Annotated in this window: 35 protein-coding genes and 1 pseudogene; 15 read left to right on the top strand and 21 right to left on the bottom strand. The window is 63.4% G+C overall.

The genetic code is table 11. The annotated features are described in order from the left end of the window. The first annotated feature begins 149 nt into the window (after window positions 1-149). Together AC0L3S_RS35150 and AC0L3S_RS35145 are read left to right on the top strand one after the other, a co-directional pair. Window positions 150-2078 carry an AAA family ATPase gene (locus AC0L3S_RS35150; RefSeq protein ID WP_473284366.1) on the top strand — a complete coding sequence of 643 codons (1929 nt, stop codon included), beginning with the start codon at window positions 150-152 and terminating at the stop codon, window positions 2076-2078. A gap of 112 nt (window positions 2079-2190) precedes the next feature. Then, a complete protein-coding gene (locus AC0L3S_RS35145; RefSeq protein WP_473284364.1) occupies window positions 2191-3075 on the top strand; it encodes a site-specific integrase in 885 nt (294 codons plus the stop codon). Here AC0L3S_RS35145 and AC0L3S_RS35140 read toward each other — a convergent pair. Next, window positions 3072-3581, bottom strand: coding sequence for a tyrosine-type recombinase/integrase (locus AC0L3S_RS35140; protein ID WP_473284362.1), 510 nt, complete (start codon window positions 3579-3581; stop codon window positions 3072-3074). The genes AC0L3S_RS35145 and AC0L3S_RS35140 overlap by 4 nt on opposite strands. 466 nt (window positions 3582-4047) lie before the next feature. On the opposite strand from AC0L3S_RS35140, the gene AC0L3S_RS35135 reads away from it, so the two are divergent. The 6 genes from AC0L3S_RS35135 (at window position 4048) to AC0L3S_RS35110 (ending at window position 11473) form a co-directional block, all read left to right on the top strand. Further along, complete coding sequence (locus AC0L3S_RS35135; RefSeq protein WP_473284360.1) at window positions 4048-4893, top strand: hypothetical protein; 846 nt, start codon at window positions 4048-4050, stop codon at window positions 4891-4893. Further along, a complete protein-coding gene (locus AC0L3S_RS35130; RefSeq protein ID WP_473284358.1) occupies window positions 4890-7103 on the top strand; it encodes a Mu transposase C-terminal domain-containing protein in 2214 nt (737 codons plus the stop codon). Before AC0L3S_RS35135 ends, AC0L3S_RS35130 begins: the two co-directional genes overlap by 4 nt. Next, window positions 7100-8092 carry a TniB family NTP-binding protein gene (locus tag AC0L3S_RS35125; RefSeq protein ID WP_473284356.1) on the top strand — a complete coding sequence of 331 codons (993 nt, stop codon included), beginning with the start codon at window positions 7100-7102 and terminating at the stop codon, window positions 8090-8092. The genes AC0L3S_RS35130 and AC0L3S_RS35125 overlap by 4 nt, the downstream gene beginning before the upstream one ends. Beyond that, window positions 8089-9000 (top strand): hypothetical protein, encoded by a 912-nt coding sequence (locus AC0L3S_RS35120; protein ID WP_473284354.1) that lies wholly within the window; start codon window positions 8089-8091, stop codon window positions 8998-9000. The genes AC0L3S_RS35125 and AC0L3S_RS35120 overlap by 4 nt, the downstream gene beginning before the upstream one ends. After that, window positions 8997-9875: a hypothetical protein gene (locus AC0L3S_RS35115; protein WP_473284352.1), complete on the top strand. Its 879-nt coding sequence runs from the start codon at window positions 8997-8999 to the stop codon at window positions 9873-9875. Before AC0L3S_RS35120 ends, AC0L3S_RS35115 begins: the two co-directional genes overlap by 4 nt. Window positions 9876-10273: 398 nt before the next feature. Next, window positions 10274-11473 carry a M24 family metallopeptidase gene (locus AC0L3S_RS35110; RefSeq protein WP_473284350.1) on the top strand — a complete coding sequence of 400 codons (1200 nt, stop codon included), beginning with the start codon at window positions 10274-10276 and terminating at the stop codon, window positions 11471-11473. A 201-nt stretch (window positions 11474-11674) separates the two neighbouring features. On the opposite strand, the gene AC0L3S_RS35105 is transcribed toward AC0L3S_RS35110, so the two are convergent. From AC0L3S_RS35105 to AC0L3S_RS35050, 12 genes and pseudogenes are all read right to left on the bottom strand, one after another. Further along, window positions 11675-12463 carry a hypothetical protein gene (locus AC0L3S_RS35105; RefSeq protein WP_473284348.1) on the bottom strand — a complete coding sequence of 263 codons (789 nt, stop codon included), beginning with the start codon at window positions 12461-12463 and terminating at the stop codon, window positions 11675-11677. Between the two features lie 116 nt (window positions 12464-12579). Further along, window positions 12580-13893, bottom strand: a complete 1314-nt coding sequence (locus tag AC0L3S_RS35100; RefSeq protein ID WP_473284346.1) for an esterase/lipase family protein — start codon at window positions 13891-13893, stop codon at window positions 12580-12582. Window positions 13894-14300: 407 nt separating this feature from the next. Beyond that, window positions 14301-16445: a glucans biosynthesis glucosyltransferase MdoH gene (gene mdoH / locus AC0L3S_RS35095; RefSeq protein ID WP_473284344.1), complete on the bottom strand. Its 2145-nt coding sequence runs from the start codon at window positions 16443-16445 to the stop codon at window positions 14301-14303. Then, window positions 16433-17941: a glucan biosynthesis protein G gene (locus tag AC0L3S_RS35090; RefSeq protein WP_473284368.1), complete on the bottom strand. Its 1509-nt coding sequence runs from the start codon at window positions 17939-17941 to the stop codon at window positions 16433-16435. Before AC0L3S_RS35090 ends, mdoH begins: the two co-directional genes overlap by 13 nt. A 238-nt stretch (window positions 17942-18179) precedes the next feature. Beyond that, the gene (locus tag AC0L3S_RS35085) at window positions 18180-19007 is read right to left on the bottom strand and encodes a hypothetical protein (protein WP_473284342.1); all 828 of its coding nucleotides are present in this window, start codon (window positions 19005-19007) and stop codon (window positions 18180-18182) included. A gap of 82 nt (window positions 19008-19089) precedes the next feature. Then, window positions 19090-20382 carry a siderophore utilization protein FsrB gene (fsrB, locus tag AC0L3S_RS35080; protein ID WP_473284340.1) on the bottom strand — a complete coding sequence of 431 codons (1293 nt, stop codon included), beginning with the start codon at window positions 20380-20382 and terminating at the stop codon, window positions 19090-19092. 176 nt (window positions 20383-20558) lie between these two features. Continuing rightward, a pseudogene (locus AC0L3S_RS35075) lies at window positions 20559-21029 on the bottom strand (TonB-dependent siderophore receptor); the annotation flags it as partial. Window positions 21030-21389: 360 nt separating this feature from the next. After that, entirely contained in the window at window positions 21390-22055 is a 666-nt protein-coding gene (locus AC0L3S_RS35070; RefSeq protein WP_473284338.1) for a methionine ABC transporter permease, read from the bottom strand. After that, a complete protein-coding gene (locus tag AC0L3S_RS35065) occupies window positions 22045-23226 on the bottom strand; it encodes a methionine ABC transporter ATP-binding protein (RefSeq protein ID WP_473284336.1) in 1182 nt (393 codons plus the stop codon). The genes AC0L3S_RS35070 and AC0L3S_RS35065 overlap by 11 nt, the downstream gene beginning before the upstream one ends. Window positions 23227-23458: 232 nt before the next feature. Next, window positions 23459-24931 carry a DASS family sodium-coupled anion symporter gene (locus tag AC0L3S_RS35060; protein ID WP_473284334.1) on the bottom strand — a complete coding sequence of 491 codons (1473 nt, stop codon included), beginning with the start codon at window positions 24929-24931 and terminating at the stop codon, window positions 23459-23461. Window positions 24932-25045: 114 nt separating this feature from the next. Next, window positions 25046-25852 carry an enoyl-CoA hydratase/isomerase family protein gene (locus AC0L3S_RS35055; RefSeq protein ID WP_473261281.1) on the bottom strand — a complete coding sequence of 269 codons (807 nt, stop codon included), beginning with the start codon at window positions 25850-25852 and terminating at the stop codon, window positions 25046-25048. A gap of 33 nt (window positions 25853-25885) precedes the next feature. Next, the gene (locus tag AC0L3S_RS35050) at window positions 25886-26644 is read right to left on the bottom strand and encodes a hypothetical protein (protein WP_473284332.1); all 759 of its coding nucleotides are present in this window, start codon (window positions 26642-26644) and stop codon (window positions 25886-25888) included. Window positions 26645-26706: 62 nt separating this feature from the next. Here AC0L3S_RS35050 and nthA point away from each other — a divergent pair, with 62 nt between their 5' ends. From nthA to AC0L3S_RS35035, 3 genes are read left to right on the top strand one after another with little or no spacing between them, the layout of a single operon-like run. Further along, a complete protein-coding gene (gene nthA / locus AC0L3S_RS35045; RefSeq protein ID WP_473284330.1) occupies window positions 26707-27333 on the top strand; it encodes a nitrile hydratase subunit alpha in 627 nt (208 codons plus the stop codon). Next, complete coding sequence (gene nthB, locus AC0L3S_RS35040; protein WP_473261287.1) at window positions 27330-27989, top strand: nitrile hydratase subunit beta; 660 nt, start codon at window positions 27330-27332, stop codon at window positions 27987-27989. Before nthA ends, nthB begins: the two co-directional genes overlap by 4 nt. Then, complete coding sequence (locus AC0L3S_RS35035; RefSeq protein WP_473261289.1) at window positions 27989-28366, top strand: nitrile hydratase accessory protein; 378 nt, start codon at window positions 27989-27991, stop codon at window positions 28364-28366. The genes nthB and AC0L3S_RS35035 overlap by 1 nt, the downstream gene beginning before the upstream one ends. A gap of 149 nt (window positions 28367-28515) precedes the next feature. Here the strand turns inward: AC0L3S_RS35035 and queC are convergent, their stop codons facing one another. Then, the gene (gene queC, locus AC0L3S_RS35030; RefSeq protein ID WP_473284328.1) at window positions 28516-29229 is read right to left on the bottom strand and encodes a 7-cyano-7-deazaguanine synthase QueC; all 714 of its coding nucleotides are present in this window, start codon (window positions 29227-29229) and stop codon (window positions 28516-28518) included. A 139-nt stretch (window positions 29230-29368) separates the two neighbouring features. Here queC and mazG point away from each other — a divergent pair, with 139 nt between their 5' ends. Then, window positions 29369-30229 carry a nucleoside triphosphate pyrophosphohydrolase gene (gene mazG, locus AC0L3S_RS35025; RefSeq protein WP_473284327.1) on the top strand — a complete coding sequence of 287 codons (861 nt, stop codon included), beginning with the start codon at window positions 29369-29371 and terminating at the stop codon, window positions 30227-30229. 190 nt (window positions 30230-30419) lie between these two features. Here mazG and hflX read toward each other — a convergent pair whose 3' ends face one another. The 4 genes from hflX to AC0L3S_RS35005 form a co-directional block, all read right to left on the bottom strand. Further along, the gene (hflX, locus tag AC0L3S_RS35020) at window positions 30420-31802 is read right to left on the bottom strand and encodes a GTPase HflX (RefSeq protein ID WP_473284325.1); all 1383 of its coding nucleotides are present in this window, start codon (window positions 31800-31802) and stop codon (window positions 30420-30422) included. 11 nt (window positions 31803-31813) lie between these two features. Beyond that, window positions 31814-32062, bottom strand: a complete 249-nt coding sequence (gene hfq, locus AC0L3S_RS35015; protein WP_007591126.1) for an RNA chaperone Hfq — start codon at window positions 32060-32062, stop codon at window positions 31814-31816. Between the two features lie 237 nt (window positions 32063-32299). Beyond that, complete coding sequence (gene ntrX, locus AC0L3S_RS35010; protein WP_007591127.1) at window positions 32300-33670, bottom strand: nitrogen assimilation response regulator NtrX; 1371 nt, start codon at window positions 33668-33670, stop codon at window positions 32300-32302. Between the two features lie 17 nt (window positions 33671-33687). Next, complete coding sequence (locus tag AC0L3S_RS35005) at window positions 33688-36081, bottom strand: sensor histidine kinase (protein WP_473261297.1); 2394 nt, start codon at window positions 36079-36081, stop codon at window positions 33688-33690. Window positions 36082-36254: 173 nt separating this feature from the next. Between AC0L3S_RS35005 and AC0L3S_RS35000 the strand changes: the two genes are divergently transcribed. Further along, window positions 36255-36401: a hypothetical protein gene (locus AC0L3S_RS35000; RefSeq protein WP_473261299.1), complete on the top strand. Its 147-nt coding sequence runs from the start codon at window positions 36255-36257 to the stop codon at window positions 36399-36401. 168 nt (window positions 36402-36569) lie between these two features. On the opposite strand, the gene ntrC is transcribed toward AC0L3S_RS35000, so the two are convergent. Genes ntrC through dusB form a run of 3 tightly spaced genes read right to left on the bottom strand, consistent with a single transcriptional unit; the run spans window position 36570 to window position 40195 of the window. After that, the gene (ntrC, locus tag AC0L3S_RS34995) at window positions 36570-38012 is read right to left on the bottom strand and encodes a nitrogen regulation protein NR(I) (protein WP_007591133.1); all 1443 of its coding nucleotides are present in this window, start codon (window positions 38010-38012) and stop codon (window positions 36570-36572) included. Window positions 38013-38021: 9 nt separating this feature from the next. Then, window positions 38022-39197: a two-component system sensor histidine kinase NtrB gene (locus tag AC0L3S_RS34990; protein ID WP_473261301.1), complete on the bottom strand. Its 1176-nt coding sequence runs from the start codon at window positions 39195-39197 to the stop codon at window positions 38022-38024. Further along, on the bottom strand, window positions 39194-40195 hold the full coding sequence (gene dusB / locus AC0L3S_RS34985; protein ID WP_473261303.1) for a tRNA dihydrouridine synthase DusB: 1002 nt from the start codon (window positions 40193-40195) through the stop codon (window positions 39194-39196). The genes AC0L3S_RS34990 and dusB overlap by 4 nt, the downstream gene beginning before the upstream one ends. 282 nt (window positions 40196-40477) lie before the next feature. Between dusB and AC0L3S_RS34980 the strand changes: the two genes are divergently transcribed. Continuing rightward, complete coding sequence (locus AC0L3S_RS34980; RefSeq protein WP_473284323.1) at window positions 40478-41659, top strand: bifunctional 2-C-methyl-D-erythritol 4-phosphate cytidylyltransferase/2-C-methyl-D-erythritol 2,4-cyclodiphosphate synthase; 1182 nt, start codon at window positions 40478-40480, stop codon at window positions 41657-41659. 3 nt (window positions 41660-41662) lie between these two features. Beyond that, window positions 41663-42271, top strand: coding sequence for a CinA family protein (locus AC0L3S_RS34975; protein WP_354059554.1), 609 nt, complete (start codon window positions 41663-41665; stop codon window positions 42269-42271). Window positions 42272-42514 lie beyond the last annotated feature (243 nt).

Raw genomic sequence — 42514 nt, 5'->3', positions numbered from 1 at the left:
CATCGAACGCTTCTGCCGATACAATGCCCCGGCAAAACACGACCCGATGTCCCGAACTTCTGGTTCAGGACACTAGCTTGTAACGACCTCATCGACCTGGACCTTGATTCGACGCCACTGGGGCCGCGCACCCTGACGAGACTGCGCGAATGAGTTTCCGAGATCTGCGCCCAGTCGAAATGGCTGAAATCCGGGAAAATCTGGAAATGCCTGCCACCGATAAACAATCCCCGACAGATGCGATCCTTGAAGTAGCGCTTAGCAAGGCGTTGACGCCGGCGCTGGAGCGCTCGCTGTCGGGTAAGGCTGCGCTGGCAATCATAATGGTCGTTCCAACGGCTGCATGGGTCGCCCCGTGCAAAAAGTTCTGGGAACGTCGTTTCGGCACTCACTGGCATATCCTTGGCCGCGACGGAGCAAACCGCTCCGAACACAAATCCACGGTGGGAAATTCGACCGTATCCAACCGGCTCGCTGCCGGGCAATCGATAGTAGGTATTGCCACGTCGATCGACATTCTGCCTTCCACACTCACTGCAAGCGCAGATCATACGATTTACTTGTCGACGCCGACCGGCGACGTCCTCCGCCAGGTCGTGGAACGGCACTTCGGACGTCCTGTTGCCGCCCCGGTGCCCGCGCTGGTCGGGACCGGATTGGACATCGACGATCTGGCCGCCGCCTTTCGTCCTCGATCAACGTCTCGCCAAATTTTCTCCCGTATCGAGCGAGCCACTAAACGAAGGATCGGCTTCGAAGGCGACGATCGATTGCCGTCGCTCGAATCTGCCATCGAATACGGCGCAGCACGCCGATGGGCTCTGGACCTCGCGACCGGGCTGAAAGACGGTATTCCTTTCAGCCAACTGAGCCGTTCAGTCGTGCTGCACGGTGAAACCGGATCCGGCAAGACGACCCTCGCAAAATTGGTCGCGAAGCATCTGAATCTTCCTCTCCTCGCTTTTTCCATCGCGGATCTCTTCGCCCGGTCGGATGGAGCGCTCGGCGGCGTCGTACAGGCGACCAACGCCATGTTCGAAATGATATCTACCCATAGTTGTGTTTTTCTACTGGATGAGCTCGACGCGTTGCCAGACCGAGCAACAATCTCAAGTAGAGGACGGGACTGGTGGCTACCCGTTTTGACCAACTTCATGCTCAAGTTGGACGTTGCTTTTTCGCGCGGCGGAAGCGGCCGTGGCGCGGAGACAATCTTCATCGCCTGCACTAATTATCTCGATCGCATCGACTCGGCGCTCCTGCGCCCGGGCCGCTACGAAAAGGCCATTGAGATCCGGCGTCCTGATCTCGCCGGCACGATCAACATTCTCTCCCACTATCTGCCTGAGATCGAAAGCCGCGACCGTGCCGAGCTCGGACGGCTGCTAGAGGGATCGACGGGCGCCGAACTGATGATGGTGACGCGCGATGCGAGACAAATCGCCCGTCGCGACGATCGCCCGCTCCGGGCAGACGACGTGCGCGCGGTTGCGCTGCCCGTCGAGGCCATTCCTCCCGCGCGCTTGCGACGAATCTGCGTGCACGAGGCCGGGCACGCGGTCGGCATCTTGGTCCTGCGTTGCGCCACCCTGCGCGGCGTCGTCGTCCGGACGCGGGATGGTGCGGCGGGACAGACAACGTCGGTCCAGAATGAGGGCGATCTTCCGACAAGACGCGACTTCGAGGCCCGCGTCGTGGCTACCTTGTGCGGTCGGGCCGCCGAGCGTTTGCTGGTGGGAGAAATCTCCGTCGGCAGCGGACTCGATGAACAGAGCGACATGGCGATCGCCACGCGGATGATCGCTTTGCTTCACGCATCGACGGGCCTGGGAGACGAACTCGCTTTCACATCGGATCATCATCACCTGCTCAAGGCCGTTTCGCGCGACAAGTCGCTGCGCCGGCGCGTCGAGGCCGACCTCGTCCGTCTAGAGCGGGAGGCCGAGCGACTCGTCAAGAGCAATCGACGTGCCATCGTGGCGATTGCGGAGGCGCTCGCCCAGAAGCGCCACCTTACCGGCGATGCTGTTCGGATGCTGTACGATAATCATAACCGGTCGGGAAAATTTCAATCATGACCGAGAGGCAGCAAACGTGCGTCGCGCGAAAATCGCGGGGCGACGGACCGCTCGAAAGGTTCGGTTCTTGGCGGGGATCCGGCCGACGGCCCGTCATCGGCAGGCTGCGCGGATGCAGACCAATGTTTTCAGGGGAAACCACATGAAGGCAATGAATCTACCGACACCCTTCCCGCCTGCCGGCGGCGAATGGCTCGAGTGCTTGCGAAAGGCCGGCAAAACGGAACGAACGTTGGATTGCTACGCGCGCGACCTTCGCGACGTGGCCGACGCATCGGGCGCGTCCGAGGCGGAGCACCTGCCGTCGGTCGGACAGACAGCCGTAGATCACATCGCCGCGGCCTGGCGTCGCGCCGGCGTCGGAGAGGCTACGATCGTTCGTCGCTTCTCGGCGTTTCGCGGCTTTGCCGTCTATCTGGTGCGCCAGCGCGGAATGGATTTGAGCAGCCTGTTGTCCGCCGACTTTCCCACCGCGCCGAAACGCCGGCGGCAGTCGGTGGATGCGGACGAGATCGGGCGGTTGCTTGCGGACGATCCGGAAGGCTGGCGGCATGTTCGCGACAGCGCTCTATTCGCCGTGCAGTCGGACGCCGGCTTGACCTCGGCCGAGACCGTCGGCCTCGACCTGGAAAACGTGGACCTGAAAAGTTGCCTGATCCGCGTCGTGAACACTCACCTCGAGCCGCGAATCGCCGGCATCTCGAAGAGGGCGCAAAGCCTCCTACAGGAGTACTTTCGCGCGCTTCCCTTCGACCTAGCGAAGGCGGACCCGCTGTTCGTTACCTCGAAACGGAAACGGTTGGATGTCCGCAGCGCGCAGGTCTCGTTTCGCCGCCGCCGCAGACGTCTCGGGGTATCGCCCGCAGCGACGCTGATGGGCCTGCGTCATGCGAACGCCGCGCTGCTGGTCGATCAGGGCAACGCGCCTGCCGTGGTGGCGAATGCTCTCGGCGTGCTCGCAACGACCGTCGGACGCTACTTCGACGGCAAAGGTTAGGCGGCCGGCCTCATGAGCAATCTGTCCAGCGAGTTGACACCGTCATATCCCATCATTGCCGCGATCACCTCTGCCGGCACCTGTCCGGCCGCCATGTGGGAGGCGAACGCTCGCCTCAGATCGGTGGTGACGAGCGGCCGTCGAATGCCAAGGATCGCCGATCTACGTTTCAACTCCGCCGCGACGGAAGGTCCGTCGAGTTGCCGGCGCCCCCTGCGGAAGACGAACTCGTCGTCGCCGCACTCCGCGTCCTGTTGCATCAAGATCGACAGTCGCTCGCTTGCGCCCTTCGGGACCGGCAGCGTCCGCGCCCTTGTGCCGAGCACAGTGAGCAGCGTTCGGTGCGAAATCGCGACATCGCCCCTCTTGAGGTCGAGCACTTCCGAATTGAACATGCCGCAACCGTACAGAAGCGCGAAGGCAGCATTGTACAGATACGCGTCGGCACGGTCATCGAACGACACGATCGCGATGCATTGTGCGGCGGAGGGAATAAGCTGCTGCATCCCATGTCGCTATCCGACCTGCACGAAAAGATCGACAGGCGATCACGCGCCCGGGCGCGCGATTCGTCCCGCTGCGATTGCTACTTTTGAGATCACCCGTTTGGGTCGTGCGCCAAATTGGTTGACAATAGGCCGATGGGCAAGACCAATTTGGACAGAAAAGCCCTTGCAAAACAAGTGCTTGCTGAGTCAGCAATCGATTCGGTAAACTTGTAGTTAGGAGAACGTAGAATGACCTAGCATCCCCTGAGAAGACGACGCGAGACCTTCTTAGCCTAGCCAGCAGGAGATCATCTCGCGTCGTCCTATCCACATCGACATTCCAAAACCGCGGGAAGTCCTCGGACATCCATCGGAAATCGAACGGCTCGTCGAGAGCACGGAAAGAATCGCACACCGGCGGAATCCCCGTCAAGCGAATTTTCCGGCGTCGACTTTGGCCGTCTTTAGGTCGAGCAGCCGACGCATGTACAACGCGATAAATGATTTCGATCGCTTTCCGCCCGATATCGGCAGCGTCGTGCCGCGCTCGATGATCGAGGCTGCCGGCGGCCTTGAAGCGTTCCTCACCATTCCGTTGAGCAACGAACTAAAGCTGCATCGGCGCCGCGACTTCGACCGCGTGCGCAAGCCCGTCGACGGCAAGAGAGGTCACAAGACCGGAAAATTCCACACGCGCAAGGATCCGCGCCGGCCGGTGATCATGAACGAATCCTTCGTCGGAGAGCGCTGGCGCAATCTATACTACGAAATTCATCCTTCCATTATACGTCATCTGGATCAGAGGTTCATAGTCGAGATCAACGACAGGAACGGTGCCTGCTGGGCCGTCCCGGACTCGTACCTCGAAGGCTCTGACGGCACCTTCGCAATCTGCGAGGGAAAGACAGCGCTGGTCTTCGAATTCCTGCCGGAAGGCGGAAAGAAGCTCGTTCGCGGTTTGACGGACAGGGTCCAGAACCAGCAGCAGCGAATTCAGGACGCTTTCAGGCAAGCGGGATACATCTACGAGGTGTTCGATCAGGCCTGGTCCGCACATCCGATCCGGACGGCCAACATACGCAAGATCCTGTCCGCAACGAAGAAGCTGCCGTTCGGAGCCGCCGAGCGTCGCGCGATGGAGCGCCTCTTGAGCGGCGACGATCTTACCGTCGGCAACTGCGCGCGCGAATTCGCCGGTCGCGGCGATTGTCCGGAAGAGTGGATTTGCGCGGCGATGGGCAACGGCGTCCTGGAGATCGACTTCGAACGTCCCATCGACCGTACGTCGCGCGTGTCACTTCCCTCGCCTCCATTCTGGAGCGAGCGATGAACGCGCCTTTCACGATCACCGTTCGGACGAACACGGGCACTGTCCTCATGTCACGCGGCCAGTTCATGAAGCTGGACGACGTCCTTTGGCAATTCGTCGGGCTGAGCGAAGACGGGCTCCAAGAGTTTTACAGCCGAACTCTGAAAAGGCACCAGCCGTTCCACCCCGACGAACTGCACGAATTCTGGAAGGCCGGGCGCCTGGCGGTTTTGCCGGACACGAAAAGGCCCGCCAAGCCTTCGGTCCTTCGCAACATCCAGGTTCCTTTCGAGAACAACTACACCGACGAACAGAAGCGCATCATGCTTATCCGCGAGCATTTCGCGAAGCGGTTTCATCAAGATCATCCAGAGAAGGTCGGCAGAAGCCCGGCCAGCGTCGAAAAGTGGCTCGAAGGCGTCGAACCGCCCCCGGTACCTCATGAACCCGACGAGCGCCTGTCGAAATGGAGCGTCGTCCGCGCCTACGACGACTGGATTGCGGGCGGCCGCCGCATCGAGGCCCTGGCGCATGGCAACGCCCACGGAACGCACGAGAGCACGCTTGCGCCGGTTCGCCACATCATCGAGGACGTGATCGAGCAGTTTCACGTTCCCTATAAGGAAATAGAGGTGCCGGAAGTTCTGGGCATCATCCTGAAGGAGATCGAGCGGGCGCAGCAGGACGGCGAAGTCCCGGCAACGGACGAAAGCGGCGCGCCGCTGGTTTTCGAACCGTGCCGGCAGACTATTCACAACTATATCAAGAAGCTGAGCGGCTGGGAAGTGGAGCGGATCCGCGGAGGCGTCGACGAAGCGGACGACAAGCATGCGCCGAAGGGGCGCAAGCCACGCGTGGAATACCCCTTTCAAGAATGGCAGGGCGACCACGCCCTCATCCCGATCGAGGTCGGCACGAGCATCATCGATCAATACGGGAACGCCCACGACATCAGCATGGGCGGCCTTTGGCAGACCGCCATCGTGGATGTTGGGTCGCAGTACGTCTTCCCGCTGGGTCTCGGCGTTGACGCCCCTTCCACCGCGCGCAGCATGGAGGTCCTCCGGACGGCGATGTGCCCGAAGGGCGAGTACTTCGAGAGAATGGGACTGAGCGGCCAGTACGACCCGACGATCATTCCGGAGATGCTGTTCCTGGACAACCAGGTCGACAATCACGGTAAGGACCAGGCCGCTGCCATGATGGAACTCGACATCGAGAACGGCTATGCGGGAGCCTACAAAGGCAGCCACAAGGAAAGCGTCGAACGTTGGAATAGGAAGTTCAAGAAGCATTGGCGGAAGTTTCCGGGCGCGCTACCGAGGGCCGAGGACCTCGGCCGCGGCAAGCGTCCGCGCAAGCGCGCCGCAATTCCGCTGAGCATCGAGGACATTCGCCTGGAGTCGGCGCGCTTCGTCGCCGAACACAACGACACCCCGCAGAAGCGGCTCGGCAACATCTCGCCCAACGAGGCTATGCGGCGCCTCGTCGCCAAAATCGAGGACGAACGGCGGAAGGGGAACCCGCTTCCGTTCCGCCCCATCCACGAGAAGAGCGCTGTCGACATCCAGCGCATATTCACGATCCGCGCGGTCGTGACCGTTCGCGAACACGGCGTGCGCTACCGGTATCTCGAGTGGGTCTGCGACGCGTTCAAGGACCGGGAGGGACACCGGGTCGAGCTATTCATTCCGCCGGCCGACGTCTCGGAGATCTGGGCCTTCGATCTGGACGACAAGGTCTGGATCCAAGCCTACGGTGCGTGGCCGTTCTACATGGTCGGACTTCCGTGGACTGAGCATTTGTTCGTTCGCGCCCGCATCCTTAAGCACGAGGCCTCACTGGACGAGGGTGGCACGCGGCGCTCGGTGGATTTCAAGCGCAAGTACATGGCGAACAAGGCTGAGGGCCTGCGCCGTTTGTTCGAGCTCGCAGGCAAGTCCTTCGAATTGCGGCGCGGCAAGCCGCGCAACGAGCGCCTTTGGAAGCGATCCCTCCCCGTCGGCCATCTCGACTTTGCACTCCTCTCGACGCGTGCCGCTGCGGTCGACATGCGCGAAGGTCGCATCCCGCCCGGCATGGAGAGAACGTTGAAGCTCGCGGAGAACAAGGCGGCGAAGCGGCCGGTGCAGATCATGAACCCCTCGCTCGATAAGGCGCCCACGTTCTGGGAAACCGAGGACTACACGGAAGATCCGCTGTCTCGCGGTGATGGAGGCGGAGATCTATGAGCAAGACTGTGCCTGCAGTCGCCGGCCGGCGCCCGGTCACATCGTCGGGGAAGTGGATGGAGATGTCCGCGTCGGACCGTCTCAAGGAATTACGGTCGCTCAGGGTCTTCGGGCCGGACGCGGCGAAGTGTCTGACACGGCTGAATGCCCGGCTTCGTGGCGACAGTCCCGCCTCCAGCGGAAACGCCGGCATCCTCATTACCGGACCGGCCCACATCGGAAAGCATTCGTTGATCGCACATCTTGCCGATAGCAATCCTCCGACGCCGACCGAGACGATTGATCGCCACAGCATCGTGGTCGTCCCGCCGATCGCGCGGCCGGACCCGGGCGGACTGACCGAAGCCATCGAATTGGCGACGGGTTGGAGATATCAAGGGGCACGTCTCCTGGGCGGCGCCGGCCCGGCTTTCCAGGTCAACAAAATCTGCCAAGCGAAAGGCGTCAGAATCCTTGCGTTCGATCGCGCGATGTTTCTGTGCGGCCGACAAGCGATAGCGCCGGAGGCAGTCCCCTTCCTCAGCGGCATCATGGATGCCGGACAGACACTGGTCGTCCTCGTAGGGCCGAAAACACTGGAGGATCGGATCAGGAAGACCTCGGGGCTTTCTGAACGCTTCTTCTTCTGGCGCCTCGCGCCTTTCGCGTACGGAGACGAATGGGTGGCTGTGCTCGGAAGTTACGAGCGAGCGATGCCGTTTGCCCCCGGTAGCCTAACTTCCGGAACGATGCCGGCACGGCTTTATCTCGCGTGCTGGGGAAAGCTGCCTCGCTTCGGGCAGCTGACCATCGAAGCCGCCCGCAACCGACTGAGGAACCGCAGCTCGAACGCCGTCATCGAGCTTCAGGACTTTTACGACGCTTACGCCGAGTTGATGCCCGACGACAGAAAGAACCCGTTCCGAAAAGACTATACCGCGCAGGTCCTCGCCGAGGACATCGAGCGCGGCCCGCGTGTCGACGCCGCCACGCTGACGGGAGTCGAATGATGATCGAGACCCGATGGACCGATAGTTTTCCGTTGATGAACGGGGAAAGCGCGAGTTCGTTCTCGCTCAGGCTCGCCAATTTCCTCACGGTCAGGCCGGAGGGGTTCCTGAAATCCGCCTTTGGCGACCCACGCAGCCTTGCCCACGCGGTGCACCGTCACGACAGGTTGGAGTTCTTGAGCGACGCGAGTGGGCTCGATCCGGTCGGACTTTCGCGCGCGTTCGTCCTGCCGACGCATGGCTCGTCGCGCGAGCTCGCCGTCTTGGACTTCACCCTGTCCGAGCACCATCTTGATCAGAGCATCCGCCGCGTCAGTCCGCTCGTTCTTTCGCTCGACATGGCGGCTTCGACGCCACCGTATCACCGTATCACTTGGGGTTTGCGTGATCTCAGGTTCGATCCGGCGACCAATGCCCCTCTCATTTCGACGTGCGATCATTGCGGGAGAGCTCTTACCTGGGAGACTTGCTCGGATCCTGGGACTTGCGGTCGGTGCGGCAGGCCGCTGTGGCGGGCTGCGGCGGCGCACGTGCCCATGACCCAGTTCGATCTTTTCGTCTGTGACCTCTTCCATCCGAACACGGCAGTGCGCTGGGAACGGAGAATGAAATTGGCGCCACCCCTCAGGAACTGGCCTGAGGGCGACTTGATCGACCTGCTGCGCGCGCTCCAGCGCGTGCAACGTCTTTTTCCGACCGCGCATTCGACAGACGACGCCGTCGAACCGTCCGTCATCGAAGCGGACGGCACGATAAGCGAGATGCTGAATCAGAATGTAAGGGCAGCCGCCCGATCGGGCTCGAGCACGGCCGTCACGGTAGCCGCCGCGGCCACTATGGCCGTGCTGAAAGGATCCCCTCGCCCAGTCGCAGAATTCCTGACCTCCTTACTGGTGAGCCGAACATGACGCTTCGACAACGCATAGTGGATCACATCGCTCGAACGACCAGCGTCGGCGAGGCGCGTGAGGCGAACATTCTGCTCGGCTTGCTGATCGCAAGCTTCGCCGGGATGGACGGCTTCCTGGGGGCGACCACCATGCAACTTGCCGGGTTCCTATCGGCGCGCTATCAATCCGCAGCGACCTTCGCACGGCGTTTGAGTACGATGCGGTTGATCTACACGACGTTGATTATGTGGGAGATGCTTGAATTCAATCCAGCGACCGACATCCGGCGCCCGACCGTTGTCGTCCACCCGACCGACTTCGATGTCTCTCCAGCGGACGTTCAACGGCTCATACAGGCACAGGAGACTGTCGTACGGCGCGGCAACGCATCCAACTATTACTGGGCGCACCAGCAACGCGTCGTTTTGGCCTCGATGTATCTCGTTGCGAGCGGGGTGCTTCTTTCGGAGCTTGAGGACCTGAAAATGCGCGACGTGGGCTGTGGAATCCTGAACGTAGGGTGCGGCACGCTACGCGAACGCGTAATTTGGCCGTCGAATGCAGCCCTTGAGGCGATCGGGAACGCTGCTCATTCGGCTCGCCTACTGCCGCCTGGGCCAGGCGCACCGCTGTTCGTGCAGCCCCACGGAGCTCTTCTGAACACGAAGCTCGTATCCAAATGGTTCAGAAGGGCGATCGAACGCGCTGACATACCCGGCCTAACGCCCGCAAAGATTCATCGATCCGCCGCCAAGGGCGTTCTCGAAAACGGGCTTGGATGGGACGCTGCGCGGAGCCCATCCGGTTACCGTCGGATCCCAAAGATGCGCGACATTCCGTCTTTGGCCGACATGGAACGCGCGATCGCGTGCCATCCCCTCGAGTTGGCCTAAAAACCGTCTGCGACTGTTTCCTAACCTGACCCCGCTGGTCATGTCGCCGGCGGGCTTTCGTGCGCGCGCGCCAAAACGGCGCGCGATTTCCGATGGACAGTGCTAACGAAAAGCAAGATCGGATGGACCGTCGGAACGAAAAGCAGTTTCCAATGGACCGTTCGGCCGCAAAAAGCAGATTGGGATGGACGCAGATTTTGGGGAAAGCAAATTCACCTCGACCGGCTGCATTGAAATAATTGGAGTTTTTCCGAGAGACGGTGCAAATTCATCTGGATTTTTCAGCCAGATCATTCTGCAGCTACCCAGAACCCCTCTCTCGGCTCACACTTGGTGTCAAACAAGCCCGGGCAAACCGACGCAGCGGTTGATGCTCACGTCACCATGGGAGGTTCCTCATGCAGGAGAACGTCGCCCGCGCAGACCGCTCGCGCGCCATTCCATTCGATGCCGCCAAGCTCGACCGCCTGATGGAGGCTGCCGGCCTCGACGTCCTGGTCGCGACCTCCAAGCACAATGTGCAGTACCTGCTCGGTGCCGAGCGCGCGATCTTCTTCGATTACATGGATGCGCTGGGCGTCAGCCGCTATCTGCCCGTTCTGGTCTATCCCAAGGGCGCACCGGAGCACGCGGTCTATGTCGGGCACCGGCTGGAGACCCACCAGCGCGCTGTTGCGCCGCCATGGGTAGCGCAGGTCCGGACCGAGTCCAACGGCTCGGTCGACGCCATCACGCGGGCCGTAAGCCTGATCCGCGGCGCCGGCGTGCCCCTGAAGCGGGTCGGGGTCGAGATGGCGTTCCTGCCGATGGATGCGGGTCGGGCGCTCAGTGACGCCCTGCCCGGTGCCGAGCTCAAGGACGCGCTGCTGGTGCTGGAACGGCTGCGGGCGGTGAAGTCGGTGGACGAGCTGGCGAAACTCAAGACGGCGTCCGAACTGGTGATCGCCTCGATGCTGGCGGTGATCGCCGGGCACGGGCCGGGCACGACCAAGCAGCAATTGTCGGACGCCTTGCGGATCGCCGAAGCCAATCGCGGGCTGACCTTCGAATACTGCCTGCTGGCCTGCGGCAGCAGCCACAACCGGGCGCCGTCGGCGCAGCGCTGGGAGCAAGGTGAGGTGCTGTCGCTCGACTCCGGCGGCAATTATCACGGCTATATCGGCGACCTCGCGCGCATGGCCGTGCTCGGCGATCCCGATGCCGAGCTGAAGGACTGTCTGGCCGAGATCGAGGCGGTCCAGCGCGCTGCCTTCGCCGCGGTCCGGCCCGGCGCCATGGGCGGCGACATCTACGTCGCGGCCGAGCGGCAGCTCGCAAAGATCAGCCAGCGCGACTGCACGGAGTTTTTGGCCCATGGTATGGGCCTCGTCAGCCACGAGGCCCCTCGCCTGACCGCCAAGGGCCCGATCCCCTACGACGACACGGATGCTCGCCTGCCGCTAGAGCCCGGCATGGTGGTGTCGATCGAGACCACGATGAAGCATCCCAAGCGCGGGTTCATCAAGCTCGAGGACACGGTTGCAGTGACGGTGACGGGATATGAGATCTTTGGCGAGGGTGGTCGTGGGTGGACTCGCGGTGGGAGTGCGGTCCACTAGGCTGTGGCTCATGATCGTCACCGGGCAGAGCAAGGCAAGCCGTCTCATAGCGAGTTCCGCGAGGTCGGAGCGCCCTAGTCTCTGTGTCGGTGATTGGGGGAAGGCTCATTCGCTTTGGCGCCGGCACCCTGCCCTGATGCAGGCGCGCTCCGGTAATCCAGGCACTGAGAACTTCAACGTAATCCCCCTTGCTACATCGCTCTATGTTCTCAGGAGAGCACAAGCCACGCTCAATCCGGAGTTCGCAAAAGGTAGCTGGGACGCTCCGATGACGTCCACTGGAAAGCTCTTCGCAATCCACGCCAGAAAAGCTGGAAGGTCGTAACGTCGAAAGTGCATGAGTCCCAATCCGCTGACGTCATCCCACAATTCGATGGCTTCGGCGAGTGGCACATCGGTCCGGCCGATGCGCACGTTCAGCCGACGTTCTATCTCTTGCTCGACATCAGCGACATCCTCGCCGGTGTGCATGGCCGCGCCGCAGCTCAGCAATCCCGCAAGATTCTCCCAATCGAACCTGGGCCCCAGCATCGATCGGTCCAGCGGTTTTCCGAAGCTTCCGGTTCCGAAAGACAGAAAGATGTGAGCGTTCGGGCCGCTGGCCCGGATTAGATTCCGGAAGAAATTGGACTCCGCTCGATCCAGATTCCCCATTACACTCGTGCAACACACGAACGGCGCGCGGGAGGCGCTTGCGACGAGCACGCTCCTCAGGAATTCCGAACTGTCTTCAAAATCGGCGACCAGCCCCCGCTTTGACGGCGCGATGTCGCCAATGCTCGCACAGGCGGTCCGGCACATCTCGGCGGAGACATCGACGCAGATGTACGTCGAAGGACTTCCGACGATCCGAACAAGATTCGCATCCAAAATGCCGTCGCCGGCCCCGAATGAGACGTAGATGTCCGCCGCTTTCGTCATCTTGCCCGTCACGTTGGCATACATGCCAAGAACGGCTGCATTGGATTCCGCAGACGATTCAGCCTCCAATGATTGTATCCAGCGCCCGGCGGAAAGGGGGTGCGAGAAGCTCGCGCGTGTAGACCAATCCGCCGGAGCGAACCCCGGTTTCGGCTCGCGGAAAGCTGGATCTCGCAGAATGGTTGTCACTTCGATCGCCGAAAGGTCACTTCGCTCGTCACGACCTTCTTTGTTTTATATCCGACGCCAATATCCCGTCCTTTGAGTTCGGTCCCGTCGTCGCTGAGCTGGAGATATAGAGATCCAAACTGGAGCTTTCCGCTGACGGTGTCCTGGAAATTCAGGAGTAGGAAACTGTCAGAGAAGCCTCCTTCCACCGGCAATGTCTCGTCGACTATGAGTATTCCTTCCTTGCTCCAGCTGAAACGATAGTCGCCGACAGTTCGGTCGCCGCTCCACCGCAACTGAAGGAACACGTCGTATTCGATAGGAATTCCTTCAGGCCCCACATCTTGCCGTGCCGTTCCTAACCAAGCGCCCGCTAGGCCCTTCTTCCGCCGGTCGCTCAGCGGTCCAAAAACGCCGCTTTCGATTTTTGAACTCATTGCGGCGGCGTCAACCGGGCCAGCCTGATCTGTCAACCAGAGCTTGGCTGATTCATTCACCAGTGATTTTGCGACCTCATCGTCGCGTTCCATCTTGCCTGGCTTGGGGAGTCCTGCCGCCAATTCGCCATTCGGGTCGACGTCTTGCACTTGTCTCAACGCGCCCCGATAAACTTGAGCCGACCTGTCAACAGGCTTGCAGATGTCGATGTGGTTCGCCGGCACAGGAATAGGGACGCTGATCCCGCAGTCGGCATCCGCTTTCTCGACCACGAATGCCAGACGCCCGGTCTTGTGCTTCTCGTAGTAGGTGACGGTGACTATTCCCTGTCGCGCCGAAATGCTTCTGTATGAGTTGTTCAGGTCCTCCAGAAGATCGCTCCCGCGCCGAAGGCTTGTCACGAAACTCGAGCTCAGATCCCCTGCGAAGAAGGACAAGATGCTCGCCAGACTCGATCCTGTGTGAGGTGTCGCAAGAAAGATCACCCGCTTAACGGCCTCGGCGACAGCTTTCCAGCCGCGGTCGTTCGCTTCCAGCCCAGATCGCAACAACTGTTTCGTAAGCAGTCCGCCAAGACTATGTGCCACGATTACGATCGGCAGCTTGCCAAATCGATAACCGGCAAGTCGGTCCAAGGTCTCGATCGCCTGTTCGTGCAGGGACATTTCCTTTTGGGCCCAGCGCGCAAAAAGGCTCGCTGGATAGCCGAGGGTATAGATATTGGCGTGTGGCACGTCGGTAGCAATCCATGATGGCCAGAAGGTCCCTTCCGGTTCCTTCGCATCCTTGTTGGACCAGGTCGCAATGGGATCCCCTGTCAGCCCGTGGATGAACAGTACGTCAAAACTTCCTTTTCGATTTGTGACAGATCCAAAAAAGAAATCATCGACCATCTCAATTCCTCCGCCCGGGCAGCGCACGCGCGCAAATAGCCATCTTGGCGGGGAAAATATGCCGTCTGAGTCCTGCCCCGCTGGCAGGACGACAAGGTCTATCCCATCCGGCGTTCGATCTATCGTGGCCGACTGACGCCGGACGCCATGAGCCTTCGACGCAACAAAACACTCAAGTATCACAGCTATCGAATAGCACCTGCCGATTAATTGCAACTGCTAATAGTGCTATTTTAGGTGTCATCTTCAAGCGAGCCAGCCAACCTAACCCGCAGTTCAATCCGAATGTAAGTTGGACTCAGAATAGGCGTTGTGCACGTACTGAGCTCCCTACTGTTTTCATCCAGACGTTGCGCAACTCAAGTCGAGATTCCCTATGGACAACGAGCCACCTACACCGCCATGACCTAGGCTTCCGCGGAAGCGGTAGCTCGCGGCATTCGCATGACTTGCTCGAGCGCGTGTCGGTGCTTCAGCACGGCAAGGGTCTCGCGCGCGCTGAGGCTGGAGACGACTTCCTCGAAATCGTCGCTCTGCTCGATCTTGGCCCGGCCGATCGCGAGATCTATGTCGATCTGGCCCGATTTGCGAGGCGGCGTTTGGAGTGACTGCATGTGCGGTCCGAGCAACGCGGGGTTCTGTCTAAGTTCAATCAGAGCCGCGCGTGCCTGGATCCGATCCTGACTGGCAAGCTCTCTCGCCCGCTGCAGGAGTGCCGGCGCGCGATTGTCCTCGGGGGTCGCAAACAGGTGCGCCATTCGCGGCGCCGTCGACGTGAGGAGACCGATCGGAATGGCGCAAACCAGGCCGATGATCACCGGTGACATCCAGAGCAGCAGCGGAAGCGACACGGCGTAGGCGCTTGCCGCCATGGCCAGACCGCAGAGGGTCGGCACCGTGAACTTGCGATAGACTTCATCGCGCGTGATCCTGCCATCGCTTCGCCGTTGCACTTGCCAGCCCGCATCACGCCCCAGCAGGATCTCCGCCACGGCGGTGGATTGAAAGATCATCATGGATGGGGCGATCAAGGCGGCAAGCAGGCTCTCGGCGACGACCGCCAGCAGCACGCGAAATCCGCCGCCGAATGCCTGCCGTTCCGCACGCCTGGTGAGCAGAACGAGGTAGGCCAGCAATTTGGGCACGATGAGCAGCCCCATTGTCGCGGCAAAGACCCAGGCCGCGAGCACGGGGTCCTGTGCGGGCCACGTTGGAAACAACGAGAAGCCCTTGGGAAAGTACTCCGGCTTGACGAAATAGGCCTGCAAGGAGATCAGGATTCCGAGCAATAGAAACAGCAGCCACAGGGGCGCGGTGAGATAGGAGCCGATCCCAGTCAACAGGTGAATCCTGGAGACCCAGTGCAGGCCTCGCGCCGGCAGAACGGCAAGGTGCTGGAGATTGCCCTGACACCAGCGGCGGTCACGCGCCGCGAAATCCAGCAGCGACGGTGGCACCTCCTCGAAACTCCCGCCGAGACCTGGAGCCATGAAAATCCCCCACCCCGCCCGCCGCATCAGAGCGGCTTCGACAAAATCGTGGCTGAGGATATGGCCACCAAAAGGCTTTCTCCCGCGCAATTCGGGCAAGCCCGCCTCTTGCGCAAAAGCCTGTACCCGGATGATGGCATTATGTCCCCAGTAGTTGCCCTCAGAGGCGTGCCACCAGGCGTTCCCGGCCGCGATCAGCGGGCCGTACAAACGACCCGAGAACTGCTGAAGCCGGCTGATCAGGGTTCGCGCATTGACGACGATCGGAAGCGTCTGAATCAGCGCGGCCTGCAGATTCGTCTCCATCGCGCCCACCAGCCGAACGATGGTCTCTCCGCTCATCAGACTGTCCGCGTCGAGAATGATCATGTAGTCGTAGGCGCCACCGAACCGCCTCACCCATTCGGCGATGTTGCCGGACTTTCGGGCGGTGTTGTCGGATCGGTGACGATAGTAGAGATGGCCCGAACCGCAGTTGCTCTGCAGTTCCAGAAACGCAAGCTCCTCGGCAATCCAGATGTCCGGATCTGTCGTGTCACTGAGCAGAAACCAATCGAACAACGCGGCCTGTCCCGTTTCGCCGACCGACTCGTACATGGCGCGGAGTCGCGCCATGAGATGGTGCTGATCCTCGTTATAGGTCGGCAAAAGCATCGCCGTTCGGCCGGTGATCCCGGGCAGCGGACCGTGGCTGTTAATTGGCAGCACATCCGGTCGGCCCCGCAGGAGCACAAGAAAACCGGCGACTGAAGACACGAACGAAAACGCGATCCAGGCGAGCAGCACAAGAAACAGCCCGAACACCATGCCTTCGAGGACCGTGACGCCACCAACCTTGAGAACGTCGTACATCTCAACAGCGCCCGCAGCGGTAATCGCGACCGTTCCGCCAAGAATGAACAGGCGCCGCGCTGCAACGGCAGGGGTGGTCCGCAGTCGCGCCGGATAGGCACGATTTGTCCCGTCCAATCGACAGGGCAGCATCGGGAGAGGCGTTTCGTCGGGAAGATACCGAATGCCGAGCTCAGGCGAAAGCGCAGGCGATGACGTCAGGGCGCCCATCGGTAAACCCAGACTTCGGAGATGGGTCGATCGCCCTGCATCAAGACCGCCCTCAACTCGATAGGCGCATCCTTCACGGCGCATTGAAAACTCAGGCGCCAGCCGCCGGTTTCCGGGTTCGGCTGTGTGACGACGTTCTTGATCTCGGATTTGTCGGCGCTGACGGCGCCCCTCACCTTGTCAGGATCGACCTCCTTCAGCTTGTCACCTAGGAGCTCGAGCACGAACAATTTGCTGTCGTCGCCCCGCGCGCCAACGCCTGTGCGGGTGAACCGGGCCAGTGAATTGGGCTTCGGCGCGTCCGGACCCCAGTGCAGACGATAGGTGTAGTTGTTTTCGCTCTTGGCCTGGAGAGCTGTTTTCGAGCGCCAGAAGGCGGCGATGTTGTCGTGAACTTCCTCCTTGGTCGGGATCTCAAAGAGGACCACACTGCCCTCTCCCCAATCTCCGATCGGTTCGACCCAGAGGCTCGGGCGACGCTCAAAGCGCGATTCAATGTCCTCGTAGGCAAAGAAGTTTCGTTCCCGCTGCATCAGACCGAAGCCGCGAGGATTGAGGTCATTGAATGTGCTGGCCTGAAGATCGTGTGGATTGTTGAGAGGACGCCAGAGTTGCTCGCCCTTTCCATTGAACATTGCGAGCCCATCGGAGTCGTGCACGGCAGGGCGGAAATCGTCGACATCGTGTCGGTCGTTCGGACCGAAAAAGAACATGCTCGTCATGGGCGCCAAGCCGGCATGTTGCAGCTCGATCCGCGGATAGAGCGACATCTCCACGTCGAAGACCGTCGGAGCGCCCGGCCTGATCGTGAAGCGATAGCTTGCCGTAGCGCTCTTGCTGTCAAGCAGCGCATGGACCACGACAGATGTGGCCCCCGGCGCGGGCTTCTCCAGCCAGAAGGCCTTGAAGAACGGAAATTCCTCCCCCTTGCTCTCGCCGGTATCGATCGACAGACCGCGCGCGGACAGGCCATAGGTCTCGCCTTTGGCGACCGCACGGAAGTAGCTGGCGCCGAGAAACGCGCAAACCTCGTCGTAATAGTCGGGCCGATTGATCGGGGCGTGAATGCGAAAGCCGGCAAATCCGAGATCGGCGTCCGGTACCTGGCCGATATTGTCGCCGAACGCAAAATCGTCGCGCCGGTACCTGATCGGTACGGCTCGTCCGCCGGAGACCTCGTAGATGTCGACCCTGTTCTTATAGAAAAAGCCGCGGTGGAAAAACTGGACCTCGAAGGGCAGCTTCTCGTTGCGCCAAATTGCGCGCTCCGGCAGAAAGCGAATTGACCGGTACTGATCGTAGGTGAGATCACTAAGCGCGTCCGGGACCTTTTCCTCTGGCGGCGCAAAGGGCTTACTCGCCAAATTGCGGGCAAGGTCGCGGACATAAGAGGGACCAAACGGCAACTCCGCCGCTGATCCCGCAGAGACTGCGCCAGGTAGTAATGTCGCCAATGGCGTCAATGCCGAGGCTTCCAAGAATTGCCGGCGATTCAACTGTGCTACCCGTTTGGTTTCAACCGCAATGCAACCCCCTCGTCGCGGACGAGTTCCACGGACCTCGCCAAATCCGAGGATGATGTTGCCGACGATCTCGTCGATGCGGCTTGGGGCGATTTCGCACTGCTCGGGCCTCGGTTGCATCTGCAGGACGAGCTGCAATTTCCGATTGCGCATTCTCGAGCGATGGCGCCCCGCGCCACGCTGCAGCCCCGAAGGCAACTGGATAATCGCTCTAGCGCAGCGGCAGCAGCTCCAGCTGGCTCTGCGCCTTCTTGACGGCTGCCGCGAACCAACTCTGGCTTGGCGCTTCCTTGGCGAAGCACTTGGTGTAGGCGTCCATCGCGTTGTCTTCGCGCGTGATGTCGCCGCGGGGGTCCTTCTTATCGATGGGTTTGGCCATCATCTGCTTCCAGACCTTCTCGCAAGCCGGGATCTCACCCGTCTTCACCGCATCGCTTGCGGCGAGAAAGAAGACCTTCTCGCCCTGGATCGCGACGACGTCGATTTCATGCGGAGGCCCCTTCAGGTCACCGTTGCCGCGCACGCCCAGTACAGCAACCGCCGCGCTCGCTCCCGCGGGCTTCGTGATCGGCAGCTCGGCGTATTTGGCGAAGGCGGAGTCCTGGATCGCTTGATAGTAGAAGCGGTCCGACTTGAATGCCGCGCCGATCTCCTGCGGCATGCCGTCCTCGCGGTGCTCGCGGAGCCAGTGCTTGAGCAACGCGGTGGTGGTCACGACGACTTGCAGCTTGTCGCCTTCGGACGCGAAGCCGAGGCCGTCAAGATGGCCGAAGCCGGAGTCGCCCTTGAAGAGCGTGTCGGCGTTCGAGTTGCCGTCTGAGGGCAGTCCCTTGATCGCGACGGGGCCCACCAGGCCGCGCAACACAGTCGTCAGCTCCTTGAGCGCCGCATCGTGTTGCTTGCTGGTCTCGTCGTTTTCCGGAGCCTTCGCGAACTTTGCGATGTGGCGATCGCGCAGGTCGAGATAATGCTGCTCCGGGCCAGCCGCATGTGCGGGCGCGGCCAGAACGAGCAGGCAGAGCAAGGCAAGCGATTTCATGCGATTTCCGGCAAGACGGGAGTGATCTCCAGTCTTTGTGCCGGTGCCGTGCGGGAAGGTTCATCCGCGCCGGACGAACGCCCTACTCCGCCGGCGTCAGTTGCTGCCGGCTCGGGCGCATCGCCGCCGTCTCCCGCACGCGCACACGTGCGCGGCGCTTGCGCCACCAGATCACGATTCCGGTGACCGAGAGCGCCGCCACCACCAGCCCCATGATCGAGATCAGGATGCGGCCGAACAGCCCGACGATGCGGCCCGAATGCAGCGGGAATTGCGCCTGCACGAAGATGTCGGCGGCGGTGCCGACCCAGGGCAACCGTTCGCCGATCGGACGGCCGTCCTCGCTGTCGTAATAGAGCTGCGCCGGGCCGACCCCGCCGGCGCCGTGATCGTCGCCCGGCTGGAAGAAGGCCGCGGCGTAGACGCCATGGGCCGGGCCGTAATTGACCGAGCCGACCGGGACGGTCCACCCTCGCCCCTTGCCGTCGGCCGCCGCGCGCGCGGCGATGTCGGCGAAGCTGACCTTGGGCTCGATGGGGTCGTCGAGATCGCGATACGGCCGCTGCTCATAGGGTGTCGGCGTGTAGTTCGACACCATCTTCATCAGCGGCGAGAACACCTCGAAATAGAGGTTCAGCGAGAAGGCCGTGAAGGCGATGATGAATAGCACAGCCCAGGTCCACAGGCTGAAAGCGCGATGGATGTCGAAATTGATCCGGTAGGCGCTGCCCGAAGTCTTGATGGTCCACGCCGGCGCCCAGCGCGCCCAGAAGCCGCGTTCGAGCTGGCGCGTGACTTGGGGCGCCCGCGCGGCTTTCGCGCGCCGGCGCGAGGGCAGCGTCAGGTAGAAGCCGACAAAACAGTCGATGGTCCAGATGATGGCGATGATTCCGAGCACGCGCATGCCCCAGCGGTCGCTGCCCCAGAATTCCGGGATGTGCATCGTGTAGTGCAGCTTGTAGAGAAACGAGACGAAGTTCTCGCGCGTCACCGGCCACACCGCGCCCCAATAACGGCGGCCGAGCTGGGCGCCGGTGTTGGGATCGAGGAAGATCTGATTGTAGTCGAGCGCGTAGCGCTTGCCGGTCGCGGGATCGATCCTGGGCATGACGAAGAACCACAGCGAGTGGCCCGCCTCCGGCGTCATGAAGAGGTAGACCACGCGCGCGCGGGGATCGCGCTGCTCGATCATCTTGGCGAGATCGATCGAGGGAATCGCCGGGCCCTTGCTGCTGACGTCGAACAGATGGCTGTTCAGGACCTCGTCGATCTCGTGGTCCCAGGAGATGACCGCGCCGGTCATGCCGGAGAAGAACAGGAAGCCGGCCGTGAGCAGGCCCGCCCAGCGATGCAGCTTGCCGAATATCGCTCTCATCGTTCAGATCTCGCCAAGTACCTGAGCAAAGTGCGTGAGTGCGGAAGCTTCCGCAACGTCATGCCCGGGCTTGTCCCGGGCATCCACGTTCTCTGTGCCGCAAGGCAAGGCGTGGATGGCCGGGACAAGCCGGGCCATGACGACCTCTCGTGTACCCTCATCGTCGTCATTCCAACTCACCACCGATACGTCAGCTTGCCGATGGCCTTGCGCCCCTCCGCGTAGAAGCAGCCCGACAGGCTGTAGCAGGCGGCGACATAGCGGGTGTCGGCGAGGTTGGTGACGTTCAGCGACAGGCGCCAATTGTCCCTGGTGTAGGCCAGCAGCGCGTCCAGCACGGTCGACGATCCCACCTTGAACGTGTTGGCGTCACCGCCCCAGGTCGCGCCGACATAGCGGAGACCGCCACCGAACTGCAGGCCGGCGAGCGGCCCGGTCTGAAGCGTGTAATCGTTCCACAGCGAGGCGCGGTTGAGCGGCACCGTGACCGGCGCCTTGCCGACATTCACCGGATCCTGCGTGACCACAGCATCGACATAGGCATAGGCCGCGCGCAGGTTCGAGCCATCGGCGAGCGACATCGAGCCTTCGAGTTCGAGGCCACGCGATTTCACCTGAGCGGTCTGTTCGGCAATGTTGAGCCGGGGCTTCGACGGTGACGGCGGGGATCTGTGTCTGCGCCTCCACGGCACCGAAGGGAGTGGAGAGAGCAAATGTGCTGGCCGCTCCGAGGAAAAGCACCTGCATCTGTCGACGACGCGTGTCGGCACGCGAAGCAAGTTGGAAGTCGGTCACGTTTGTCGAGGCCCCACGCACTGCCGGCTTCGCCGGTACCGTTTTTGATGCCTCGCCCTAACGTAGGCGATTTCGGAGTGCGATAGGAACTGCGTTAGAATTTCTCCAGACGCGTGCGCAACGCGTGCGACGAATGCGCTCAGTCGTGTTTGGAAGTTTGGAATGTTTCCAGACCGACAAGAACCTGCTTGTTCGAAATGTCTAAAACCGCGTCAGCGATGTCGCAGCCGGCGATTGACCCGGCGCGCGAGATAATCGCCGGCGCTCTGCACGAGCTGCACCAGGCCGATCAGCACGACGACGACGGCCAGCATCATCTCCGGCATGAAGCGTTGATAGCCGTAGCGGATGCCGAGATCGCCCAGGCCCCCGCCTCCGACGGCACCGACCATGGCGGAATAGCCGAGCAGGCTGACAACCGCGAGCGTCAGCGCCAGCAGAAGACCCGGCAGCGCTTCGGGGATCAGCACCTTGAGCACGATCTGCATCGGCGAGGCTCCGAACGAGGACGCCGTCTCGATCAGGCCGCCATCGACCTCGCGGATCGCGGCCTCGACCAGGCGTGCGATGAAAGGAGCCGATGCGATCGTCAACGGCACGATCGCCGCCGTCGAGCCGATCGAGGTGCCGGCCACCAGCCGCGTGAACGGGATGATGGCGACGACGAGGATGATGAAAGGCGTGGACCGCGTCGCGTTGACGACGATGCCGAGTACACGATTGACGACGGGCGCCGCGAACAGCTCGCCCTTCCGGCTGGTCGCGAGAAAGACGCCGAGCGGCAGGCCGAAGGCGGTGCCGATCAGCGCCGCGAGCCCGACCATGTACAGGCTCTCGCCGGTCGCCTGGACGATCAGGTTGATGAGTTCAGGCGACATAGCCGAGACGCTCCGCGGGAAATTGATACTGTGAGAGCCAGGCCAGCGTGCGCGTCGTCGCGTCTTCGCCGCCATGCATGCCGAGAGGGATACCAAGCGTCAGCGAGCCGACGTGCTGGCCGCCGATCTCGTCGATGCGGGCCGACAGCAGCGACACGTCGAGGCCGAGTTCGCGCGCGAGCCGCGCCACCAGCGTGTCGCCGGCCCCTGCCCCGCGCACATGGACGCGGATCACCGCCTGTCCACCCGCAGGCGGCTCCGAAACGATCCGGCTCGCCAGCGACACCGGCAGGCTGTCGCCGATCACTTCGGCCAGGAAGGACTGCGTGATCGGATGCTTGGGGTGGGTGAAAATGTCGGCGACGTGGCCGCTCTCGACGACGTGGCCGGCATCGAGCACCACGACATCCCCCGCGAGCTGGCGCACCACGGACATCTCGTGGGTGATCAGCACGATGGTCACGCCGAGCTCGCGGTTGATGTTCGCGAGCAGATCGAGGATCGCCCGCGTGGTCTGCGGATCGAGCGCCGAAGTCGCCTCGTCCGACAGCAGCACGCTCGGCCGCGTCGCCAAGGCCCGCGCGATGCCGACGCGCTGCTTCTGGCCGCCGGAGAGTTCGGACGGGTAGCGGTCGTGCTTGTCGGCGATGCCCACCAGCGCTAGCAGCTCGGCCACGCGGGCTTTGATGTCCGCCTTGGCCCAGCCGGCGATCTCCAGCGGCAGCGCGATGTTGGCGGCTGCGGTGCGCGAGGACAGCAGGTTGAAGTGCTGGAAGATCATGCCGATCGAGCGCTGCGCCAGCCGCAAGTCGCGCCCTGCGAGCGCCGAGATGTCTCTGTTATCGACGACGACACGGCCCGTGGTCGGCCTCTCGAGGCCGTTGATGAGCCGGACCAGGCTCGATTTGCCGGCACCGGAGCGACCGATGATGCCGGTGATCGAACCGCGTGGGATCGCGAAGTCGATGTCTTGCAGGGCATTGACGCCGGGCTTGCCGCGATAGGCCGGATAGGTTTTCGAGATGCCTTCGAAGCGGACCATCGCGTCAGGCGCAGTCGCGGCAAGTGAAATCGCGGGACGTGAGATCGCGCGACCTGAGATCGCGTCGAGCTTTTCGATCGGCTGTCCGATCGCGAGCGACGGGTGGACGTTCATGGAGGCGGCCTTCATGCACAATAGTTCCGCTTGCCCCCTGGGGGCATCCGGGAACCGGTCGCATCAAGCGACGGAGAGTGAAACTGCGAGGAGGACTCGGCTGGAGCGCGCTGCACCGCAGCGGGCACCATCGCCCTTTCAGGTCTCTCTGGCAATGTCAGATATCTGCGGTGAGTTGGACGAAGTTTTCCAAATGTCTCCCCGCTGAAGAAAATTCATCTGCCGCGGTGTTGGCCTCCCGCCCGGCTCAGGTGACCCGCAACCAGGGCCATACGATCAGCAGGAGCCCCGCGAAATACAGCACCCCGAAGATCAGCCCAAAACCCCAGAACTGACCCTTGCCGATATAGCCGCTGCCGAAGTACATCGGCGCCGGCCCCGTGGCGTAAGGCGAGATCACGCCCATCAGGCCGAGCGAATACATGCAGAGCATGGCGAGCGTCGTGACCGGCAGGTCGGGGATGCCGGATCCGACCGCGAGCACCACGGGCAGCACGGCGGCGGCATGCGAGGTGATGCTCGAGAAGAAATAGTGGATCCAGAAGAACAGCGCGACCAGCAGGAGCATCGCGGTCGACGGCGACAGCCCGGCGAGCGGCTTTGCATATTCGGTGGCGAACCATTTGATGAAGCCGATCTCGTTGAGACCCGAGGCCAGCGTCAGCAGCGAGGTGAAATAGAAGAACACCTCCCAGGCGCCCTTCTCGGCGACGATGTCGGCAAACTCGATCACGCCCGTCACCAGCATCAGCGAGATCACGATGAACACGACGGTGGTGGCGTTGACGAAATTCGAGCCCAGAAGCGGCACGCGGATGTCCGGGCTCGAGCCCGCGATCCACAGAAACATCGCAAGCAGGATCAGCGCCAGCATGATCCACTCATTGCGCGACATCGGGCCCATCTCCGCGAGCTCCTTCGATGCCCATTCGGAAATCTCCGGGCTGCTCTTCACCTCGGGGCGGCAGACCGCGTAGCTGAGCAGCGGGACCAGCACCATCAGGAGAAGGCCGAGCGGCGCAAAGCCCAAGAACCACTGCGCCCAGCTGACGTCGATTCCGACGGTCTTCTTGGCGATGGCCAGCGCCGCCGCATTGGGCGCGAGCGCGGTGAAAAACAATGAGCTGGTGACGGCGGTCGACGCGAACGCGGTCCACATCACATAGGTGCCGATCTTGCCGGCGGTCGGTCCCGGCTCGGAGCCGTAGATGCGCGGGATGTTGCTGATGATGGGATAGACGATGCCGCCGCTGCGCGCGGTGTTGGACGGTGTCGCCGGCGCCAGCAAGAAGTCCGACATCGCCACCGCATAGCCGAGGCCGAGCGTGTTGGTGCCGAGCTTTTGCACCAGCACGAGCGCAATGCGGCGGCCCAGCTGGCTCTTGCGATAGCCGATCGAGAACACGAAGGCGCCGACGATCAGCCAGACCGTGCTCTCGGCAAAGCCCGCCAGCATCCAGCGCAGCGACTTGGTCGGATCGGGATCGATATAGCCGCCGACGCCGGCAACCGTCAGCCCGATCAGGCCGACCGCGCCGACCGGCATCGATTCCAGGATGAGACCGGTGATGACGGCCGCGAAGACGGCAAAATAGTGCCACTGATTGACGTTGAGCCCCGCCGGCACCGGCCACAGATAGATCACCAGCCACACCGCGAGCGGCGCGATCAGCTTCCAGCGAAACCCTTTCGCCTCAGGCGCCTGCGAGCTACCGGCCATGGGCCCTCCCCCTCGATCGTCATTGTCGTCTGCCGGCCCGTTGATCGGGCCTATTTTGTCCCAGCGCCGCGTATACGGATAGTCCGCGGCGCAATCAATGGCCCGAGCCTGCTTCTACCGCCCTCTGAACTTCGGTTTGCGTCGCGTCAGGAACGCCTCGACGCCCTCCTTGTGGTCCTCGCTAAGGCTTGCCAGGGCGAATTGGTCGACGTCCATGTGGCTGGCGAGATTATCCAGCGCATGCGCCAGCCGGTTGACCGTGAGTTTCGTCATGGCAACGGAGAGCGGCGGCTGCGCTGCCACCTTGCGCGCAAGCTCCATCGCGGCATCGAACGCATGGCCGGGATCGACCACCTGCTCGACCAGGCCCCACTCATAGGCTTCATCCGCGCTGATGCGCTGATCGGCCAGGATCACCGCCTGCTTGGTCCGAGCCGGGCCGATCAAATGCAGCATGCGCGGAATGCTTTGCCAGCTCATGTTCATGCCGAGCCCGATCTCGGGCACCCGCAGATGGGCATCGCGTCCCATGACGCGGAAGTCGAGCGCGACGGCCAGCGCCACGCCGCCGCCGACGCAAAAGCCCTCGATGGCGCCGATCGTGATCTGCTCCATCTCCTGCCAGGCGTGGGTCAGGCGCGGTCCGAGCTTGAGATGCCGCCGCAGCGTGCCGAGGTCCATGTCCTTGCGCGCGCGCCCTTCGGCATCCTTGAGGTCGAAGCCGGCGCTGAACGCAGCCGCGCTGCCTGTCAGCACCACGACAGAGGTTGCGGAATCATCCTCAAAACTGCGCGCGGCCGCGGTGAGCTGGCGCAGCGCCTCGGGCGACAGCGCGTTGATGCCGTCGCCGCGGTCGAACCGCACCACCGCAATCCGCCCCTCCGGTCCGAGGCCCTTCTCGATCTTCACATAGTCAGGCAACGCAAACTCCCCTGGTCTTGGTCTTCCTGGCGCTCACAGATGCCCGGTACGCCGATGTTCGGGTTCGCTTCCATGGACCGGAAACCGGACCGTAGTCCCGATGGTGATCCAGTTGCCATTTTCGCCGGTGATGTTGCGGCCGTAGATCACATCGACGGAGAATATCTCGTTCGGCCGGTAGCGGACGCCGGTCTGGAAACGCGGCTGCACGGCGCTCGCGATCTCGGAGGCGCCGGCCTGCCCGTATGCCTCGATCGTCCATTGCAGGGTGTCGGTGAATTTCCAATCGAAGCCGATGCCGCAGGTCAGGTAATGGCGATCCACCGTGCGATCCCAGAGCCAGCCGCCGTTGACGTTGATGCGCATGGTCTCGGACAGGCGGAAGGTCGCGGGGATGACGGCAAAGGCGGACAGGGCATCACCGGTCGCCGCGTCGAACGATCCGCCGCCATAGGCCGACAATCCCCACCGGCCGATCCCGGTCGGGATGAAATTCGTCTTGGCTTTCGGAGCAATTGTCGTGCTCCAGTCGCCGTCGCTGCGGGCCCGGATGCTCTGCAGGCTCAGCTCGATGGGCCTGAAGGGGTCGACCACACAGGAGGGATTGGCGACCGCCGAAAAGTCCGTGTTGGAAGCCGTCGACAGCCAGCTCTCCACCTTGCAGGAGCCGACCTCGGAAATGTCGGCGGCATCGACCGCAAAGGCGCCATTCGCGGCGCGCGCATCCTGCGCCGCGAATGCGCCAAGAGCGGCGATTGCGGCGGCTATTCCGGTTCTTGCAGCCCAGCCCATCTTGCGATGTTAGCAGAGTCTTCGCCTCGACAACGCCCGGATTCTGGGACTATCTTCGCCCGATGAGCGACCATCATCATCACCACGATCACGACCATTCCGAGCTGTCGGAGACCGAGCTGCGCGTGCGCGCGCTCGAGACGATCCTGACCGAAAAAGGCTATGTCGAGCCGGCCGCGCTCGACGCCATCATTCAGGCCTATGAGACCCGGATCGGCCCCCATAACGGCGCGCGCGTCGTCGCCAAGGCCTGGAGCGATCCGGCATTCAAGACGGCACTGCTGGAGGACGGCTCGAAGGCGATCGGCACGCTCGGCCATGTCAGCCGCGTCGGCGACCACCTCGTCGTGGTCGAGAACACGCCGCAGCGTCACAACATGGTCGTGTGCACGCTGTGCTCCTGCTACCCCTGGGAAATGCTGGGGCTGCCGCCGGTCTGGTACAAGGCCGCGCCCTATCGCTCCCGCGCGGTGAAGGACCCGCGCGGCGTGCTCGCCGATTTCGGCGTGCAAGTCGCCAAGGACGTTGAAATCCGGGTCTGGGATTCGACCGCCGAAACGCGCTTTCTTGTGCTGCCGATGCGCCCCGCGGGGACCGAAGGCTGGAGCGAGGAGCAGCTCACCGAGCTGGTCACGCGCGATTCCATGATCGGCACCGGCTTTCCCAAGGCGCCCGGGGCGCCATCATGAACGGCGTGCACGACATGGGCGGCATGGACGGCTTCGGCAAGGTCGAGCCCGAGCCGAACGAGCCGGTGTTCCACGAGGAATGGGAGTCGCGTGTTCTCGCCATGGTGCGCGCGATGGGCGCGGCCGGCGCCTTCAACATCGACACCTCGCGCTTCTATCGCGAGACGATCCCGCCGCACGTCTATCTCTCGAGCTCCTATTACAAGAAATGGTTTCTCGGGCTCGAGGAGATGCTGATCGAGAAAGGCTATCTCACCCGGGAGGAAGTCGCCGCCGGCCACGCGATGCAGCCGGCCAAGGCGCTCAAGCACGGCAAGTTCGATCTCGGCCAGGTCGAGCGCATCATGGTGCGCGGCAAGTTCGCCCGTCCTGCCCCGGCACCGGCGAAATTCAAGATCGGTGACAAGGTCCGCGCGAAGAACATTCATCCGGCCACCCACACCCGCCTGCCACGCTACGTGCGCGGCCATGTCGGCATCGTCGAGCTGAACCATGGCTGCCACGTATTTCCGGACTCGGCGGCGATGGAGCTCGGCGAGAATCCGCAATGGCTCTACACGGTCGTGTTCGAGGGCCGCGATCTCTGGGGCGCGGACGGCGATCCGACCTCGAAAGTCTCGATCGATGCCTTCGAGCCGTATCTGGACCCGGCGTGATGAGCAGCACGGCTGCTGCTGCCGCGACGGCAGCGATCCCGAGCATTCCCCGTGATGATGACGGCCCCGTGTTCCGCGCGCCCTGGGAAGCGCACGCCTTCGCGATGGCGCTCACGCTGCACGAGCGCGGCGTGTTCAGCTGGCCCGAATGGGCGGCAGCCCTGGCCTCCGAGATCAAGCGCGCGCAGGCGGCAGGCGATCCCGATACGGGCGAGACCTACTATCTCCATTGGCTCGCCACGCTGGAAGGGCTGGTCGCGCGCAAGGGCGTTGCGTCTGCGGAGACGCTGCATCGCTACCGCGACGCCTGGGACCACGCGGCAGATCGCACCCCGCACGGCAAACCGATCGAGCTGAAGGCGGAGGATTTTCGGTAGCTCGGTAAGAGGCACGGTCGTGCCAAGCCCTACGCTGTCATTCCCCGCGAAGGCGGGGAATCCAGTACGCCGCGGCTTCTTGGCTCAAGCACGGTTTCTGGAATACTGGATCACCCGCTTTCGCGGGTGATGACACCGAGTCTGTGGTGTCACCGCCCCGCCACATACTCCCGCCACCCCTTCGCCCGCAGGCTGCAGGCCGGGCACTCGCCGCAGCCATAGCCCCAATCATGCTGAGCGCCGCGTTCGCCGAGATAGCAGGTGTGCGACTGCTCGCGGATGAGGTCGACCAGCCCGTCGCCGCCGAGGTCATGGGCGAGCTTCCACGTCGCAGCCTTGTCGATCCACATCAGCGGCGTATGCAGCTCGAACCTGCGGGCCATGCCGAGCGACAAGGCGGCCTGCATCGCACGGATGGTGTCGTCGCGGCAATCGGGATAACCGGAATAGTCGGTCTCGCACATGCCGCCGACGATATGACTGATGCCGCGCCGGTAGGCCAGCGCCGCGGCGAACGTCAAAAACACCAGGTTGCGGCCGGGCACGAACGTGTTCGGCAGGCCGTCGGCGCCCATCGCGATCGCGACGTCGCGCGTCAGCGCCGTCTCGGATACGGCCGCGAGCGTTGGGATCGACAGCGTGTGGCTCTCGCCAAGCCTGGAAGCCCAATCCGCGCGCAGATCCTTGATGCCCTCGAACAGCCGGTCGCGGCAGGCCAGCTCGATGGCGTGGCGCTGGCCGTAATCGAATCCCAACGTCTCCACGCGCGCAAACCGGTTCAGCGCCCAGGCAAGGCAGGTGGTGGAATCCTGGCCGCCGGAGAACAGCACCAATGCGGTTTCGGATGAAAATACGTCGCTCATGGCCCGCGCTTTAGCATTGCGCACGCGGCTCGCCAATCCGGCCCGCCAACCGGTGGAAATCACCCTGTTCCGCCGCGCTGCGCTGGGAACGGGCGCTCGCTTTTGGCATAAGGCTTGGGAGTCAGGAGACCGCCCCGCAATGACCCCTTCCCGCGACATTTCCCGCCTGATCGAGATCATGGCGGCGCTGCGCACGCCGGTGACCGGCTGCCCCTGGGACCTCGAGCAGAATTTTGCGACCATCGCGCCCTATACGATCGAGGAAGCCTATGAGGTGGTCGACGCCATCAGCCGCGGCGACCTCGACGATCTCTGCGAGGAGCTCGGCGATCTGCTGTTGCAGGTCGTCTTCCACGCCCAGATGGCGTCGGAGCAGAACGCGTTCGCGTTTGGAGATGTCGTCGAGGCCATCACGCGAAAAATGATCCGGCGCCATCCTCACGTTTTCGCCGACAAGGAGGGCAACCTCGCCTCCTCCCACGTCAAGGAAGTCTGGGACCGCATCAAGGCCGAGGAGAAAGCCGAGCGCGCCGCGCGCCGGCCACCCCAGGAAGCGCCGTCCCACAAATCGCTGCTGTCGGGCGTGAAGGCCGGGCAGCCCGCGCTGACGCGCGCCATGGAGCTGCAGCGCAAGGCCTCCACCGTCGGCTTCGACTGGAACGATCCGCGCGCGGTGCTGGCAAAAATCCGCGAGGAAGCCGACGAGATCGAGGCCGCACTCGACCGCAACGACAGCGAGGGCCTGGCGGAAGAGACCGGCGACCTGATGTTCGCGCTGGTCAACCTCGCCCGCCATGTCGATGCCGACCCGGAAGCCGCGCTCCGCGCGACCAACGCGAAGTTCGAGCGGCGGTTTGCGTTTATCGAACGCGCGCTGGAAGCACAGGGGCGCACGCTGGAGCAGGCGTCGCTCGCCGAGATGGACGCGCTGTGGAACGCGGCGAAGGGAGACGAGCAAAGGGCTCCACCGACGGAGAGAGGCAACCAAGCGCGCTCCTAGCTCAAGCGTCGTCCTGGCGAAAGCCAGGACCCATTACCCCGAATGCACATTGTTGAACCACGCTGGAGCTACCAGCGTGCCAATTCCAGCCGCTTGTGGTTATGGGTCCCGGATCTGCGCTTACGCTTGTCCGCGACGACAGCGTTGCTTGAGGCAGTAGTTAGCTCAACTCACTGGCGGGCGACGGCGTCTACGCGGACAGTCGCGGCACTGCGTCAAACCGGTTCACCACGATATCCCGCTTGGTCTCGTCCACCCGAACCGTCATATCGAAGCGGCCGTCGTGCAGCTCTTTCGCCAGCACCTCGGAATTCCGATGCAGCCAGCTGATGCCGGCGCCGTCGGAGGCATCGATGGAGAGGTCGAGCGTGATGCGTTTGGCAGCCAGGCGCTCCTCGATCGCGGCGAGCAGTGCGTCGACCCCCTCGCCCGACACGGCGGACACCAGCATTGCCGGATGATCTTCGGGGCGGCGCGCGGCGATGTTCAAAAGTTCTTCGCGCTGTTCGGGACCATAACGGTCGATCTTGTTCCAGACCTCGATGATGCGGCCTGAGTCATCGGGATTGATGCCGAGCTGGCGCAGCACGGCGTCGACGTCGCTCTGCTGCGCCTCGGCGTCGTCGTGCGAGATATCGCGCACATGCAGGATGACGTCGGCTTCCAGCACCTCCTCCAGCGTGGCGCGGAAGGCGGCGACGAGCTGCGTCGGTAGATTGGAGATGAAACCGACAGTGTCCGACAGCATCGCCTTGCCGCCGTGCGGCAGGGTGAGCGCGCGCAGGGTCGGATCCAGCGTGGCGAACAGCATGTCGGCGGCCTGCACGTCGGCGCGGGTCAGGCGGTTGAACAGCGTCGACTTGCCGGCGTTGGTGTAGCCGACCAGCGCAACGACGCGGTACGGCACGCGCTGGCGGCCTGCGCGATGCAGGCGGCGCGTCGCCTGCACCTTCTTCAGTTCGCCCTCGAGCTTGGAGATGCGCTCCTGGATCAGGCGGCGGTCGGCTTCGATCTGCGTCTCGCCGGGACCGCCCATGAATCCAAAGCCGCCGCGCTGGCGTTCGAGATGGGTCCATGAGCGCACCAGGCGCGAACGTTGGTAGTTGAGATGCGCGAGCTCGACCTGGAGCGAGCCTTCCTTGGTCTTGGCGCGACGTCCGAAGATTTCTAAAATGAGGCCGGTGCGGTCGAGCACCTTTGCCTGCAACTCCTTCTCGAGATTGCGCTGCTGGATCGGCGCAAGCGCGCAATCCATCACCACGAGCTCGACATCGAGGCTCTTGGCGAGCCCGGCGATAACCTCGACCTTGCCCTTGCCGATATAGGTCGCGGGGCGGATCTGGCTGATCGGCGCGATGATGGCGTCGGCGACGACGAGATCGATCGCGCGCGCGAGGCCAGCAGCTTCGTCGAGCCGGGCCTCCGCGTCGCGCAGGACATGAGCTTCCGATTGCGCGTCGGCACTGCCTGCGCGCACCCGCAAATAGGGACCGATGACAAGCACCCGCCCCGTCTGCTTACCCCCTGCCGACCGCGGACGGTCGGCATCCCCGTCGAAATTCCGGGGTTCCAATCAGATCACTCTCAAGCCGGCTGGTCCTCGCCGCCTTCGAACAGCTGGATCGGAGCGCCCGGCATGATGGTCGAAATCGCATGCTTGTAGACGAGCTGCGAGTGACCGTCGCGCCGAAGCAGCAAACAGAAATTGTCGAACCAGGTCACGATGCCCTGGAGCTTCACTCCGTTGACCAGAAAGATCGTCAGTGGCGTTTTGGTTTTGCGAACGTGATTAAGGAAGGTGTCCTGCAGGTTTTGTGCGCGGTCTGCCGCCATTGTTTTTTTCTCGCTTTGAGTTTCTTTTTATTGCGCCGGTTTCGGCCCTCTTTTGAAATTCGGGGTCCTCGTCCGGTTGCCGTCCCTCATGAGATCCCCCTCGGAGGGACAGCGGTTCAATTAGAGGACAGGTAGGCTTATTAGGCAAGCCGCTTCACGCGGCAGGCCACGCCGTACTGCCCCGAAAAACTACGGAAATCGATGATTTTCCTCGCCTATTCCAACGACGTCGCAGCGTTAGCCGACGCCGAGCGCCTTCAACTTCCGGTGCAGTGCCGAGCGTTCCATGCCAACAAACTCGGCCGTGCGAGAAATATTTCCTGAAAAACGGCTGATCTGTGCAATCAAATAGTCGCGCTCGAACACTTCGCGCGCTTCGCGCAGCGGCAGGCCCATGATGTGCTCGCCATTGTTGCTTGTCGGCATCGCCGGCACCATCGAGCCGACGTCCTGCGGCAGCATGTCGGCAGTGATGATGACCTCCGGCCCGCCCGCCGCCAGAATCATGACTCTCTCAACGTTGTTGCGGAGCTGGCGCACATTGCCCGGCCAGACATGGGATTGCAGCACCGCCATCGCGTCCTGACCGATCTGCCGCTTGGGCAGGCCGCTGCCCGCCGAGATCTGCTCCATGAAATAGTCGATCAATTCCGGAATGTCCTCGCGCCGCTCCGACAGCGCGGGCACGCGGATCGGCACCACCGAGAGACGGTGATAGAGGTCCTCGCGGAAATGGCCGGCCGCGATCTCCTCTTCCAGATTGCGCGCGGTGGATGAGATGATGCGGACGTCGACCTGCACCTTGCCGTTGCCGCCGACGCGCTGGAACGACTGCTCGACCAGCACGCGCAAGATCTTGTTCTGGGTCTCGCGCGGCATGTCCGCGATCTCGTCGATGAACAGCGTGCCGCCATGGGCCTCTTCGAGCGCGCCGGGCTTGCGCGCGTGCTCGCCGTTGGACTGCTCGATGCCGAACAGCTCGTGCTCCATCCGCTCGGGCGTGATCGCAGCGGCGTTGATGACGACGAAGGGACCGTCGGCGCGGCCCGAGGCCGTGTGCAACGTGCGGGCGGTCAGTTCCTTGCCGGCGCCTGCGGGGCCGACGATCAGGATGCGGCTGTTGGCCTTGGCCGCACGCTCGATGGTCTGGCGCAGCTGGTTCATGCTGGGCGAGCGGCCGACCAGCGAGCTTGCGCTCGGCGCGAGCTGCTTCAGCTCCTTGACCTCGCGTTTGAGCCGCGAGTTCTCCAGTGCACGGTTCGCGACCAGGATCAGCCGGTCGGTCTTGAACGGCTTCTCGATGAAGTCGTAGGCGCCACGCTTGATCGCGGCGACCGCGGTCTCGATGTTGCCGTGGCCGGAGATCATCACGACCGGCAGATCGGGATTGTCCTTCTTGACCTGCTCCAGCAGTTGCAAGCCGTCGAGCTTGGAGCCCTGCAGCCAAATGTCGAGGAACACCAGATGCGGCCTGCGGTTGGCGATCTCGGCAAGCGCCGTATCGCTGTCGCGCGCGGTCCGGGTCACGAAGCCCTCGTCTTCGAGGATGCCCGCAACGAGATCCCGAATATCGGCCTCATCATCGACAATCAGAATTTCACTTGCCATGGGTCGCGCCTGTTTTCTCAGCTGCCTGTTGAGGCTTTGATCTTCGTTGAATCATTGGTCTTTTCAGCCGCCTCTTTGGTTTCGGCGGCCGCCTCTTTTGTTTCCGGATCCTTGACGGATTGCGTGGCCGTTTCGCCGATGTCCGGCTTGGTCGTCGCCGAGGCCGACGGTTCGGCCCCCTCGGTTTTCGCGGGGGCGCCGGAGATCGCAAAACGCATCCGCATCCAGGCGCCACGCTGGCCCTCGCGGAAGTCCGAGGCATCCTTCAGTTCGATGCGCCCGCCATGGTCTTCCAGCACGCGCCCGACGATCGCGAGCCCAAGGCCGGTGCCCTTGGCGCGTGTCGTCACATAAGGCTCGAGCAGGCGCGAGCGCGCCACCTTGGGCAGGCCGATGCCGTTGTCGACGACGTCGATCAGCACGTCCTCGCCCTCGCGCGAGACCACGACGTCGATCCGGCCTTTGCCGAGCTCCTCCAGGGGCACTTGCTCGATCGCCTCGGTGGCGTTCTTGACGATGTTGGTGACGGCCTGCGAGATCAGCCGCCGGTCGAACTGGGCGCGCAGCGGGTCTTCCTTGAATTCGGCCTCGATATCGATCTCGGGGTGGGCGACCTTCATCAGGAACACCGCCTGTCGCACTGCGTCGGCGACGTCCTCACCCTCCATCACCGGCTTCGGCATCCGCGCAAAGCGCGAGAACTCGTCGACCATGCGGCGGATATCGTCGACCTGACGCACGATGGTGTCGGTGCACTGTTCGAAGATCTGCTTGTCCTTGCCCTCGGTGATGTCCTTGCCGAATTTGCGGCGAATGCGCTCGGCGGAGAGCTGGATCGGGGTCAGCGGGTTCTTGATCTCATGCGCGATGCGGCGCGCGACATCGCCCCAGGCGGAGGTGCGCTGCGCCGAGACCAGCTCGGTGATGTCGTCGAGGGTGATGATGTAGCTGTCGTGCGGTTGGCTGGTCTTCTCGGCGCTGACGCGGACCGACAGATTGCGTTCCTGCCCGTCCCGCGTGATCGTGATCTGCCCCTGCACCAGGCGCTGGGTCCCTTCCCGCGCCGTCTTCATCATCTCTTCGAGCTCGGGCAGCACTTCGGAGAGCGGATGGCCGAGCGTCTCGGCTTCGGAATGCCCGATCAGCTTTTCGGCGGAACGGTTGAGAATGCCGACGCTGCCTGAATTATCCACGCCGATAATGCCGGCGCTCGCGGATGACAGCACCGCCTCGATGAAGCGGCGGCGGCTGTCGATGAGGTCGCTGGCGTTGACGAGCTCGTCGCGCTGGCTGCGCAACTCCTCCGTCATCTTGTTGAAGGTCTCGCCGAGCTGGGCGAGGTCGCCTTCCGACTGGTGCACCGGCACTTTCACGTGGAGATCGCCCGTCGAGACCGTCTGGGCCGCGTTCATCAGCCGTCGGATCGGCGAGACCAGCGAGTTGGCGAAGTTGAGGCCGATCAGCACCGAGGCCATCAGGATGGTCAGCGCGATCACCGCGAACATCAGCGCGAATGCGACCTGGATGCCGAGCCGGCGCGACTCGATCTGGGCGTATTCGGCGACGCTGACCTCGGTCTGCTTGAGCTGGTTGACGACATTCGGGTCGAGCGGCCGCGCGACGTAGAGGAAAGTGTCGCTGAAGGCGCGCAAGCGGACCACCGCGGCGACGAAGCTCGCATCGGGCAGCACCGCGATCTCGGGCTCGGATTCGTTGACGTTGCTGAGGAAGTCCGGCGCCGGCGGCGAATAGGCCAGCCGCATGCCGGTGTCGGCGGATTCGAGAATGTTGGTGTTCTTGTCGATGATCATCGCGCCCGGCAGGTTGCGCGAGGCGGCGCTGGAGGTCAGCAATTCGCGAAAAGAGCGGCGATCCTGGTCGTAGAGCGGCCGCGCGTGGGCGATGTCGTTGGCCATGCCGAGAATATCGCCCCGGATCAGCTGCGCGTGGTCCTGCATGTAGGCGCGCGCGATCGTCAGCGAATTCTGGATCACCTCCTTGGTCGGGCCGGAGAACAGCCGGTCGAGGCCGCGCTCGATGGTGACGTTGGCGACGACGGCGACCAGCACTGCCGGCAGCACTGCCACGATCGAGAACAGGCTGACGATCTGGACATGGAGGCGCGCCGCCGCCCTGCCCCGCCGTCGCGCCAGGATCAGCTGCCAGAGCTCGCGGATGATGATGCCGACCAGCAGCAGGATCGTGCCCGCATTGATCAGATAGAACGAGCGGACAACCGCAGGGGTCGGCTCGATCGACGTGAGGCCGGTCAGGACCAGGAACGTCAGGCAGGCCGACAGCAGGGCCAGGGCCACGGCGAACGGCGCCAGCCAGCGTCGCGCCGACCAACGGCGGGGCTCTTCCGCTGGGGCCGTGTCAAAGGATGCGGCCGAGGTGTCTGCGCTGGTCATTCCGGCAATGGGTGCTGAAAACGGGGTCCGCGGCGGGCGGATACTGATGTATTCGTACCACATTGTTGCCGAATTGCGACAATTCCGCGGCGCCCCCGCCGCGACCGACCCGCGCATCCACAGCGACATGCCGGAGGGCGGGAACGGATTCCGGCCCAGAGGGCTTGACCAGCATGCCCAGATTCTTTCTCGCAATGATGGTGTCGGCCGTGCTGCTGCTGATCGTGGCGGCGGATCTGCTGGTCAATGGTCTCGGGGTGCACGAGCCCAATGCGAACGTCGCCAGCGCGGTACAGGTCGCAGGCCGATTTGTCAGATAGGTGTGAGGCCGCGTCCCGCGGCTGAATGACCATTTGAATGTTCCTGCGGAACATTTCAGTCGGATCGGGACTTCTGCTCACCGCGTCAGCCACAACGGCCAGCGCGATCCGGACAGGCTCAGCTCCGCTTTGGTAGGGGGAGCTGAGCCACCGTTCGTTGCGGGAAGGCTAGCCTCCGCTCCGATACACCTGGATATCCAGATCCCGGATTTTCTTCCGCAGCGTGTTGCGGTTGAGGCCGAGCAGATCGGCCGCGCGGATCTGGTTGCCGCGGGTGGCGGCGAGCGCGGCCGTCAGCAGCGGCACCTCGATCTCTTTCAGGATGCGGTGATAGAGGCCCGGCGGCGGCACGCCGTTCGGGAAGCCCTGGAAGTGCGAGGAGAGATACGCTTCCACCGCGCCGCCGAGATTGTCGACGCCATGCTGGACTGCGGCACCCGGGCTGACCGTGGGTGGCGCCAGCTCGCCGTCGATGACGGAGCCCGTGATCACGTCCTGCGGATAGAGCGCTGCGAGGCGACGGGCGAGGTTCTCCAGCTCGCGCACGTTGCCCGGCCAGCGGTGCTGCTTCATCCGCTCCAGCGCCAGCGTGTCGAGCTTTTTCGGCGGCAGTCCGTCCTTCTCGGCCAGCGCGAAGAAATGACGGATAAGGTCCGGCAGATCCTCGATGCGCTCGCGCAAGGGCGGCAGCCGCAGCGGCACGACGTTGAGGCGGAAGAACAGATCCTCGCGGAACAGGCCCTGCTGGATCAGGACGCGAAGATCCTTGTTGGAAGCCGCGACGATGCGCACGTCGGTCTTGATCGGGGTGCGGCCGCCGACCGTGGTGTATTCGCCCTGCTGAAGCACGCGCAGCAGCCGGGTCTGCGCCTCCATCGGCATGTCGCCGATCTCGTCCAGGAACAGCGTGCCGCCCTCGGCCTGCTCGAACCGGCCAGAGGCGCGGGTGTTGGCGCCAGTGAAGGCACCGCGCTCATGACCGAACAGTTCCGACTCGATCAGGTCGCGCGGAATCGCCGCCATGTTGACCGCGACGAACGGGCCGTTGCGGCGCTTGCCGTAGTCGTGCAGCGCGCGCGCCACCAGCTCCTTGCCGGTACCGGACTCGCCCGTGATCATCACGGTGAGGTCGGTCTGCATCAGGCGCGCCAGCACGCGATAGATTTCCTGCATCGCCGGCGAGCGGCCGACCAGAGGGATCGCCTCCATCTCGGCGTCGTCGTTCGGCGTCGCGACCCGCTCCTTGGGCTCGGCCAGCGCGCGGCCGACGATGGCGATCAGCTCCTTCAGGTCGAAGGGCTTCGGCAGATATTCATAGGCGCCGCGCTCGGAGGCGCGGATCGCCGTCATGAAGGTGTTTTGCGCGCTCATGACGATGACGGGCAAATTCGGCCGCATCTTCTTGATCCGCGGCAACAGGTCGAACGCGTTCTCGTCGGGCATCACCACGTCGGTGATGACGAGATCGCCCTCCCCCTGGCTGACCCATCGCCACAGCGTCGCGGCATTGCCGGTCAGCCGCACTTCGTAGCCGGCGCGCGATAGTGCCTGGTTGAGAACCGTGCGGATGGCGGTGTCGTCATCAGCAACGAGAATGCTACCTGCGGGCATCGTTAATCCTCATTTTGCCCCCTGTGACGCAGACGACGACTTCCCGGCAGAGCCGTCGCGACTGCTTTGATCGGCATGTTTCACCGACGTGGAATACATCGGCATCAGCACGCGGAAGGTGGTCTTCCGCGGCTGAGATTCGCATTCGATGATGCCCCCGTGGTCCCCGATGATCTTGGCGACCAGCGCGAGGCCCAGACCCGAGCCGGTCTGCTTGGTGGTGACGAAGGGATCGAACAGGTTTGGCAGAAGATCCTCAGGCACGCCCGGTCCGTTGTCCTTCACGCAGAATTCGAGCGGCAGGGATACACGGGATTTTTGACCGGGGACTGACAGGCGCACGCCGGGACGAAACGCCGTGGTGAGCTGGATTTCGCCGTCGGGAACGTCGATCAGCGCTTCGGCGGCGTTCTTCACGAGGTTGAGGAACACCTGGATGAGCTGGTCCTGGTTGGCCAGCACCGGCGGCAGCGAGGGATCGTAGTCCTCGACGAAGCGGATGTTGCGGGCAAAGCCGGACTGCGCCAGCCGTTTGACGTGATCGAGCACCGAATGGATGTTGACGGGGCCGCGCACCACGGGGCGCTCGTCGCCGAACACCTCCATGCGGTCGACCAGCGTCACGATGCGGTCGGCCTCGTCGCAGATCAGCCGCGTCAGCATCCGGTCTTCCGAGGAAGCTTGCTGCTCCAGGAGCTGCGCCGCGCCGCGGATGCCGGAGAGCGGGTTCTTGATCTCGTGCGCCAGCATCGCGGCGAGCGCGATCACCGAGCGCGCGGCGCTGCGATGGGTGAGCTGGCGGTCCATCTTGTCGGCGATGGAGCGCTCCTGGAGCATCACCACGATGTGGCCGGGCCGTTCCGTGACGGGGGCAACGTGCAGATCGACCTGGCGGTCTCCGCCCATGCGCGGCGTGCCCAGATCGACCTTGTACTCGTTGACCGGCGCGTTCGACGAACGCACCTGGTCGATCAGCGCCAGCAACGGGCTGCCGAACGGCACCAGCTCTTTCAGCGACTGCCGCTTCAAAAACTGCGTCGAGATATCGAAGAAGGCTTCGGTTGCGATGTTGGCGGCGACGATCTTGCCGTCCGGCCCGATCATGAGCATGGGATTGGGCAGTGCGTCCAGGATGGCATCGCTGTCGGACGGAAACGGCCGACGATGTTCAGCGGCTGAGCTCATGCAGCGGCGCTCCATGCGAAGTCGTCGAAGGCATCTTGCAGTGACCGGTGGACAAGGCGCGGATCCTCCGAGGTGAGGATTTTCTGACGCCAGGATTTCAGCTTCTCGGCCGGCACACGGCTCACATCGGCCGCGACGTCGAGCGCCCAGCCCAGATGTTTTCGCGCGTGCCGCAGACCGATGCGCAGGCCGTAGAGCGCGCAGACGCCCTCATAGAGCGTGCGGACATAATGCAGCTGTGTCTCGAGCGACGGCGCGGCTTCCGCCGCCCCGCCCTTCAGGCGCCGGCCGATCTCACCGGGCAGCCAGGGCTGCCCCTGCGCGCCGCGACCGATCATCACGGCATCGGCGCCGGAGGCCTCTAACGCCGCGAGCGCCTTCTCGTAGGTCGTGATGTCGCCATTGACGACGAGCGGAACAGAGATCGCGTCGCGCACAGCGCGGATCGCATCCCAATCGGCCTCGCCCTTGTAGAACTGGCACCGGGTGCGACCGTGCACGGTGACGAGCTTGATGCCTGATGCCTGCGCACGCCGCGCCAGTTCCGGCGCGTTGCGGGTGCGGTCGTCCCAGCCGAGCCGCATCTTCAGCGTCACCGGCACCTTCACCGCCGCGATCGTCGCTTCGATCAGGCTGACGGCGTGGTCGAGATCGCGCATCAAGGCGGAACCGGACTGGCCGCCGGTAACGTGACGGGCCGGACAGCCCATGTTGATGTCGATGATGTCGGCGCCGTCGGCTTCGGCAATCCGGGCGCCCTCCGCCATCCAATGCGTATCGCAACCGGCGAGCTGGACCACGTGCGGACCGATCCCGGTGGCTTCGCAGCGCAACCGGGACATATGATGGCCATTAGCGAGTTCGTCGCTGGCCGTCATTTCGGACACCACCAGACCGGCCCCCAACTCCGCGGCCAGCCGGCGGACGGGCGAGTCAGTCACCCCCGACATCGGCGCCAGGAAGACCGGGGTGGCGACATCAATATCGCCTATCTTCAATGGCTTAGAGCCTGATACTGCCGAGCCGGTCACAGGGGTCTCGTTGCGTTGGCAGCGCCTCATCGCGCCTGCCATGATCTATCTTGCGCACAATTCTTGTGCAGTCAAGCGTCATGCCTACACTTTAGACAGTTCTGCCAATCTTTCAAGTGCAGTGCAGCAAAATGCTGTTTCCCACAATCCGGGGAAACCCCCTTTTTTTGCGGGCCTGCCGTGCTAGAGGCATGCGGCAATCACCCCACTCCCCGACTCTCTTCATCATCAAATGAGTATTTGAGTCCTATGGCGAAATCACAGCGCACCGCAGTCGTCCTCGTCGCGGCCGGACGCGGCCTGCGCGCAGGCGCCGGTGGCCCCAAGCAATATCGCGAGATCGGCGGGGTGCCCGTGATCTATCGCGCCATGGAGGCCTTCAGCCGTCATGCGGACGTGTTCGCAGTTCAGCCGGTCGTGAACCCCGACGACGGCGCCATGTTCACGGCAGCGGTCGCGGGGCTCAGCCACGAGGCGCCGGTCAATGGCGGCGCGACCCGGCAGGCCTCGGTGCTCGCCGGTCTCGAAGCGCTCGCCAGGCACAAGCCCGAAATCGTGCTGATCCACGACGCCGCGCGCCCCTTTGTTTCGGAAGGCGTCATCACCCGCGCGATCGATGCGGCCAGCCGCACCGGCGCCGCGATCCCCGCCGTTCCCGTCACCGACACCATCAAGGTCACCGGCGAGAACGGCAATGTCGAGGACACCCCGGACCGGTCGCGGTTGCGAATCGCACAGACGCCGCAATCCTTTCGCTTCGACGTCATCCTCGAAGCGCATCGTCGCGCGGCCAAGGACGGGCGCAGCGATTTCACAGACGATGCCGCGATTGCCGAATGGGCGGGATTGACGGTTGCAACCTTTGAAGGCGATGTTGCCAATATGAAGCTCACCACTCCCGAGGATTTTGTGCGCGAGGAAGCGCGGCTGGCCAGCCTGCTCGGCGACATCAGGACCGGCACGGGCTATGACGTGCACGCCTTCGGCGAGGGCGACCATCTGATGATCTGCGGCGTGCGCGTGCCGCACACCAAGGGCTTCCTGGCCCATTCCGACGGCGATGTCGGCCTGCATGCGCTGGTCGACGCCATCCTCGGCGCGCTTGCCGACGGCGACATCGGATCGCACTTTCCGCCCAGCGACGCGAAGTGGAAGGGCGCTTCCTCCGACCAGTTCTTGAAATACGCAATCGAGCGCGTCACCCAGCGCGGCGGCCGCATCGCCAATCTCGAGGTCACCATGATCTGCGAGCGACCGAAGATCGGTCCCTTGCGCGACACCATGCGCGCGCGCATCGCCGAGATATCAGGCGTCGACATTTCCCGCGTCGCAGTCAAGGCGACCACCAGCGAGCGGCTCGGCTTCACCGGCCGCGAGGAAGGCATCGCGGCCACCGCGAGCGCCACCATCCGCCTGCCCTGGAGTGTCTAGGCCATGGCCGGCAGCGACGCACGCGCCCTCTCCCGCTCGCTGCTCGATCTGTGCCGGATGCGCAAGCTGACGATCGCGACCGCGGAGTCCTGCACCGGCGGCCTCGTCGCGGGCGCGCTGACCGACATCCCCGGTTCGTCCGACGTCATCGATCGCGGCTTCGTCACCTATTCCAATGACGCCAAGCGCGCGATGCTCGGGGTCGAGGCGAGCACGCTCACCAATTTCGGCGCCGTCAGCAAGGAGACCGCAACAGCTATGGCGGTCGGCGCGCTGGAGCGCGCCGGCGTCGATCTTGCGGTCGCCATCACCGGCATTGCCGGCCCCGGCGGCGCCACGCCGGGCAAGCCGGTGGGCCTCGTCCACTTCGCCGCCGCCGCGCGCGACGGGCGCATCGTTCACCGCGAGCATCGTTTTGGCGCCATCGGCCGTACCGCCGTGCGCCAGCGCTCGGTGGTCGAGGCGCTGCGCATGCTGATGGATCTCGCCCGCGGCCCAGTCCAGGCCAAGCCACGCCGTGAAGCCGCGGTCACCCGCCTGCGCCCCCGCGTGACACGCTCGCCGCGCCGGCACGCAGTGAAGCGCAGGACTCCGCGCTCGCCGCGAGGCTGACTCCCGCAGCCTGGATGGAGCGAAGCGCAATCCGGGATTCGTTCCGCGGATACAAGGCCCCGGATTACGCTTCGCTCCATCCGGGCTACAATCCCTTGCGTTGCCCGTCGGGCAAAACACACAAGTCGCAGGTCAATCTGACCTCGCGAAAATATTCCGCTTTACCGAAATTCGGCTTTAGCGTATTCATCCCGCCACCTCATCCCGGTCAGAGGGGCGTATCGCGATCGTCACGAACGTGGG

It is taken from the genome of Bradyrhizobium sp. Ken01 (genome assembly GCF_055807355.1).
Note: the sequence above shows the minus strand (reverse complement) of the source record. Positions and strands in the feature narration are given on the sequence as shown.

Excerpts from the sequence above, each read along its gene's own strand:
- AC0L3S_RS35150 (WP_473284366.1), top strand. The coding sequence starts at position 150 with ATGAGTTTCCGAGATCTGCGCCCAGTCGAAATGGCTGAAATCCGGGAA.
- AC0L3S_RS35145 (WP_473284364.1), top strand. The coding sequence starts at position 2,191 with ATGCAGACCAATGTTTTCAGGGGAAACCACATGAAGGCAATGAATCTA.
- AC0L3S_RS35140 (WP_473284362.1), bottom strand. The coding sequence starts at position 3,581 with ATGCAGCAGCTTATTCCCTCCGCCGCACAATGCATCGCGATCGTGTCG.
- AC0L3S_RS35135 (WP_473284360.1), top strand. The coding sequence starts at position 4,048 with ATGTACAACGCGATAAATGATTTCGATCGCTTTCCGCCCGATATCGGC.
- AC0L3S_RS35130 (WP_473284358.1), top strand. The coding sequence starts at position 4,890 with ATGAACGCGCCTTTCACGATCACCGTTCGGACGAACACGGGCACTGTC.
- AC0L3S_RS35125 (WP_473284356.1), top strand. The coding sequence starts at position 7,100 with ATGAGCAAGACTGTGCCTGCAGTCGCCGGCCGGCGCCCGGTCACATCG.
- AC0L3S_RS35120 (WP_473284354.1), top strand. The coding sequence starts at position 8,089 with ATGATGATCGAGACCCGATGGACCGATAGTTTTCCGTTGATGAACGGG.
- AC0L3S_RS35115 (WP_473284352.1), top strand. The coding sequence starts at position 8,997 with ATGACGCTTCGACAACGCATAGTGGATCACATCGCTCGAACGACCAGC.
- AC0L3S_RS35110 (WP_473284350.1), top strand. The coding sequence starts at position 10,274 with ATGCAGGAGAACGTCGCCCGCGCAGACCGCTCGCGCGCCATTCCATTC.
- AC0L3S_RS35100 (WP_473284346.1), bottom strand. The coding sequence starts at position 13,893 with ATGGTCGATGATTTCTTTTTTGGATCTGTCACAAATCGAAAAGGAAGT.
- mdoH (WP_473284344.1), bottom strand. The coding sequence starts at position 16,445 with ATGGGCGCCCTGACGTCATCGCCTGCGCTTTCGCCTGAGCTCGGCATT.
- AC0L3S_RS35085 (WP_473284342.1), bottom strand. The coding sequence starts at position 19,007 with ATGAAATCGCTTGCCTTGCTCTGCCTGCTCGTTCTGGCCGCGCCCGCA.
- fsrB (WP_473284340.1), bottom strand. The coding sequence starts at position 20,382 with ATGAGAGCGATATTCGGCAAGCTGCATCGCTGGGCGGGCCTGCTCACG.
- AC0L3S_RS35070 (WP_473284338.1), bottom strand. The coding sequence starts at position 22,055 with ATGTCGCCTGAACTCATCAACCTGATCGTCCAGGCGACCGGCGAGAGC.
- AC0L3S_RS35065 (WP_473284336.1), bottom strand. The coding sequence starts at position 23,226 with ATGAAGGCCGCCTCCATGAACGTCCACCCGTCGCTCGCGATCGGACAG.
- AC0L3S_RS35060 (WP_473284334.1), bottom strand. The coding sequence starts at position 24,931 with ATGGCCGGTAGCTCGCAGGCGCCTGAGGCGAAAGGGTTTCGCTGGAAG.
- AC0L3S_RS35050 (WP_473284332.1), bottom strand. The coding sequence starts at position 26,644 with ATGGGCTGGGCTGCAAGAACCGGAATAGCCGCCGCAATCGCCGCTCTT.
- nthA (WP_473284330.1), top strand. The coding sequence starts at position 26,707 with ATGAGCGACCATCATCATCACCACGATCACGACCATTCCGAGCTGTCG.
- nthB (WP_473261287.1), top strand. The coding sequence starts at position 27,330 with ATGAACGGCGTGCACGACATGGGCGGCATGGACGGCTTCGGCAAGGTC.
- AC0L3S_RS35035 (WP_473261289.1), top strand. The coding sequence starts at position 27,989 with ATGAGCAGCACGGCTGCTGCTGCCGCGACGGCAGCGATCCCGAGCATT.
- queC (WP_473284328.1), bottom strand. The coding sequence starts at position 29,229 with ATGAGCGACGTATTTTCATCCGAAACCGCATTGGTGCTGTTCTCCGGC.
- mazG (WP_473284327.1), top strand. The coding sequence starts at position 29,369 with ATGACCCCTTCCCGCGACATTTCCCGCCTGATCGAGATCATGGCGGCG.
- hfq (WP_007591126.1), bottom strand. The coding sequence starts at position 32,062 with ATGGCGGCAGACCGCGCACAAAACCTGCAGGACACCTTCCTTAATCAC.
- ntrX (WP_007591127.1), bottom strand. The coding sequence starts at position 33,670 with ATGGCAAGTGAAATTCTGATTGTCGATGATGAGGCCGATATTCGGGAT.
- AC0L3S_RS35005 (WP_473261297.1), bottom strand. The coding sequence starts at position 36,081 with ATGACCAGCGCAGACACCTCGGCCGCATCCTTTGACACGGCCCCAGCG.
- AC0L3S_RS35000 (WP_473261299.1), top strand. The coding sequence starts at position 36,255 with ATGCCCAGATTCTTTCTCGCAATGATGGTGTCGGCCGTGCTGCTGCTG.
- ntrC (WP_007591133.1), bottom strand. The coding sequence starts at position 38,012 with ATGCCCGCAGGTAGCATTCTCGTTGCTGATGACGACACCGCCATCCGC.
- AC0L3S_RS34990 (WP_473261301.1), bottom strand. The coding sequence starts at position 39,197 with ATGAGCTCAGCCGCTGAACATCGTCGGCCGTTTCCGTCCGACAGCGAT.
- AC0L3S_RS34980 (WP_473284323.1), top strand. The coding sequence starts at position 40,478 with ATGGCGAAATCACAGCGCACCGCAGTCGTCCTCGTCGCGGCCGGACGC.
- AC0L3S_RS34975 (WP_354059554.1), top strand. The coding sequence starts at position 41,663 with ATGGCCGGCAGCGACGCACGCGCCCTCTCCCGCTCGCTGCTCGATCTG.